Origin of the sequence: Viridibacillus arvi (assembly GCF_001274945.1) — a bacterium.
Taxonomy (GTDB): Bacteria; Bacillota; Bacilli; order Bacillales_A; family Planococcaceae; genus Viridibacillus; species Viridibacillus arvi.
The window spans coordinates 57,672-113,933 of the sequence record NZ_LILB01000009.1; the positions used below are offsets into that span (position 1 = coordinate 57,672).

64 protein-coding genes, 1 pseudogene and 3 riboswitches (2 of these 68 running past the window's edge) are annotated in these 56,262 nt (G+C 35.5%); of the genes and pseudogenes, 37 read left to right on the top strand and 28 right to left on the bottom strand.

Annotation, left to right across the window (positions count from 1 at the left end; all coding sequences use genetic code 11):
• From AMD00_RS21460 to AMD00_RS21475, 4 genes are all read right to left on the bottom strand, one after another.
• A protein-coding gene (locus tag AMD00_RS21460) for a helix-turn-helix domain-containing protein (protein WP_053419045.1) crosses the window boundary here: on the bottom strand, positions 1-68 show its 5' end (the start). The gene continues 151 nt to the left of window position 1, outside the view; only the first 68 of its 219 coding nucleotides appear in the window; the start codon lies at positions 66-68; its stop codon lies off the left edge, out of view.
• Positions 69-200: 132 nt separating this feature from the next.
• The gene (locus AMD00_RS21465) at positions 201-794 is read right to left on the bottom strand and encodes a sigma factor-like helix-turn-helix DNA-binding protein (protein WP_053419046.1); all 594 of its coding nucleotides are present in this window, start codon (positions 792-794) and stop codon (positions 201-203) included.
• 450 nt (positions 795-1,244) lie between these two features.
• A complete protein-coding gene (locus AMD00_RS21470) occupies positions 1,245-1,403 on the bottom strand; it encodes a YvrJ family protein (protein WP_038186458.1) in 159 nt (52 codons plus the stop codon).
• Between the two features lie 11 nt (positions 1,404-1,414).
• On the bottom strand, positions 1,415-2,332 hold the full coding sequence (locus AMD00_RS21475; RefSeq protein ID WP_053419047.1) for a S8 family peptidase: 918 nt from the start codon (positions 2,330-2,332) through the stop codon (positions 1,415-1,417).
• A gap of 436 nt (positions 2,333-2,768) precedes the next feature.
• Between AMD00_RS21475 and AMD00_RS21480 the strand changes: the two are divergent.
• The 13 genes and pseudogenes from AMD00_RS21480 to AMD00_RS21540 all read left to right on the top strand — a co-directional run bounded on the left by AMD00_RS21480 (position 2,769) and on the right by AMD00_RS21540 (position 13,826).
• Positions 2,769-3,385 (top strand): annotated as a pseudogene (locus AMD00_RS21480) (NUDIX hydrolase).
• 107 nt (positions 3,386-3,492) lie between these two features.
• Positions 3,493-3,984 carry a GNAT family N-acetyltransferase gene (locus tag AMD00_RS21485; RefSeq protein WP_245639584.1) on the top strand — a complete coding sequence of 164 codons (492 nt, stop codon included), beginning with the start codon at positions 3,493-3,495 and terminating at the stop codon, positions 3,982-3,984.
• 66 nt (positions 3,985-4,050) lie between these two features.
• On the top strand, positions 4,051-4,518 hold the full coding sequence (locus AMD00_RS21490; RefSeq protein WP_053419049.1) for a GNAT family N-acetyltransferase: 468 nt from the start codon (positions 4,051-4,053) through the stop codon (positions 4,516-4,518).
• Positions 4,519-4,609: 91 nt separating this feature from the next.
• A complete protein-coding gene (locus AMD00_RS21495; RefSeq protein WP_053419050.1) occupies positions 4,610-4,969 on the top strand; it encodes an MmcQ/YjbR family DNA-binding protein in 360 nt (119 codons plus the stop codon).
• Positions 4,970-5,144: 175 nt separating this feature from the next.
• A complete protein-coding gene (locus AMD00_RS21500) occupies positions 5,145-6,332 on the top strand; it encodes an MFS transporter (RefSeq protein ID WP_053419051.1) in 1,188 nt (395 codons plus the stop codon).
• 177 nt (positions 6,333-6,509) lie between these two features.
• Positions 6,510-6,653, top strand: a riboswitch (cyclic di-AMP (ydaO/yuaA leader).
• A 109-nt stretch (positions 6,654-6,762) separates the two neighbouring features.
• Complete coding sequence (locus AMD00_RS21505) at positions 6,763-8,589, top strand: APC family permease (RefSeq protein WP_053419052.1); 1,827 nt, start codon at positions 6,763-6,765, stop codon at positions 8,587-8,589.
• A 147-nt stretch (positions 8,590-8,736) separates the two neighbouring features.
• Positions 8,737-9,261 (top strand): AAA family ATPase, encoded by a 525-nt coding sequence (locus AMD00_RS21510; RefSeq protein WP_053419053.1) that lies wholly within the window; start codon positions 8,737-8,739, stop codon positions 9,259-9,261.
• 39 nt (positions 9,262-9,300) lie between these two features.
• The gene (fosB, locus tag AMD00_RS21515) at positions 9,301-9,735 is read left to right on the top strand and encodes a metallothiol transferase FosB (RefSeq protein ID WP_053419224.1); all 435 of its coding nucleotides are present in this window, start codon (positions 9,301-9,303) and stop codon (positions 9,733-9,735) included.
• 15 nt (positions 9,736-9,750) lie between these two features.
• Positions 9,751-10,302: a histidine phosphatase family protein gene (locus AMD00_RS21520; protein ID WP_053419054.1), complete on the top strand. Its 552-nt coding sequence runs from the start codon at positions 9,751-9,753 to the stop codon at positions 10,300-10,302.
• Positions 10,303-10,317: 15 nt separating this feature from the next.
• The gene (locus AMD00_RS21525) at positions 10,318-11,160 is read left to right on the top strand and encodes a hypothetical protein (RefSeq protein WP_053419055.1); all 843 of its coding nucleotides are present in this window, start codon (positions 10,318-10,320) and stop codon (positions 11,158-11,160) included.
• Positions 11,161-11,312: 152 nt separating this feature from the next.
• Positions 11,313-12,152 (top strand): DUF2785 domain-containing protein, encoded by an 840-nt coding sequence (locus AMD00_RS21530; RefSeq protein WP_053419225.1) that lies wholly within the window; start codon positions 11,313-11,315, stop codon positions 12,150-12,152.
• 169 nt (positions 12,153-12,321) lie between these two features.
• Complete coding sequence (locus tag AMD00_RS21535; RefSeq protein ID WP_053419056.1) at positions 12,322-12,873, top strand: YdhK family protein; 552 nt, start codon at positions 12,322-12,324, stop codon at positions 12,871-12,873.
• Positions 12,874-13,175: 302 nt separating this feature from the next.
• On the top strand, positions 13,176-13,826 hold the full coding sequence (locus tag AMD00_RS21540) for a hypothetical protein (RefSeq protein WP_053419057.1): 651 nt from the start codon (positions 13,176-13,178) through the stop codon (positions 13,824-13,826).
• Positions 13,827-13,871: 45 nt separating this feature from the next.
• Here the strand turns inward: AMD00_RS21540 and AMD00_RS21545 are convergent, their stop codons facing one another.
• The 4 genes from AMD00_RS21545 to AMD00_RS21560 form a co-directional block, all read right to left on the bottom strand.
• Positions 13,872-14,594: an ABC transporter ATP-binding protein gene (locus tag AMD00_RS21545; RefSeq protein WP_053419058.1), complete on the bottom strand. Its 723-nt coding sequence runs from the start codon at positions 14,592-14,594 to the stop codon at positions 13,872-13,874.
• Positions 14,594-15,685: an ABC transporter permease gene (locus tag AMD00_RS21550; RefSeq protein WP_053419059.1), complete on the bottom strand. Its 1,092-nt coding sequence runs from the start codon at positions 15,683-15,685 to the stop codon at positions 14,594-14,596. The genes AMD00_RS21545 and AMD00_RS21550 overlap by 1 nt, the downstream gene beginning before the upstream one ends.
• Positions 15,686-15,817: 132 nt before the next feature.
• Positions 15,818-17,197 (bottom strand): sensor histidine kinase, encoded by a 1,380-nt coding sequence (locus AMD00_RS21555; protein ID WP_053419060.1) that lies wholly within the window; start codon positions 17,195-17,197, stop codon positions 15,818-15,820.
• Positions 17,194-17,874 (bottom strand): response regulator transcription factor, encoded by a 681-nt coding sequence (locus tag AMD00_RS21560; protein WP_053419061.1) that lies wholly within the window; start codon positions 17,872-17,874, stop codon positions 17,194-17,196. The genes AMD00_RS21555 and AMD00_RS21560 overlap by 4 nt, the downstream gene beginning before the upstream one ends.
• Positions 17,875-18,055: 181 nt before the next feature.
• Here AMD00_RS21560 and AMD00_RS21565 point away from each other — a divergent pair, with 181 nt between their 5' ends.
• The 3 genes from AMD00_RS21565 to AMD00_RS21575 are packed head-to-tail and all read left to right on the top strand — an operon-like array spanning position 18,056 to position 19,277.
• Positions 18,056-18,490 carry an SRPBCC family protein gene (locus AMD00_RS21565; RefSeq protein WP_053419062.1) on the top strand — a complete coding sequence of 145 codons (435 nt, stop codon included), beginning with the start codon at positions 18,056-18,058 and terminating at the stop codon, positions 18,488-18,490.
• Between the two features lie 2 nt (positions 18,491-18,492).
• The gene (locus AMD00_RS21570; RefSeq protein ID WP_053419063.1) at positions 18,493-18,828 is read left to right on the top strand and encodes an ArsR/SmtB family transcription factor; all 336 of its coding nucleotides are present in this window, start codon (positions 18,493-18,495) and stop codon (positions 18,826-18,828) included.
• Between the two features lie 56 nt (positions 18,829-18,884).
• On the top strand, positions 18,885-19,277 hold the full coding sequence (locus AMD00_RS21575; RefSeq protein ID WP_053419064.1) for a VOC family protein: 393 nt from the start codon (positions 18,885-18,887) through the stop codon (positions 19,275-19,277).
• A gap of 94 nt (positions 19,278-19,371) precedes the next feature.
• Here the strand turns inward: AMD00_RS21575 and AMD00_RS21580 are convergent, their stop codons facing one another.
• The 3 genes from AMD00_RS21580 to AMD00_RS21590 all read right to left on the bottom strand — a co-directional run bounded on the left by AMD00_RS21580 (position 19,372) and on the right by AMD00_RS21590 (position 22,832).
• Positions 19,372-20,568, bottom strand: a complete 1,197-nt coding sequence (locus AMD00_RS21580) for an MFS transporter (RefSeq protein WP_053419065.1) — start codon at positions 20,566-20,568, stop codon at positions 19,372-19,374.
• Positions 20,569-20,584: 16 nt separating this feature from the next.
• Positions 20,585-21,004 (bottom strand): MarR family winged helix-turn-helix transcriptional regulator, encoded by a 420-nt coding sequence (locus AMD00_RS21585; protein WP_053419066.1) that lies wholly within the window; start codon positions 21,002-21,004, stop codon positions 20,585-20,587.
• Positions 21,005-21,146: 142 nt separating this feature from the next.
• Positions 21,147-22,832, bottom strand: coding sequence for a methyl-accepting chemotaxis protein (locus AMD00_RS21590; RefSeq protein WP_053419067.1), 1,686 nt, complete (start codon positions 22,830-22,832; stop codon positions 21,147-21,149).
• Between the two features lie 258 nt (positions 22,833-23,090).
• Here AMD00_RS21590 and AMD00_RS21595 point away from each other — a divergent pair, with 258 nt between their 5' ends.
• Positions 23,091-23,873: a tyrosine-protein phosphatase gene (locus tag AMD00_RS21595; protein WP_245639579.1), complete on the top strand. Its 783-nt coding sequence runs from the start codon at positions 23,091-23,093 to the stop codon at positions 23,871-23,873.
• A gap of 69 nt (positions 23,874-23,942) precedes the next feature.
• Here AMD00_RS21595 and AMD00_RS21600 read toward each other — a convergent pair whose 3' ends face one another.
• Both AMD00_RS21600 and AMD00_RS21605 read right to left on the bottom strand, forming a co-directional pair.
• On the bottom strand, positions 23,943-25,640 hold the full coding sequence (locus tag AMD00_RS21600; protein ID WP_053419068.1) for a methyl-accepting chemotaxis protein: 1,698 nt from the start codon (positions 25,638-25,640) through the stop codon (positions 23,943-23,945).
• A complete protein-coding gene (locus AMD00_RS21605) occupies positions 25,624-27,267 on the bottom strand; it encodes a pyridoxal phosphate-dependent decarboxylase family protein (RefSeq protein ID WP_053419069.1) in 1,644 nt (547 codons plus the stop codon). The genes AMD00_RS21600 and AMD00_RS21605 overlap by 17 nt, the downstream gene beginning before the upstream one ends.
• 264 nt (positions 27,268-27,531) lie before the next feature.
• Here AMD00_RS21605 and AMD00_RS21610 point away from each other — a divergent pair, with 264 nt between their 5' ends.
• The gene (locus AMD00_RS21610) at positions 27,532-28,416 is read left to right on the top strand and encodes a DMT family transporter (RefSeq protein ID WP_053419070.1); all 885 of its coding nucleotides are present in this window, start codon (positions 27,532-27,534) and stop codon (positions 28,414-28,416) included.
• A 41-nt stretch (positions 28,417-28,457) separates the two neighbouring features.
• Here AMD00_RS21610 and AMD00_RS21615 read toward each other — a convergent pair whose 3' ends face one another.
• Positions 28,458-28,895 (bottom strand): GNAT family N-acetyltransferase, encoded by a 438-nt coding sequence (locus AMD00_RS21615; protein WP_053419071.1) that lies wholly within the window; start codon positions 28,893-28,895, stop codon positions 28,458-28,460.
• A gap of 22 nt (positions 28,896-28,917) precedes the next feature.
• Complete coding sequence (locus AMD00_RS21620; protein WP_053419072.1) at positions 28,918-29,535, bottom strand: TetR/AcrR family transcriptional regulator; 618 nt, start codon at positions 29,533-29,535, stop codon at positions 28,918-28,920.
• Between the two features lie 180 nt (positions 29,536-29,715).
• Here AMD00_RS21620 and AMD00_RS21625 point away from each other — a divergent pair, with 180 nt between their 5' ends.
• The gene (locus tag AMD00_RS21625) at positions 29,716-30,474 is read left to right on the top strand and encodes an SDR family oxidoreductase (protein WP_053419073.1); all 759 of its coding nucleotides are present in this window, start codon (positions 29,716-29,718) and stop codon (positions 30,472-30,474) included.
• Positions 30,475-30,519: 45 nt separating this feature from the next.
• Here AMD00_RS21625 and AMD00_RS21630 read toward each other — a convergent pair whose 3' ends face one another.
• The 5 genes from AMD00_RS21630 to AMD00_RS21650 form a co-directional block, all read right to left on the bottom strand.
• Complete coding sequence (locus tag AMD00_RS21630; RefSeq protein ID WP_053419074.1) at positions 30,520-31,023, bottom strand: GNAT family N-acetyltransferase; 504 nt, start codon at positions 31,021-31,023, stop codon at positions 30,520-30,522.
• An 87-nt stretch (positions 31,024-31,110) separates the two neighbouring features.
• Complete coding sequence (locus tag AMD00_RS21635) at positions 31,111-31,425, bottom strand: DMT family transporter (protein WP_053419075.1); 315 nt, start codon at positions 31,423-31,425, stop codon at positions 31,111-31,113.
• Positions 31,425-31,760 carry a DMT family transporter gene (locus AMD00_RS21640; protein ID WP_053419076.1) on the bottom strand — a complete coding sequence of 112 codons (336 nt, stop codon included), beginning with the start codon at positions 31,758-31,760 and terminating at the stop codon, positions 31,425-31,427. The genes AMD00_RS21635 and AMD00_RS21640 overlap by 1 nt, the downstream gene beginning before the upstream one ends.
• Before the next feature lie 59 nt (positions 31,761-31,819).
• Positions 31,820-31,919, bottom strand: a riboswitch (guanidine-I (ykkC/yxkD leader).
• A 54-nt stretch (positions 31,920-31,973) separates the two neighbouring features.
• Positions 31,974-32,321 (bottom strand): GIY-YIG nuclease family protein, encoded by a 348-nt coding sequence (locus AMD00_RS21645; RefSeq protein ID WP_053419077.1) that lies wholly within the window; start codon positions 32,319-32,321, stop codon positions 31,974-31,976.
• A 19-nt stretch (positions 32,322-32,340) separates the two neighbouring features.
• Positions 32,341-33,096 (bottom strand): DUF2087 domain-containing protein, encoded by a 756-nt coding sequence (locus AMD00_RS21650; protein WP_053419078.1) that lies wholly within the window; start codon positions 33,094-33,096, stop codon positions 32,341-32,343.
• Positions 33,097-33,256: 160 nt separating this feature from the next.
• Between AMD00_RS21650 and AMD00_RS21655 the strand changes: the two genes are divergently transcribed.
• Positions 33,257-33,448 carry a hypothetical protein gene (locus AMD00_RS21655; RefSeq protein ID WP_169786383.1) on the top strand — a complete coding sequence of 64 codons (192 nt, stop codon included), beginning with the start codon at positions 33,257-33,259 and terminating at the stop codon, positions 33,446-33,448.
• Positions 33,449-33,462: 14 nt separating this feature from the next.
• Here the strand turns inward: AMD00_RS21655 and asnB are convergent, their stop codons facing one another.
• Both asnB and AMD00_RS21665 read right to left on the bottom strand, forming a co-directional pair.
• A complete protein-coding gene (gene asnB, locus AMD00_RS21660; RefSeq protein ID WP_053419080.1) occupies positions 33,463-35,298 on the bottom strand; it encodes an asparagine synthase (glutamine-hydrolyzing) in 1,836 nt (611 codons plus the stop codon).
• A 66-nt stretch (positions 35,299-35,364) separates the two neighbouring features.
• A complete protein-coding gene (locus tag AMD00_RS21665) occupies positions 35,365-35,709 on the bottom strand; it encodes a winged helix-turn-helix transcriptional regulator (protein WP_053419081.1) in 345 nt (114 codons plus the stop codon).
• A gap of 124 nt (positions 35,710-35,833) precedes the next feature.
• On the opposite strand from AMD00_RS21665, the gene AMD00_RS21670 reads away from it, so the two are divergent.
• On the top strand, positions 35,834-36,436 hold the full coding sequence (locus AMD00_RS21670) for a nitroreductase family protein (RefSeq protein ID WP_053419082.1): 603 nt from the start codon (positions 35,834-35,836) through the stop codon (positions 36,434-36,436).
• A gap of 177 nt (positions 36,437-36,613) precedes the next feature.
• Positions 36,614-37,540 (top strand): 1,4-dihydroxy-2-naphthoate polyprenyltransferase, encoded by a 927-nt coding sequence (locus AMD00_RS21675; RefSeq protein ID WP_053419083.1) that lies wholly within the window; start codon positions 36,614-36,616, stop codon positions 37,538-37,540.
• Positions 37,541-37,597: 57 nt separating this feature from the next.
• Here AMD00_RS21675 and thiW read toward each other — a convergent pair whose 3' ends face one another.
• The 5 genes from thiW to tenA are packed head-to-tail and all read right to left on the bottom strand — an operon-like array spanning position 37,598 to position 41,060.
• Positions 37,598-38,089, bottom strand: a complete 492-nt coding sequence (gene thiW, locus AMD00_RS21680; RefSeq protein ID WP_053419084.1) for an energy coupling factor transporter S component ThiW — start codon at positions 38,087-38,089, stop codon at positions 37,598-37,600.
• Positions 38,086-38,739 carry a thiamine phosphate synthase gene (gene thiE / locus AMD00_RS21685; RefSeq protein WP_281173100.1) on the bottom strand — a complete coding sequence of 218 codons (654 nt, stop codon included), beginning with the start codon at positions 38,737-38,739 and terminating at the stop codon, positions 38,086-38,088. Before thiE ends, thiW begins: the two co-directional genes overlap by 4 nt.
• A complete protein-coding gene (gene thiD, locus AMD00_RS21690; RefSeq protein ID WP_053419085.1) occupies positions 38,732-39,565 on the bottom strand; it encodes a bifunctional hydroxymethylpyrimidine kinase/phosphomethylpyrimidine kinase in 834 nt (277 codons plus the stop codon). Before thiD ends, thiE begins: the two co-directional genes overlap by 8 nt.
• Entirely contained in the window at positions 39,562-40,371 is an 810-nt protein-coding gene (thiM, locus tag AMD00_RS21695) for a hydroxyethylthiazole kinase (RefSeq protein ID WP_053419086.1), read from the bottom strand. The genes thiD and thiM overlap by 4 nt, the downstream gene beginning before the upstream one ends.
• Positions 40,371-41,060 carry a thiaminase II gene (gene tenA / locus AMD00_RS21700; RefSeq protein ID WP_053419228.1) on the bottom strand — a complete coding sequence of 230 codons (690 nt, stop codon included), beginning with the start codon at positions 41,058-41,060 and terminating at the stop codon, positions 40,371-40,373. Before tenA ends, thiM begins: the two co-directional genes overlap by 1 nt.
• Before the next feature lie 94 nt (positions 41,061-41,154).
• Positions 41,155-41,258: riboswitch (TPP riboswitch) on the bottom strand.
• 168 nt (positions 41,259-41,426) lie between these two features.
• Between tenA and AMD00_RS21705 the strand changes: the two genes are divergently transcribed.
• From AMD00_RS21705 to AMD00_RS21725, 5 genes are all read left to right on the top strand, one after another.
• Positions 41,427-42,797, top strand: coding sequence for an MATE family efflux transporter (locus AMD00_RS21705; protein ID WP_053419087.1), 1,371 nt, complete (start codon positions 41,427-41,429; stop codon positions 42,795-42,797).
• 209 nt (positions 42,798-43,006) lie between these two features.
• The gene (locus tag AMD00_RS21710; RefSeq protein ID WP_407701131.1) at positions 43,007-43,885 is read left to right on the top strand and encodes a putative RNA methyltransferase; all 879 of its coding nucleotides are present in this window, start codon (positions 43,007-43,009) and stop codon (positions 43,883-43,885) included.
• 89 nt (positions 43,886-43,974) lie between these two features.
• A complete protein-coding gene (locus tag AMD00_RS21715) occupies positions 43,975-44,469 on the top strand; it encodes a PH domain-containing protein (protein WP_053419089.1) in 495 nt (164 codons plus the stop codon).
• Positions 44,466-45,944, top strand: a complete 1,479-nt coding sequence (locus AMD00_RS21720; protein WP_083446336.1) for a PH domain-containing protein — start codon at positions 44,466-44,468, stop codon at positions 45,942-45,944. The genes AMD00_RS21715 and AMD00_RS21720 overlap by 4 nt, the downstream gene beginning before the upstream one ends.
• Positions 45,945-45,995: 51 nt before the next feature.
• Positions 45,996-47,327 carry a CoA-disulfide reductase gene (locus tag AMD00_RS21725; protein WP_053419091.1) on the top strand — a complete coding sequence of 444 codons (1,332 nt, stop codon included), beginning with the start codon at positions 45,996-45,998 and terminating at the stop codon, positions 47,325-47,327.
• A gap of 55 nt (positions 47,328-47,382) precedes the next feature.
• Here the strand turns inward: AMD00_RS21725 and AMD00_RS21730 are convergent, their stop codons facing one another.
• Positions 47,383-47,865, bottom strand: a complete 483-nt coding sequence (locus tag AMD00_RS21730; RefSeq protein WP_053419092.1) for a VanZ family protein — start codon at positions 47,863-47,865, stop codon at positions 47,383-47,385.
• A gap of 81 nt (positions 47,866-47,946) precedes the next feature.
• On the opposite strand from AMD00_RS21730, the gene AMD00_RS21735 reads away from it, so the two are divergent.
• From AMD00_RS21735 to AMD00_RS21780, 10 genes are all read left to right on the top strand, one after another.
• Positions 47,947-48,990, top strand: a complete 1,044-nt coding sequence (locus AMD00_RS21735) for a YecA family protein (protein WP_245639580.1) — start codon at positions 47,947-47,949, stop codon at positions 48,988-48,990.
• A gap of 352 nt (positions 48,991-49,342) precedes the next feature.
• A complete protein-coding gene (locus AMD00_RS21740) occupies positions 49,343-50,347 on the top strand; it encodes a GTPase (protein ID WP_053419094.1) in 1,005 nt (334 codons plus the stop codon).
• A gap of 314 nt (positions 50,348-50,661) precedes the next feature.
• Entirely contained in the window at positions 50,662-51,351 is a 690-nt protein-coding gene (locus AMD00_RS21745) for a glyoxalase/bleomycin resistance/dioxygenase family protein (protein ID WP_053419095.1), read from the top strand.
• A gap of 154 nt (positions 51,352-51,505) precedes the next feature.
• Positions 51,506-52,477, top strand: coding sequence for a S66 family peptidase (locus AMD00_RS21750; protein ID WP_281173101.1), 972 nt, complete (start codon positions 51,506-51,508; stop codon positions 52,475-52,477).
• Between the two features lie 186 nt (positions 52,478-52,663).
• Positions 52,664-52,831, top strand: coding sequence for a hypothetical protein (locus tag AMD00_RS21755; protein ID WP_169786386.1), 168 nt, complete (start codon positions 52,664-52,666; stop codon positions 52,829-52,831).
• A 161-nt stretch (positions 52,832-52,992) separates the two neighbouring features.
• Entirely contained in the window at positions 52,993-53,286 is a 294-nt protein-coding gene (locus AMD00_RS21760) for a PadR family transcriptional regulator (RefSeq protein WP_053419229.1), read from the top strand.
• Positions 53,283-54,413 carry a DUF2812 domain-containing protein gene (locus AMD00_RS21765; protein ID WP_053419098.1) on the top strand — a complete coding sequence of 377 codons (1,131 nt, stop codon included), beginning with the start codon at positions 53,283-53,285 and terminating at the stop codon, positions 54,411-54,413. Before AMD00_RS21760 ends, AMD00_RS21765 begins: the two co-directional genes overlap by 4 nt.
• Positions 54,414-54,598: 185 nt before the next feature.
• The gene (locus AMD00_RS21770; RefSeq protein WP_053419099.1) at positions 54,599-54,919 is read left to right on the top strand and encodes a PadR family transcriptional regulator; all 321 of its coding nucleotides are present in this window, start codon (positions 54,599-54,601) and stop codon (positions 54,917-54,919) included.
• Positions 54,916-55,938 carry a DUF4097 family beta strand repeat-containing protein gene (locus AMD00_RS21775; protein WP_053419100.1) on the top strand — a complete coding sequence of 341 codons (1,023 nt, stop codon included), beginning with the start codon at positions 54,916-54,918 and terminating at the stop codon, positions 55,936-55,938. Before AMD00_RS21770 ends, AMD00_RS21775 begins: the two co-directional genes overlap by 4 nt.
• 113 nt (positions 55,939-56,051) lie before the next feature.
• A protein-coding gene (locus AMD00_RS21780; protein WP_053419101.1) for an NAD-dependent epimerase/dehydratase family protein crosses the window boundary here: on the top strand, positions 56,052-56,262 show its beginning. The gene runs 683 nt beyond the window's last position; the window shows 211 of its 894 coding nt (coding positions 1-211); the start codon lies at positions 56,052-56,054; the stop codon falls past the right edge of the window.

Genomic DNA, 56,262 nt, shown 5'->3' on the forward strand with positions numbered 1-56,262 from the left:
GGTCTAAAGATTTCTAGTAAGCGCTCTAAATCTTGGTTTTCTACTTCATACAATATTTGATTTTCCATTATGTTCCCCCATTTCTTTCAAAATCTATCTAAAGAGCATTGAAAAAGCATAGTATTTTGTGTAAAAAATGATTGCGATTTAAAGTAGATTATCACTATAACAAACGTGAATTGAACAAGTAATTCTCCATTTTATTTTTCCTGTTTGCATGCATTTCTTAATTTCTTTAAAGCAGCTTGATGGTTATATGAGATAGTTTGTTCTGAGTCGTTTAATATTTTTGCTATTTGTTTGTTGTTAAAATTGTGAATGTAGATTAATTCCAAAATACGTAATTGCTTATTTGATAGCAACTTCATCTTAGAATTTAGATGAGCATTAGCAATATAGTCACTAATGTTTTTTTGTTTTAGTTGAAAATTAATAAAAGTCGTATCCTCATCAGTCGACATTAGAAGATCCATTAATAGGTGTTTTTCCTGGGTGATAGATTTTTCAGTTACGCCGGGAATAGGAAGGTTTTTTTTATAATAGTTACGTAATTTTTTATCAAATTCAATTGCAGAAAAGTGGATAGTTTTTGAGATATAAGAAATTAAAATAATGTTTTTATAATATCTGCGAAAGGACGCATTTAGTTGTTCGATACTTTCTTTGTCCATATCATTGATTGCCTTATTAAAAATACGTTGATTATCACCACTTTTTAAGAATTCTTTCATAATAGGTTGTTTCATCATAGCATCATATTTCTTGAAAAATTCTTCTTCTCTAACTGTCATCATCTACACTCCTCCTTTCATGCGAAAGAGAAATATAAAGCAAATTGATCGAGAAATAGTATTATGAATTTTAGAATTTTTAAGGGAGAAAAGTGGTGTTTGAATTATTATTTATACTACTAGTTTATGGGTTAATTTAGTAATTATGTTAATTTTAACGATATCACATAAGTTTGAAATGAAAATGTATCTTTTTTATCATTTTTAGAGAAAAACGCATATCATTATTAAAAATGAATAACGATTTTTAGTAACGGGACTTCCTGCTTTTTATAAGAAAATTATTAGATAGTAAATTTTCACTACTAAATTACATTGAAAGGGTCATAATTTATCTATTTTGCTATTCTACATAATTAATTGTCTAGTAATTGTCGATGTTGTTTTCATATATTATGACCCTTTCCATAATCATGGTCTGATTAGTTAAGACAAGAGATTCTATTGTTTAATTCACCCTTTTTTTTTCTGAACAATTACTTCGCGTAGATAGTCTAATCCAACTGTTAATCGCTCTAGTTTTTTTTCGAAACGTATTAAAAGGTATATTGTCATTACAATTGGAAATCCAAAATTTGAGATTAAATAAACCCAATCTGCATCGGTTCCCATACTAACCCCTCCTAATTTAATTGGATAAAGCCATTGCCCACTTGACTGATAGGGAAATCCATTTTTCTTGAATGACTACTAAAATATCTTTCTATTTGTGATGGAAGTAGCATTTGATCATATTTTTGTATGAGATTTAAAACTAGTGCAACTGCTCCAGAAGCGTGTGGAGCTGCCATTGAAGTGCCGGTTAATTTCACGTATTGCCCATTTAAATGAGTAGATAAAACATCTTCACCTGGTGCCATGAATTTTAGGTTTAGATTAGTATGAGAAAAGACAGAAGGAACTAAATCATTATTTACAGATCCTATCGAAAGTGTTTCTTCATAAAAAGCTGGATATGAAATTTCGTATGTTTCAGAATCACCATCACCGCCATTCCCAGCTGCAGCAACAATAATAATACCTGCATCATATACATTTTTTATCGTTTTATATAATTCATTTGTATGTGTAGGACCCCCTAATGACATATTAATCACACTGACTTTCTCACCATTAGGACCTGTCCACTTCATTGCATAATCCAAAGCTTCAATTAATTGATCATAAGAACCAGCTCCTCTTTTATCTAAAACTTTTAGGATGAGTAAGTTGCATTTAGGTGCTACACCTATAACACCCACTCCATTATTTCTAGCTCCTATAATCCCGGCAACATGTGTACCGTGGCCATTATGATCTTCAAAAATGCTTGGCTCACCATTATCATCATCTGTAAAATTATATCCACCGATAATGGCGTCTGTTAAGTCAGGGTGATGTGTGGCAATACCCGTATCTAGAATGGCTACAACGACTCCACTACCTTCGGAAGCCTCTGTCCAAACCTCTCTCGCTTTGATGAGATCTACTCCAGGAGGAACAACTTCTAAATCATTATAAAATGATAAAATTTTGTATTTCCCTAATTCGATTTTCGGCATATTAATCATCCTTTTCATATTAGTTTTTTGTACAAAAGAAATTCCCTCGACGCTTGGCAAATGATAATGAATACAGCAATGTCTCGACCGATATTTCCTAGGCAATGTTTAATTTGTTTCTTTGAATTCCTCCTTTATTATCCGTTATATTCTATAAAGAGATATTTAGAATAAATTATCAAAATAGTTAATCAATTTAGTTCTAATATCACTATAGCAAAAGTAAAATTGGATGCTTACATAGAATGTCCAGGAAATTTAGGGGGGATAGAAGAAAATAATGTCCGTAATCTTCGTTTTATTTGGGATAAATGTAGAGATTCTATTTTAATTAATTAACTTCCAAGTAAATTCTTTTCTTGAATAATATACAGTTATCAGGTGTTTTATATAATTGAATGTAATTATATGTAATTAGTTAGGATGGTGAGGATCAATGGAACCTAAATGGCTTCAATGGGCGAAACAGCTTCAATCTATAGCACAGGCGGGGTTAACTTATTCAAAGGATGTCTACGATTTGGAAAGGTTTGAGCTAATAAGGGAAATTAGCGTGGAGATGCTGTCGTATCAAACAGGAATTGATAAGACGAAAATAAAGGATTTATTTGTAAATGAAACTGGTTATGCCACTCCGAAAGTAGATATAAGGGCAGTCATTTTTCAAGATAATAAATTATTAATGGTTAGAGAAAATGCTGATGGTGATTGGGCACTACCAGGGGATGGGCTGACATTGGACTGACGCCAAGTGAAGTTGCAGTAAAAGAAGTAAAAGAAGAATTAGGATTCGATGTAAAGGCAGTTAAGTTATTAGGCGTACTAGATAAGAAATGTCATCCACATCCTCCCTCTCTTTATCATGTTTATAAAATGTTTATTCAATGTGAAATAATTGGAGGAGAACCAATGCAGGGTATTGAAACTAATGCAGTGGCGTTTTTCTCTGAAAATGAATTGCCATCCTTATCAAAAGCGCGGAATACACAATCTCAAATTGAATGGATATTTAAAAGTCTAAATAATCCACAAGAACCCGTTTATTTAGATTAATTTATTTAATGGTAATTAAGACATTCATTTTTATCATTTTAAAAATTCAAACGTTTACTGGTTGCAAATCGTAATTACTGACGCTTTTTGAAGGAGGATTTACTTTGGTGATTCGTGAAGTTCTGGTTGCAGATGCAGAGGAATTTTTAATTTTATTAAAAGAGATTGATGATTCAAATCGTATGTTATTTAATCCTGGAGAACGCACAACAACGATTGAAATGCAGCGTAAAGTATTAGAACGATTTGCAAATGATGAGCGTTCCGTCTTTTTAGTTGCGGAAGAAGAAGGGGGATTTCTTGGCTATTTAGGCTTAATTTCAGATGATCTTGAACGGAGAAAGCATATTGGCAGGATTGTAGTGGGGATATCAGAAAAGGCGCGTGGTCAAGGCATTGGAACAAAACTTTTTCAATCGATATTCAAATGGGTGGAAGGTAAATCATTTAAGCGGATAGAATTAACAGTGATTCGAGATAACAAACCTGCTTACTCTCTATATCGGAAAATGGGATTTGAACTCGAAGGCGAAAAAGTTGCGGCGCTATTGATTGATGGTGAGTTTGTGAATGAGTTATATATGTATAAATTACTATGATTTATTATTTAGGTTAAAACAGCAGGTAATTATCAAGAGTTGATAGCAAATGGATGAGGTGATTCGATGCAGCAATTATTTGTTGGTAAAATGAATATCGATTTTGCAAAAGAAATTTTAAGTTGGAGATATGAAGCACCATATGATTTTTACAACAATGATTTAGATACTGATTCATTAAATGAAATGCTAGAAAATCCATATTATTCAGTAGCAAATGCTAATGGAGAATTGGTTGGCTTTTATTGTATTGGACAGTCAGCGCAAGTACCAATTGGTTCTATGTTTGGTGCCTATGTAGAGGAAAGAGTTGATATTGGTATAGGAATGAAGCCAGGATTAACAGGTAAAGGATATGGTTATACCTTCTTTGCATTCATATTGAATCATATTCAAAATGAGAATTCTCTACCAATACGTTTAACGGTTGCTAAATTTAATCATAGAGCTATTCATCTGTATGAAAAACTCGGCTTTACTAAGTTGATGGAATTTAGTAACGACTCAACAGATTTTATCGTAATGAATAAGTAGGGGAATCTATAATGGTTAAGGAAATGGAAAATAGTCAAAAATTATCTCGGCTCATTAAAGAAATGACTATATTATAAAAGGAGTAATCTCAATGGATAAGGAAAAATTACAAGAAATTTGTGAACGATTACCGGGTATAACGCATGATTATCAAGTGGATTGGCAAGCGGATCGTTATCATGTAGGTGGTAAGATGTTTGCAATGTTAGGTGGAGATGCTGAAAGAAAGCCCATCATAACTTTAAAATGTGAGCCTAATCGGGCTGTAGAGTTACGCGAGACTTACAATAGTATTGTTCCAGGGTATTATATGAATAAAACACACTGGAATTCATTATATTTGGAATCTGATTTATCTATTGATATATTCGAAAACTTAATTGTACATTCGTATAATTTAGTTTTTGAGAAATTAACTAAAAAAGCACAAAAAGAAATTGTTGCAGAATAACCTATAAAGTACTTTTATAATAAATCTAAAGGGTACTTTGACTTCGATACATTCAAACCGTAAAATAAATTATTACGGGAACCGAAAAATAATGGATGTTAGAGGGTAGGGTAATTTGAGAGAGAGCCAGTCGAGAAAGGCGCAGCGCAATTTGTATACCTTTCTAGTGAGCAAGATGTTGACGTCACTTGGTTTTGGCGTGTTTAATTTTGGAATGAGTTTATACATATTATCAGTTACGGGTTCAGCACTTAGCTTTGCAACGAATATTCTATTTAATGTACTACCTCGTGCTTTAGCAGCACCAGTTGCGGGGTATGTGGCGGATCGTTTTCCAAAGAAGCGTGTTGTTGTAACAAGTATGGTTGGTATTAGTTTGTCAGTGGGTATTTTGATTGTTTATACGTTGATGTACGGAATATCAGTACCTGCCATATATACAATTACGGCGATTTTTTCTACGTTCGGAGCGTTTAATGGGATTGCTTTTTCAAGCTCTATACCGAATTTAGTCGGAAAGGAACGTTTACAGAAGGCGGTTTCTTTTAATCAGGTGTCACATTCTATCGGCGCAATTGGTGGGCCGTCTATTGGAGGCATGTTATTTGGATTTGTCTCAATGGAAGTGTTCCTGATGACGATGTTTATAGCCTATGTTATCGCGTTATGTTTAGAAGCTACAATGGATTTTACATTGTTTGAAGTACCTGTGAAGAAGAGAAAAGAATCGATGGTAGCGAGCATGAAAGAAGGATTCCAGTATTTACGTACGAAGCCACTGGTGCAAACACTTTTAATGACAACACTATGGATGAACTTTTTCTTTTCCGCCGTTAGTGTCGGGCTCGTATTTATCTTAGTGGAAAAATTAAGTATACCATCAACTCAAGTAGGTATTATTCAAGGGGCCGGAGCAATTGGTATGCTTGTCATTTCTATTTATTTATCTACTCGCAGTGATTTGAAATCACCGTTGCATTTTGTAAAACGTGCTGCGCTTATGATGTGTGCAGTCGTTGCTAGTATTACAATTCCTTTGTTTATGGATTTTAATGGTATTAGCACTTTCGTTTTCTATATGGTGTTAATGATCTTGTTTTCAGCAATGGGTGTTTGTGCAAATACGCCGATTGGTATAGTGCTTCAACGATCGATCGATGATGAGTACCGTGGCCGAGTATTTGGTATTATCGAAACGTTATCGGTTGGTACAGGTCCTATTGGTGCATTAATTTTTGGTGCTTTATTTGATTACGTCGATGCTAAAGTAATTTTACTTTGTGTGAGTATAGTATTGACGCTATGTATTACATATCTAATGAGGAAATCTAATATTGGTGTTCCAGGGGATGAACTTGTTTAGTATTGATTAATTGAAAAGTTAGAGGTTATTTAATAAACGTACCAAATTAGGCAAGTAAACTAGAATAGTATGTTTTCAGATTGAAGTGGCTTCTCATTGAGAAATGTCACTTTTTATTTTTGAAAAAATATTTATTTACTTTTCTAAAACTTGGGAGTAATATTACATCAGTTTCAAATTTCTAAATCGCTGAAGTGAAACACGGGGGACCCATTTTCGTGGATTGTAATGTAATCCTAGGGGTGAATCCTTTAAAGAAGGTAGGGCTACTCAAGGCCCGAATCCGACAGCTAACCTCGTAAGCGTTATATGAGAAGGAAAGTGGAGCTTGTTAGACAGGAATCCTAATGTCTACAGGTCTATTTGTTGATGACCTGTAGGCTTTTTTTATTCTCTAAAAGTTAAAAATCCTCTAGATTGGGTGAGAAAAATGAAAGCCTCATTGAAAAGAATGTTGATTGGTAGACCTTTGAAATCGACTGAATTGGGTGAACAAAAGTTAAATAAAACGAAAGCCTTGGCGATCCTTTCATCAGATGCGTTATCTTCTGTAGCGTATGGTCCTGAGCAAATATTGATCGTTTTAGTGACAGTTGGAGCAGCTGCGCTATGGTATTCGATACCCATTGCAATTGGCGTCATCATTCTTTTAACAGCACTTATACTGTCATATCGTCAAATTATATATGCTTATCCTCATGGGGGAGGAGCTTATGTTGTATCGAGGGAAAATCTCGGGGTTAATCCAGGTCTTGTTGCTGGTGGTTCATTATTAGTCGATTATATATTGACGGTGGCTGTTAGTGTATCTGCTGGAACGGATGCTATAACATCAGCACTTCCAAGTCTCCATGATTATAATGTGGAGATTGCCATTGTATTCGTTATCTTACTAACGATTTTGAATTTAAGAGGCGTGACGGAATCAGCTTCTGTTTTAGCATATCCAGTGTACTTATTTGTGTTAGCGTTATTTATCTTGATTGGCGTAGGAATTTTTAATGTTGTGACAGGTAATGTTCCATCGGATTTGCATACATCAATTGGTACCCCTGTCGCAGGGCTAAGCCTGTTTATTTTATTAAAAGCTTTTGCTTCAGGTAGTTCTGCTTTAACTGGTGTCGAAGCCATTTCGAATGCCATTCCAAATTTTAAAGAACCTGCACCTGTAAATGCTGCAAAAACTTTAATGGCAATGGGTGGTTTGCTAGCGATTTTATTTTCAGGTATTGTTTTCCTAGCTTTTTATTACGGTATTACACCGAGCGCGACATCAACTGTTGTATCCCAAATCGCTGAAGTAAGCTTTGGGCGTAATCTGGTCTATTACTTCATTCAAGGGACAACAGCGTTAATATTAGTGCTTGCTGCTAATACAGGGTATTCTGCTTTCCCATTACTAGCTGTAAATCTATCAAAAGATAAATTTATTCCTAGAATGTTTCAAATTAGAGGAGATCGTTTAGGGTATTCTAATGGAATTATTTTATTGAGTTTGGCAGCAATTCTATTAATCATTGTATTTAATGGTACTACTGAGAATTTAATTCCCTTATATGCTGTTGGGGTTTTTATACCCTTCACATTGTCTCAAACAGGAATGATCGTGAAATGGATAAGAGAAAAACCTCAAGGCTGGGTAACAAAACTAATCATTAACTCGGTTGGAGCGGCGATATCATTTGTTGTAACAATTGTGTTTTTCGTGACAAAGTTGCCTGCTGTATGGCCAGTGTTTATTTTCTTACCAATCATTATCTTTGCTTTCCACCGTATAAAAAAACATTACGATTCGGTGGGACCGCAGCTTAGATTAATAGCTGATGAAGAAATTCCACCAATCGAAGGTAATGTTATTATTGTTCCTGTCGCAGGCATTACGAAGGTTGTAAGAAATTCATTAAATTACGCCAAATCGTTGTCTGCTGATCAAATTATTGCAGTATATATTGCATTTGAAAGAGAGGATACGAGAAAGTTTGAGGAACAGTGGAAGAAGTGGCAACCCGATGTGAAGTTGGTGACATTGTACTCTCCTTATCGCAGTATTGTGCAACCATTAACGAAATTCATAGACAAAGCTGAAAGACTAGCGAGCAAGTCGAACTATCAAGTCTCTGTTATCATTCCACAATTTTTACCTAAGAAAGGTTGGCAAAATATTCTTCACAATCAGTCGAGTCTGTTAATACACACCTCTTTACTGTATCGGAGAAATGTAGTCCTCATCACAGTTCCATACCATTTACAAAAATAAAAGAGGATTTTATAAAGTTTTACAGAATATATAATTTAAAGAAAATCCTTATCCTTATAGCTTAAATGAATTAAAGTCCTGTATTTAATTACAGGGCTTTAATTTTATTTGTAAATAAAAAAGTCTAAATATAAAAAAGGAGAAACTATGATTATTTTAATTAATGGCGCCTTTGGTGTTGGGAAAACAAGCGTTGCGGAACAATTGCATGAAAATTTAGAAGAGAGTCTTATTTTTGACCCGGAAGTAGTGGGATATATGCTCAGACATATGTTACCAAATGATATAAAAGAAAAAGAGGCCCCTAGTGGAGATTTTCAGGATTTTATTTTATGGAGAAAGTTATTTGTAGAAACAGCAAGATGCCTTCATGAGCAGTATGGGAAGACATTGATTGTCCCAATGACTATTAGGAACTTTGAATACTTCACTGAAATCATGAAAGGCTTATATAAAGTGGATAAAGAAGTGTATCATTTCTGCTTAACAGCTACTAAAGAGACAATTCATAAACGTTTGTTAGAACGAGGAGAAGTTATTGGGGATTGGTGTTTTCAGCAGACAGATAAATGTTTAGCTTCATACGAAAACAATGACTTTTCGCATTATATTAATACAGAGGACAAAAATTTAACTGAAATAATCGAGGAGATTGTTGAGAAATTAAATTAATGTTAATAGATGAAAATGAATTGGCAAAGGGCGGTTTTCATGAATATTCAAGGTATAAATCACCTCTTATTTTCGGTTTCAAATTTAGAGAAATCCATTGAATTTTATCAAAATGTATTTGATGCAAGGTTATTAGTAAAAGGGCGCGCTACAGCATATTTTGATGTCGGTGGTATGTGGCTAGCATTAAATGAAGAAGATATATCCCGCAATGAAATACACCAGTCCTATACTCACATAGCATTCACCATAAAAGATTCGGATTTCGATGAAATGTATGAAAAGCTTAGAAGTTTAAATGTAAATATACTATCTGGTAGACAAAGAGATCAACGGGATAAGAAATCTATTTACTTTACAGATTTAGATGGTCATAAGTTCGAATTTCATACAGGTACATTACAAGACAGAATGGATTATTACATACAGGATAAAAAGCATATGGAATTTTTTAATGACAGTAAACCGCAATAGCGAGGGAAGATTGAGATGACAACAAATGTTTACTTTGTAAGGCATGCGCATTCAGTGTATACATCGGATGAAGTAACACGACCGTTATCAGAAGCAGGGCTAAGAGATGCCAAGAACATTTTAGAAAAGCTTAAATTGAAGAAAATTGATACATTCATATCTAGCCCATATAGAAGAGCCGTTCAAACAATTGAGCCTCTAGCAAAATACAATAAAGCTGAAATTAAACTAAATGAGACTTTTCAAGAGCGTAAGCTCGCTCAAGGAGAAGTAAAGGATTTTACTGCAGCAATAACAAAGGTTTGGCAAGAACCAGATTTCGCATTTGATAATGGGGAATCCAATTTTAAAGCCCAAGCCAGAGGTATAGAAGGTTTGATGGATGTTTTACATACTTATCAAAATCGTAATATTGTGATTGGAACACATGGGAATTTGATGGTATTGATTATGAATTACTTTGATGCGAAATATGATTTTACATTTTGGAAAGAGCTACAAATGCCAGATATTTATAAGTTGTCATTTGATAGTGTAAATTTAATGAAGATAGAACACGTTTATTAGGGGGGAGATTAGTAGATGAGAATAATCGATACGACTGAATATTTTTTAGAAAATTACAATCCAACGATTAGCTTTTTAAAAGGATACTATGACAAGTATCCGAAAGTATTTCAAGAGTATTTTTTGTATCACTGCAAAGATACAGAAGAACGCCATTTACAATCGATTAGTAAATATGAACATGAATTCGAAAGTATTAGATTAGTTAAAGAAACAATAGTTTCAATTATTGAAAGAGTGGAATCAACCTATAAAGAAAAATATAACGTTAAGTATCCATTGGATGTAAATTTATTGATTGGTGGTTATGGTTCTAATGCTTATACATATAGAGAAATTATTCCTGACATCAGTTTTGCGCTAGAGAAATTATCTCCAGAAATTAATCATTTAGAATATATTGTGGCGCACGAGTTTGGTCATGCTACGCAAAATATTATTTCAGATAAGAACAAAATAGATTGGACAAAAATAGAATGGAGCAACCCACTCATTTGGCTAAACCAAGAAGGCGCTGCTACGCATTTGTCTCGCCAGGCTGTACCAAATCTATTGCCACATCAGTATTTTTCTTATGATGTGGATGGAGCAGAATGGTTATTGTTTGCTCAGGTAAATTTTGATGATATAAAAAGGGCCTTTCGTGAAGATTATCAAAGATTAAACTCCAAAGAATTGTTTTACGAGTGGTTTTCTATTAACGGTGGAAAGAGATTTGAACACACGCGCCTTGCTTACTTTTTAGCAGAGGATTTCTTTCAAAAACAGGTAGCTACTTTAGGAGAAATAGAAGCAATTACTGCTTGGGGAAGAGATGATTTTAAACAAATGGTTGAGAAATGGTTAACTGAATTATAATGATGTAATCACAGAAATATCGTTTAATCCTACATCTAAGTCACCTATCAATGTTCGAAAGATAGGTGGCTTTTTAATTTCTACTGCAGCTGTTTCAGAGTTCATGGCATAATGTACACAGTGACAAATGAGGGGAATTAATGGAGGCTGTTATGGATTTAAAGCAGATTTTAATTGATTGGGTATCAATGTCTATATTAGAGCGTAAAACTCTAATTGCTGAGCAGGGCGACGAGTTGTTATTCAATATGTTACAGGAAATAGGTGCTGTCGATGCAGAATTACGTGATCAACTGATTTATAGAACGTTTATGGAAATGCTTGGGGAGCAGTTACTCTCACATGAGCAAATGCAGTATTTGTATAAAGAAATTGTATCGGAAAAAAATTTATTTTTCCAAATCGGTGATGAACAGACTGATACAGTATTAACGCGTTCTTTTTCAGCGTTGTTGTTGACAGGTATTTTAACAACAGATGCAGAGTTAAGATTCTTACCTGATGAGGCATTGACTACATATTTAGAAAAAAGCGGTCATTATTTACAAAAAGAGCGAGATGTTCGGGGATTTATAGATGGTAAGGGATGGGCACACAGTATAGCACACGGTGCGGACTTAGCTGCTGCAACGGTCCGTCATCCAGCCTTTGAACTGCGCATGGCGCCACCAATACTGCAAGCTATTAAAGCATGCCTATGGAAAAATGCCGTCTATATAGATGATGAAGAAGAGCGTTTAATTATTGTGATAGAAGAAATGATGAAAAAAGGTGTTTCAGAAGAAGTATTCGTTGAATGGGCAGAGCAAGTTTTTGATAAGCTAGATCATCATCTGTATAGCATAGGGTATGATCCATCGTATTTTAAAGCGAGAACTTGTACGCTTCATTTTATGAAAACATTATATTTTGCATTGAAAATTAAGAAGAGTATGCCGAAATTAGAAGGCGTTGTATATATGCAAATCGCTAAACATTTTAAATTAGGTTAATTATGAAGGATTATTTAATTATGATAGCTTAGAGAGTTTAGACTAGATAATGATATAAAGCCTTTTAAAGTGTGTTAGAAAGTTTGAGTTTTGTTATATAGGGAACGGTACATACTAGTTGGGGAAAATATTTAAAACGTATTTTCGACTAGGAGGGTGCAGAGTAATAATGAATAGTAAAAAGATTTTAATAGGAATACTATTACTAGTTTTTGCATTAACATTAGCCGCTTGTACTGGTAATAATGAAAAAACAGATACGAAGGTAAATGATAAAGAAATGAATATGGACCATTCTGTATCAGCGGAAATACCAGCTGATTTAAAAGAAGAGGAAAATCCAAAATATAAAGTTGGAAGTAAAGTGATTATCGAAACAAGCCATAAGGATGGTATGAAAGGTGCAGAAGCCATAATAGTAGGAGCTTTTGATACAAATGCCTATGCTATTTCATATACACCTACAAATGGTGAGGGAAAAGTGGAGAATCATAAGTGGCTTATTCAACAAGAAATTGTTGATGCGGGTGATAAATTACTGAAACCTGGTACAGAAGTTAAGATAATGGCTTCACATATGGAAGGCATGTATGGTGCTGCTGCCAAAATCGACTCTGCAGAGCCAACAACTGTATATATGGTTAATTACAAACCAACTACTGGTGGTAAGGCAGTGGAAAACCATAAGTGGTTAACAGAGAATGAAATAAAAGCTAAATAATATTTGCCCTTTAGATTGCTAAATCTGAAGGGTATTTTTTATTTAAGTAGAATAATAATTCTAAGACTTACAAAGTAGAGGAAGTGAAAATGAAAATATGTATGTATATACTATTTTTGATTTTTTACACCTCTATAGATTGTTAAAGTTAAACTCAAAATAAAGGGGAAATTTTATATAGAGTATTAGAATCTAAATGATTCTGCAGAAAATATTATAGAAGTTAAACTTTCTATGAAATTTGAATTGCTATTTGAGTGTTAAGATGCAAGTTATGCATCTTATAGAAGGACGGGGGATGAATGAGCACATTAAAAAGAGGAGCAACATTAATAGGATTTATATTGTTACTTGGTGCTTGTAGTATTGCAGAAAAAGCTATTGATAAACCGATTGAACAGCAAGTTATGTTTACAGGAAAAAATATGATGAAATACCCTAAGTTAACCACAAGGGAAGAAACTATATTAGATAGAACTACGGAACAATATCTTATTTATGAATACCAAATAGATAAATCGTACAATCACTTAAGATTATGGGTTGAGGCATATGAAAAGGGGAAGTTAGCCGATTCAGAAGTTTTACTCCTTAACTCTGAAGTGAAAGGTAGTGGTACCATCATTATGAATACAATTAAAAAAGCTGAATCCAATGCAGAAAATATATTAAGTTTGAGTGTAACCTCTAGTAATGGAAGTAACTCAAGTAGTATAAGAACTCAGCTTCCAAAAATGCCATCCGAACCGACTTTTACGGTATGGAAAAGTACAATTGCAGCTGAGAAAAATATTGAGTCTGAAATGATTTTAGGTTATATGATTCATGGATATTCTAATGAAACAGAACCTCACAATTATGAGGAACTTAGCGAGAATCCCCAAAAATTGATTAAAGAGCTATCGGCTAATAAAGAAGTTTATATATTAAAAAGTAAATTTATAAAAAAGTAAAATGACAGTGAAAAGGAGACACGGTAATGAACCGTGTCTCCTTATTTAAGTTGTTCTTAATGTTGTTTTTAATGTTGTTTTTAATGTTGTTCTTAATGTTAACTGGCCATTTTTCATTTCATAAATTTTATCGCAATAAGATAAGATGCTTTCATCGTGTGTTACCATCACAGCTGCTTTATTTTTTTCCTTTACCTCTTTTGCAATGAGTGCAACGATTTCGCTACTACGCTCAGAATCAAGGCTAGCAGTTGGCTCATCAGCAAGAATAATATCAGGATTGTTCATTAATGAACGTGCAATCGCGACACGTTGTTTTTCACCACCAGATAGATGCTGTACATAGTGATTTGCGCGATGAGCAAGACCTACTGATTTTAATAGTTCATCTGCTCTCTGTTGTGTTTCTTTATTCCAAGAGCCTGCAAGATCAGCTACTAATTTAAGCTGATCTTTTACTTTTAAATAAGGAACTAGATTAGAAGCTTGGAATATATAGCCGATTGAATGTAAGCGTACATCTGCTTTTTGCTTGTCATTATAGTTTGCTATATTTTCACCATTAACGATCATTTCTCCGCCATCTGGGCTCAGAAGTGCACCTGCAATAGATAGTAGTGTACTTTTACCTGAACCTGATGGACCGAGTATAGCAATAAGCTCACCTTTAATTGCTTGGAAATTGAGGTCGTGTAAAATCTCAACTTCCTGTTCACCGTCTTGAAATACTTTACGAATATTTTTTAATTCTAATGGAATTTTAGTCATTATTCTGCCCTCCCCATAGCTTGTAACGGATCCGCTTTTACAATGCTAGCACTTGAAAGTAACGCACCGAAAATCGACACGATAAATAAAACACCAGAGTATATAAGGATTACACCAAAGTCAAAGACGAATGGAATACCTTTTGGCATAATAGCTTGCAAGATTGCTGCAAAACCGATTGCTGCACCAATACTTACAATGGATAGGATAATTACTTGGATAATTGTAGAACCAATGAGGAAACCGTTTTTTGCACCAATTGCTTTTAAGACACCAAATTGGTTAACTTTTTGAATCGTCATAATATAAAAGAAGGCTGTTAAAACGAATACTGCTATTACGATTAGAAATGCCAACATCATGAATAATGATTTTTGTTCAGCATCGTAACCAGGTATGCCTTTAATAACATCGCCTTTTTCTGCCCAAACCCCATCTTTTATAGTAGATGAAACATCTTCTTGTAAATCTTTATTAGCATCCTTTATAACAATCGTGTTATAGGATACTTTTTGTTTTGATGGAAAAAGGTTTTCCCAGCTTTCTTTGTTTACAAAAGCTACTGGTGTATGACTGAACGTTTGTTTCTCAGTAAAACCAACTACTGTATAAGTAATATCTGAGTTTTCTTCGTATAATTTATCACCGATTTCAATTCCTTGTTTTTTTAATGAGTCATCGGCAACAATTGTTGGTCCTTTAGATGATTTAATAGTTGAGCCTTCAGTTACTTTAGGCATTAGGAAGCTATTTGGGTCAATGCCCATCATGCTTACGTCGACTTTTTTATCTGAGTCTACTTCCTTTAAAGAAAGCATTTGTAGACCGACTGCTTGCAGGTTTTTATTGTCTTTTATATCTGATAAGACTTTTTCATCAAAGCGAGAGCGATCGAGGCGATTGTCTGCATCTTTGTCTAAGTAAAATGCATGTGCATTCATGTTCTGAATAGAAGATGCGTTATCTGATGACAAACCGTTTGCCAATCCACTAATGATAAACACCAACGCTGCAACGAAAAACATGATAAAACCGATCAATGAATATCTAAGCTTGAAAAACCGAATTTCTTTTAATGAAAGAGAAAACATATCTACTTCATCCTCCTGTTCTTGGTTACATCCATAATGTACATCTTGAATATGAACGGAAGATGAATAAGAAGTTACAAAAAAAGTCAGTTATTATTTATGGAGAAGTCCACAAGATAATAACTGACAATATTATTGAATGGGTAATGTCACAGAAAAGATCGTACCTTTATTTTCTTCACTTATAACATCAATTTTCCCATTATGCAATTTGATGATGGATGAAACGATGGATAAACCAAGACCAGAGCCTTCAACAGAATGGGTTCTTGAAGTATCTACACGGTAGAACCGATCGAATATCCTATCAATTTCATTCTTAGATAAACCTATTCCTTTATCTTGGAAAGTGACGATAACGGATGAATCTTTTTTTGCTATTGCTAGATCAATGCTTCCATTTTCTTTATTGTACTTTATCGCATTCGTTAAGAGGTTGTCCCATACGGTGTTAAGTAGTAAAGGGTCGCCTACTATTTCGAAATCTGGTAGAGAATAACTGAGCATAATTCCTTTTTCTCCAATAGCCCATTGATATTGGCGGACAAGTTCTTTAAGTTGCTCTGCTACATTAAATGATTTTTTCTTCATAATATCTTCATTCTGATCTAAAGATGAGAGGAGTAGTAGTTGCTTGGTTAGAGTAGAGAGTCTTTCAATTTCTCCATTTATAACTGCAATATATTTTTCTTTATCTTCAGATGGCAGTTCATCTTTTCCTAATAAGTTTGTATATCCTTTAATGTTCGAAAGCGGAGACTGGATGTCATGGGAAATATTTGAGATAAATTCTTTTCGAATATCATCGAATTGTTCTAACTGACTTGCCATATGAGAGAAGCTTTTTGCTAGCTTACCTAATTCATCATTTCGGTTAATATCTAGCTCAACATTAAATTTCCCTTCGGCTAACGAGTTCGTCGCTTTTGTTAATTTAGTAATAGGCTGTACTAAATATTTTGTACTGATGAGTACCATTAAAATACTTAGTATTATTGTTAAAGCAAATAGCCAACCAAATAAAATATGCATTTCATTGAAAAGTAATTTTATGTCTGGTCTAAGGAAGAGTGCATATTGTTTGTTATCATGTGTTAATGGTACTCCAATCGTATTTCTCAATTCATTTGCAAAAAATCCAGTGACAAATGTTTCTTGTGGGAAATGAAGAAGCCCGTGGTAAATCTCATTATTTAATACTTGATCTATTGTAGAATTTGGCAATTCCTTCACGCGAAAATCTGCACCGAAATAAGTACTTTTTCGAGATGTATCAACCAAGTATAGTTGATAACCGATGAATGACAGATTTTCGAGATAGTCCTTCAAGTCAGTGGTCGGATGTTTTTCGGCAAATTCAGCTATATCTAAAGCAATTTGTGTATTCTTTGCATCGTTAAATGGTTTTAGCTTTTGTTGATAATAAGTATTGGATATAAAGAATGATAGCATGCCACTTAGGAGCATAATGCCTATCGTCAACATAATGAATTTAAAGTAGAGGGATTTCATATACTTTTGTCCTCCAATAAGTAACCAATCCCGCGTACAGTCTTAATCTGAATGGTATCTGTTAGATCTGAAAAACGCTCACGTAGCCGTTTAATATGAACATCGACCGTGCGATCATCACCTGCAAAGTCTAATCCCCAAACTTGTTCAATTAAATGCTCCCTAGAAAATACTTGTTTAGGATGAGACATTAAAAAATACATCAATTCAAATTCCTTCAATGGTAGAAATATTGTACGATTACCAATTTGCACTTCATAATTTGATTTATTTATTGAGATGTCACCTAGACGAACGACAGAATTCTCGACATGTTTATCGTAACGGCGTAATAATGCCTTAATACGAAATAGTAATTCTTGTGGTTCAAATGGCTTTACAAGATAATCATCTGTACCGGAGTCATAGCCTCTTTCCTTATCGGTAATTTGGTTTTTGGCAGTTAGTAAGATGACAGGAATGTCGTACTGCTTGCGTATTTCTTTTGTTAAAGAATAGCCATCCATATAGGGCATCATCACATCGATAATTGCTAAATCACAGAGTATCCCTTTAAGAATGCGCAATGCTTCCACACCATCATTTGCTTTATATACATGGTATCCAGCATCTTGTAAATGCACCTCTACCAAATTTAGAATATTTACATCATCATCCACAATTAGAATGCTGGTCATTTATTTAGCCCCTCCAATTAAAAACGGTACCTTTGTCTAATAATCATATATTACTTTAGTAAATAATTAAAATCACAAGATGAGGTCAGCAATTTTTGTTGACATGAAACCAAATGGTTGTATATAATTTTAATGCGAAACCAATTGGTTGTATATTTGTGGTAGGAAAAGGAGAATTTCAATGACAAATAATAAGCAAGAGACATTACAAGATATAAAACAAACAGTACTCGTAAATGCACCTATTCAAAAGGTGTGGGATTATGTATCGACGGCAGAAGGAATTGAAGCTTGGTTTATGCCAAATAATTTTAAATTGGAAAAGGGATATGAATTCCAAGTGCAATCTCCGTTTGGACCTTCACCTTGTAAAGTAATCGAAATCAGTGAACCAAATCGCTTATCTTTTGAATGGGATATTGATGGTTGGATTGTAACTTTCATTTTAAAAGCATTAGGAGAGAAGACAGAATTTACTCTTATTCACGGTGGATGGAAGTATGCAGATACTATTGTAACGAAAGCACAACAACCAAGCTCTATTATTCGAGATACCATGGAACAAGGTTGGGTTGGAATTGTTCAGCATAAATTCAAACAAGTGGTTGAAGGTTAAGTATGTCAGCTGCAGAAAAGTATGATGTGTTCCAAGCAATTGCTGATCCAACACGTAGAGAAGTATTACATTTATTAGCTACAAAGGAACGATCCATTGCAGAAATTACGACTCATTTTGATATGAGTCGTACAGCAATTGCAAAGCATCTTCATGTACTTGCAGATGCGGAGCTTGTTAGTGGTACAAAAGTGGGTAGAGAGAAAATCTATATGCTACAACCTGAACCATTAACTGAATTGAAACAATGGCTAGCTTTTTATGAGCAATTTTGGAATAACAAGTTAACAAAATTGAAGTACGTTGTAGAAAAAGAGATGATGACAGATACGGAATAGTTGGTAAATGTAAAAACTGTTCAATTGATAGTAAGTGAAGGGAAAGGGTGGGGGAAATGACAAAAGTAACGCCGTTTTTAATGTTTCAAGGGAATGCTGAGGAAGCAATGAATTATTATGTTTCTTTAATTCCAGATTCAAAAGTTTTGCATATTATCCGCTATGAGGCTAATGGAACTGGAACTGAGGGGAGTGTAATGAAAGCTGCATTTTCATTGAAAGGACAGGAGATTCTTTGTATTGATAGTAATATACAACACGATTTCACGTTTACTCCTTCATTCTCTCTTTATATTACTTGTGATTCAGAGAAGGAAATAGATTATTTATACGGCAAGTTATCTGATGGAGGAAGTGAGTTAATGCCATTAGGTAATTATGGCTTTAGCAAAAAGTTTGGTTGGCTTGTTGATCAATTTGGTGTCTCTTGGCAACTTACATTTGAGTGATTGAATAATGAGTTTAAAACTTCTTGTAATCAAAATTTTCAAAGAAAAAAGGTTTTGCCCTAACGTTGAAGTGGGGCAAAACCTTTTCTTTGTATTAAGCTTGTAAAAGAGCTTTATCTTTTCGACCATGTAGAAAATAATATAGAACAATTGAAATTAAGATGACTATTACCATTGAAAGAAATAGGTGGCGATAGCCAAATACAGGTACTAGGAAGCCGAGTAAATAAGGGCCTACACCGAGACCAAAATCGTAAAATATAAAATAAGTGGATGTTGCTAATCCTAATCGATGATTAGGTGTAACTTTAATCGCAAGTGCTTGGGCAATGGAATTAAAGTTACCATAACCTAGACCGATTAATGCTGCAGCTAAAAGCAAAATAATACCTGAGCTTGCTTGACTGAATAATGTCATGCCAATTGCAAAGATAATTAGACTTGGATAGACGATTATGTTGGCGCCTTTAGTATCCATTAAGCGTCCAGTAAATGGTCTTGAGAGTAATATAACAATGGCATAAATAAGGAAGAAGTAACTACCTGCAGTGACTAGATTAATAGACTCTGAGTAAAATGATAAGAATGACATAACTCCTGAATAACTAAATCCGATGATTAGAGCTACGAATGAGATAGGCACTGCTTTCGTTTCGATAAAGTTTGAAAGTTTAAATCCTGAATTAGAAGCTATTTCGGTTTGTGAAGATTTAGTCGCTACTTGTTGTGGTACTTTTACTAGTAAGAAAGTGGCTAAGCAGATGAAAGATAACCCTAAATTGATTAAGAAAATCATATAGAAATCCGGGAAAATTTGAGTGAGTAAAATACCAACGAATGGTCCTATTGCTGTTGCCATAATGGCGCTCATACTGTAATAACCAATACCCTCGCCACGTCGTGTAGGAGGAATTAGTTGGGCAATGATTGTACCTGTTGCAGTACTTGCAATACCAACAGAGAGCCCGTGAAGGAAACGGTTTGCTAGTAAAAGTGGTAGATTAAATGCACCGAAATACAATGCTGTAGTAGCTGAAAAGGCAATTAGTCCGATTAATAATGTTTTTTTACTGCCAACATCGCCAATGATTCGGCCAGTAACTAGACGCCCCATTAATGTACCGATAATGAAAATACTAGATACTAAGCCGGCCATGCTAGTTGAAGCGTTAAATTCTGATTTTGCAAATGATGCAATAGTGACCATCAACATGAAAAAAATTAATGTAATTAGAAAGTTAATTAATGAAACAATGATAAAATCTTTTGTCCATAGTTTTTCTTTAGACATTCGTCATTCGCATCTCCTATTTTAATAGATTATTTCTTACAGTCTCGAGGACTTTACTAACAATGATTTGCTCTTCCACACTTATGCCTTCTAATGCATCAAGCTGAAATTGTTCTATTGTTACTTGTACATCTTTACACACATCGTGCCCAAATGAAGTTAACTGTACTTTTTTTTCACGTTTATCCTTACCAGGTACGGTAGTTACATAATCAAGTTCAATTAATTTTTGAATCATTCTAGTAGTAGTTGGTTTTTCTACATTTAAGGAATTGGAAATTTCAACAAGAGTAAGTGATTTTTCACTAATGAGTAATCGTAGGATAGCCCATTGAGAGCTATAAAGTTGATGGCTCGCCAAATAAACGTTCAATTTATTAATAAAAGGGCGGTACATCATTCGGTATTCATGGAAAAAAGCTTGATGTGGTTGCATATCGAAATATCCTCCGTATAGTTAGTTAGGTTAAGTAACTATTAAAATACTAAACCTTTTTGAACCATTTGTCTAGATGTGGTTAAAAAAAGTACAAAAAAATGCCAAGACCTTTTAAGGTCTTGGCATTTAATCTATAGTTTTACACTTTAAACTCATGAATCATGTCTTGTAATTCTTGAGCATTTGTACTTAAATCTTCAGCAACTGAGTTAACTTGGTTCATCGAAGTAGTTTGTTCTTCAATAGATAAAGAGATTAATGTTATATTATCCGATGAATCTGATGCTCCGCTTGCAATTTCAGTAACGGATGCGGAAACTTGTTCAGCACTAGCAGAAATTTCTTCTGATGTAGCGGAAATTTCCTCTACCTGGACAGTGATGGCTTCAATAGCAGAAGATATGGTTTTGAAAGCTACTCCTGCTTCGCCAATAACTTGAACACCATCTTGTACAGAGGTTAGCCCTTCACTCACAGCGGAAGCAACGTTTTTAGTATCACTTTGAATTTCTTCAGTAAGTGTTACAATTTGAATCGCTGACTTTTTCGACTCTTCAGCAAGTTTACGTACCTCATCTGCTACAACAGCAAAGCCTTTACCATGTTCGCCTGCACGAGCTGCTTCGATTGCTGCATTAAGTGCAAGTAAATTTGTTTGGTCTGTAATATCCGTAATGACATGTGTAATAGCACTAATTTCTTCAGACTGTTTGCTTAGTTTTCCAGTTAGCTCAGCGATTAAATTAGTAGAGTTAGAGATGATTTGCATCTGATTTTGCGCCACATCAATTGTTTCTACACCATCTTTTGCAGTCGTAGTCATATTAACGGTATTTTGATGTAATGTCTGTGTTGCTTCAGCTATACGCTGAACACCAGCTGCTGTTTCGTCCATTGCTACAGCACTTTCTTTCGCTGCCGAAGCAGAAATTGAAGCGATATCTGCAGTTTGGTGGATACGTATTGCAACTTCGCTCCCAGCTGCAGTAATTTCCTCAGTACTAGCTGATAATTCCTGTGAGGATGCAGAGAGGTGCTCACTGTTTGTTTGAATGTTATGGATGAGATCTCGCAAAGTAATCTTCATATTGTTGAAGACGTTTGCCAATGTGCCAATTTCATCCTTAGATTTGTATGTAATATCCGATTGAGATAAATCACCCATAGCAATAATCTCGGCAGATTGAACTACTGCTTTTAATGGCTTTGTTATCGACTTTCTAACAAAGCTAATGAAAAATACACCTAGAACTAAGCTAACTATTAGAGCAACTATGGAACTCCATAGAGATTGTTTAAGAAGAACTTTTAATCCGTCACCAGTAATTTGTAACTTCTCTTTTTGATACTGAATAATTTTGTTAGATGATTCAAGAAGACCTTTGCTTGCGCTCGTAGCTGTTGTATCAACTAGTTGGATTGCAGCGTCTTTATTACCGTTATCAAATTCTTTTAATGCACTTGCAACTGCAATATTAAAATCATCGTTAAATTTAGTCGTCTCTTTTAAATAGCCTTTCATTTCATCGGAACGGGATATTTGAGATAATTCAGCAATTTTATCGCTAACTAAGTTTTGATATGTATGTAAATTATCAAGTCTTACGCTAATGTCTTGTATGAAATAAGAACGTAAAGTAGAATCTTGCATTGCTATACCAAATTGAATATCTTTTGTGATTTCTATTTGAACAAAGCGGTGATCAATTGCTTCCTCTACTTGTGATTGGATTTTAGAATATTGATAGTAAGATAAAACAATTATTAAAGCTAATAAACCAACAAGATTGAGAAATCCTATATTTAATTTTTTGCCGACGGACATATTTTGGAACCTTCTCCCTTTTTAGATTTAATATAATAATTACTTTGATGGAAAAACAATAAATAGTCAACAAGTATTAGTCTGAAAGTCATAAAATATCTACATTGGTAGTGAAATGTAATTAGTTTAGTGTCATATGGTTTTATCGTTTTAAAAGTATTAATTTGAAGTAGTGTCTTTAAAAATTTCTTCTTACTCTGAAAAATGCTACTCTAATTTATATGGAATATTCTAAAAATTGAAGGGTTGGGTTTTATTGTGTCTATAGAGAATAGAGATCGTGTGTTACCGTTTGAACAAGTTGTAAATTTCAGAGATATGGGGGGCTACCCTGCAGCAGATGGTCGCAAAGTGAAGTACGGTGTGTTTTACCGCTCAGGCGAGTTACATAAGATGACTACAGTTGATCATGAACTTTTTAAAACTTTAGGAATTAAAACGGTGTTCGATTATCGAGATGATAAAGAAGCAGAAGCAAAGCCTGACCCGCAATTAGAAAATGTACACAATGAGCGAATTCCTGCAAAAGGGGACGTAGGCTTTAAAATGCCGACTTCTTCTTTGAAGGAAATGGATAATCGAGCGTTTCTACAAACTGTTAATGCGGACGTATTTACGGAACTCTATGCACAATTACCTTTGGATAATCCATCGTATAAGCGTTTAATGGACATTATCCAGGATCCTGAAAATCTTGGATTATTGCATCATTGTGCGGTAGGGAAGGATCGTACAGGTGTGGGTGGTGCGCTTATTTTACTTGTCTTAGGTGTAGACGAAGACGTTGTAATGCAGGATTATTTAATAACAAATGATTGTATGAAGCCAGTACAAGATGCGATGATTCCTATGTTATCGCAACATTTAAATTCAGAACAATTACAGCATTTTGGTGATATTATGAGTGCTAAAGAGCGATATTTACAAGCTACATTTGATGCCATTAAAAATCGTTATGGAAATTATAGTACATTTTTTGAAAAAGAATTTGGGCTTACAGAGGGAAAAAGGAAGGCAATACAAGAATATTGTTTGGAATAATTTTATAAAGCAAACTTAAAACTCTCTATTACCAGAAAATTAATAAGGTAATAGAGAGTTTTAATATTTTTAGATTTTAAATTTATGAACTGCACGGTGTAGTGTTTCCGCCATTTGAGCAAGATTATTTGAAGAAGTGCTGATTTCTTCAATACTTGCAGATTGTTCTTCCGAGGCAGCTGCTACATTTTGAATGCTACTAGATGTTTCTACAGAAATGACGCTTACTTGGTCCATCGACTGGGCAATATCCTCAATACCCTTATTCATATTCTCAATGGCGTTATTCACTTCAGTCATTTGAGCATTTACTTGGTCTACAGATGTAACAATGTTCTCAAAAGCTTCGCCTGCATTTTCGAATGTTGTTGCACTGTCTCTTAGGTTACCATAGCTGATAGCCATTGATTCAGAGGCGTCTGATGAATCGGTTTGAATTGTTTCAATCCGAGTTCTAATTTCATTTGCTGCTTCGCGAGATTGCTCAGCTAATTTACGAACTTCTTGTGCAACTACAGCAAAGCCTTTACCGTGGTCACCTGCACGAGCCGCTTCAATTGAAGCGTTTAGAGCAAGTAAGTTGGTTTGATCTGTAATTTCAGTTATGAGTGTCACGATATTACCGATTTCTCTTGTATTATCGCTTAGACGTTTCACTACTGCAGATGTTTCTTGAATGGCATCATAGGTAGTATTCATTTTCACTACAGCACTGTTGATAATTGTGTTTCCACTTGTAGCAATCTTCGAAGTTTCTTGAGCTTTGGCAGATACATCTTCAGTACTTGAAGCGATTTGATTCATTTTGGTAGAAATCGATGAAACGGTCGTATTCATTTCTTCTACAGCGCTTGTTTGCGTTTCCGAACCTGCCGCAACCTCCTGCATGGATTCTGTAATTTGTTTAATCGATTCATTCGTTTGTTCAGAGCTAGCGGTAAGTTCCTCAGAAGTAGCTGCAACTTGTTCAGCATTTTCTGCAATCGAAGTGATTAAAGATCGTAAATCGGTTGCCATATTATGAACGCCTTCGGACAATTGTGCAACCTCATCTTGCCCTTTAGTCTTTAAACGTTCCAATGTAAGATTGCCTTGTGCAATTTCCTCCACATATTCTACAACAGCAACGATTGGAGTCGTAATCCGTTTACTTATGACGTAAGCAATGAGTGCTCCAAGTATTATAAAGATAAGTGTCAAACCGACGGAAATCATTAGTACGGTTGATTGCAGGGAAGAGATAAAGGAAGCATCCATATCAATTCCGAAAATAATATCTGTGCCCATAAATGGGACGAATATCGACTTATGGACCCCGTATTCATCTTTGTAAATTTCACTAGTTTGAGTTTTTTGATCCTTGACTGTCTTGATCATATTGTCATTGAAAGTATAGTCAGCTTGTTGATCATCCTTATTACTTAAAGCAACGATATGTTCTTTACCATTTGAATTTGAAAGAACATATGTATTTTCAACGCCAAACGCTTTTTGTTTTTTGTTCAAAATGCTAAGTAATTCATTGTATTTTTCAACATTATTGTTATCTGCACTTATTACAAGTTCTTTGTCTATATCTGACATAATTTCTTGAGATATTAAAGTAAGACTTTTTTCAAATTGTACAATCACATAGTTATTTATAATATGTGTTGAGAACAAGTATAGTGCAATACTGAAAATGATTGAGAAAATCGCAATCGGGACTACGAAACTAAATACATATTTATACAAAATCGAGCTTTTGAATTTAGTAAACAAGTTCAACGTTAGACTCCTCCAAAGTTTGAATCGCATTTGAAATAGAAGCTACCATTTCATCTAAATGTTGAACTTCTGTATAAGGTGAAATAGCAAAAAGTTTCGCAGCTGCAACAGGAATCATATTCTCTGAATCGATAACAGGGATAGTACAAACCTTTGTTGTATCACCAAAGAAAACATTCTCACGGTTATGGCCAAGTATTTCGAATAGAGATTGATTTAAATTATTGATTGCTTGAACTTGCTCTAATGTAAAAGTACCTGTTTTTTCTTGAGACCAATTTAATCCTTCTGGATACAGACGGAATGCTGTCACCGGACCAATATTTGAATCATTCACAACGGATACATTAGGAAGTTGTTTTTGGATTTTATCTCTGAAAGCTAGGTTTACACGGACGTAGTTAGCTAAAATTTGTTGATAACCTTCTACACCGAAAGCAGTTAAAGCAGCATAGATAGCTATTGAGCTACCCATACGAGAGCATTCTAAAGTGTAACCTGTATGATAACTACCATATCCTCTATTACCAACATAAGGTGTATCAAAGTCTTCTAAATCAAGTAATCCGAAGTGTTTACCTTCTTTGACTAAAAATAAGCTTGTTAAGTAAGGTGTTTGACCAAGCTTTTGGAAGTCAAAGCATAAGCTATCGGCAAGGGAGATATGTTGCATACGCTCATTAATACTTTGCAAGCTTGCAACCACATTATCCTCGAATTTAAGTGGGTTTGTAATAAAATCATAAGATTTAAAGAAAGAATAAAATCCACCCAATGCCGAGTCAGCGTGAATATGAATTGGTTTCAAGTCGAATTTAGCTTCGACTTTAGTAGTGATGTCTTTGATAGCTTTGACATCATCAATCGCAAAACTATCTGTTGCTCCAGTTGTAGCAACGATATAGACAGGAATACCACCTTTATGAATAACTTCTTCTAATTTGTTTGCTAAGTCTTTTAAATCCATCGAATGATCACTAGTCGCTTTAACTCGGATAAGGTTATTACTACCGATGCCAACAGCTTCAGCAGATTTTAATAGACTATAGTGAGCATTTTCAGAAGCGAAGCAATATAAATTGCGAGGAACGCCTTCTTCTTTTGCATGTGGGAATTGTTTTGCGATTGCTAGACGTAATCCGCTAAATACTGCCCCTTGTCCTCCCCAAGTTGTATAACCCCAGCTTTGTGTGAAATCATAGCCAACAAGTTTCGACATCATGCCAATAACTTTTACTTCACTTTCAGCTGCAGCCGGTCCGTAAACATCCCATAGATTATTACCATTTAATAATGTTGTTGTTAATAATCCGATGATGCCAGGAATACTAGCCATTGGTAGAACGTTTGTTACAAATTTTCTTGTATGATATGGATGGCCTTTCATTAAGTCGATTAAATCATTTACTACATTGTCCATTCCAGTTGCTTTAACAGGAACTTCATAGTTTTCAATTAGTTCTTTATAGAAATTAGCGGATCTTTCTTGCATAGGACCTAGTGTACTTTTTTCTGGATCCTTTAACTCATCAAGTGATGTGAAAATCTTTTCTATATAATTTAAAATCTCTTTACGCTGTTCTAGATTCCCGTCTTCACTAGGGAAAAGTTGTTGAATTTGCTGCATTTGTTTAACACCTCTAATTTGAATTTTAATTAAAATAGTTAATAAAGCATAATTATAGCATACCAACTTTAGTTCTTAATACACTAAAAATAAAATTTATTAAGTAGGGATATATAATCACCTTAATAAATTTAATAGTAATTATATATAGAATTTTCTGTGTTTTGGAACTATTAATAACTGAAGGTAGGTTAAGAATATGATAAATGTTATAATATAAAATAATTAACATAATATTAAAAATATAGGAAAGGTTGTATTGTGATGAATATAGTAGCAATGTTCAAGATGACTATTGCGATGGCGTTATTCGGTTCTATCGGTTTTTTTACAGTGAATACAGGAATTCCAGCAGAGGAACTAGTATTCGTACGCTGTATTTGTGCGACATTTTTTTTAGGGGGGATATGGTTTTTTACTGGCGGTCATAAAACAGAACAGTGGTCACGCCAGGAAATAATCCAGACGCTCATTTGTGGTGTGTTTTTAGTATTAAACTGGGTGTTTTTATTTAAAGCATTTCAGGAGATGTCTATTTCAGTAGCTATTACGATTTATAATTTAGCGCCTATTTTTGTATTGATTTTGGGGAGTCTATTTTTAAAGGAAAAAATGACGGTTCAAGCGATCTTAGCTGTTATTGTATGTTTCCTTGGTAGTATTTTTATTATCGGATTAGATCAGTTTACATCTTTTGAAGCATTGTTCACTTCAGGGTTTGTGTGGGCTATGCTGTCTGCAATTTGTTATGCATTAACGATGTTTGTAGGAAAGGGCATAACTCACTTAAGTGCTTATGCAATGACGTTTGTACAGACAGCAGTTGGAATTGTCATTTTATTACCGTTTATGGATTATGGGGTATTTGAAGGACTGACAACTTCAAATTGGATGTACATTTTAGGAACAGGGTTAATACATACTGGTTTTGTTTATTATTTATTTTTTGATAGCTTGCGTAAGTTGCCGACAATTGTGGTTTCTGCGTTAGTTTTTGTTGATCCAGTCGTTGCAATTTTATTAGATATTGCGATTTTGGATTTCCGACCTACTTTGATACAAACTGCTGGAATAGTGCTTATTTTCGCAGGTATTATTTATACGCTAGTTAAGCCGAGTAAGCAGATTGCTGAATTGTCAGAAGTATAAAAAGAGCTGTCCCAGGTTATATGGGACAGCTCTTGATAGTCTTAAACTTCTTTTATCATTAATACATGTTCAATACCTGCATCTAGGAAAATATCAGATGCCACGTGATAGCCTAATTTTTCATAGAAGCCTTGTGCTTGAACTTGGCCATCCAATTTTACTTTTGAAGCGCCTAATTCTTTTGAAGCGATATCCTCTAAAGCTTGGATAATAACTCGGCCTAATCCTAGTTTACGGTATTCTTCAAGAATAGCGACACGTTGTATTTTGCCAACACCTTCAACTAAGCGGATGCGGCCAGTGCCGACTGCTTGATTTTCATCATTTGTAACAAGAATATGGTGGCATTCTCCGCCAAGATGATCGAATTGATCGATTTCCTCTTCAGCAGGTACTTTTTGTTCCTCTACAAATACTTTAACTCGAATATCAAATGCTTTTTGTAAGTCTTCTTGTGTTGTGATTTTGTGCGTTTTCATATAATTCAGCTCCTCTATTTTTCTATTCTGAAATTGGGTTTGTTCTATAAGTTATTTTAACAGGTGCTGTGTGAAGAATCTCTATTAATTGCTCGGCCATGTATGAGGATGAGTGTTGAAACCCTGCCTTCACCCATTCTATCATCATGCCTAAAATAGCATATGAAGTATAACTGGCAAGTAAATTATTATCTATTTTATTATTAGTATTAGTATATATATTCGAAAGATCTTCTAGAGCTAGTCTTTTCAACTCAATACAAATTCTATTTTGAAAGCCATATAAAACATTTGTTTTAACTGTAAGAGTGTAGAAACTTGCGTGTTTTTCAACATGTTCGAAAATTTTCACAGCAGATGAATTGAGTTCTCTAATTACAAAATTCTCCACTTGTTTATATGGTTCACGATAGGAAATAATTAAATCTGCGACGACATCCTCAATAACCTCATTCAATAGATCTTCTTTGTAATGATAATGTTTATAGAAGGTACCGCGGTTGAGATCTGCAAGTTGTACAATATCAGTAATAGTGATAGCTTTGAAATCCTTATTTTGCATTAAAGAAAGTAAGGATTCTTTTAATGCTATTTTAGATTTAATAATTCGTTTATCAACTATAGAATTTTTTGTAGACATAAACGTGCCTCCGCTGTTCAATATTTTAGATTAATGAACAAATACCTAATCAACTGTTGCTTATTCAACAAAAGTCCTGTGATTTGCTGATTGAATGGCGTATCTAAACCACATTATACTATAAATAGATGAGGTGTATTAAACATCTGTTGATTACTATAATAGTAGGGGGAAGTCTATATGAAACTTCAAGGACAGGTTGCAGTTGTAACAGGAGCTGCTTCAGGGATGGGTAAAGCAATTGCGACTTTATATGCACAAGAGGGAGCAAAGGTAATCGTATCAGATATTAATGCAGAAGCTGCGGATGTAGCGGTTGCGGAAATTAAAGCTAATGGTGGGGAAGCAACAGCAGTAGTGGCAAACGTAGCTAAAGAAGAAGATATTCAGAACTTAATCGATACAACAGTGAGCCTTTATGGAACAGTTGATATTCTTGTAAATAATGCTGGAATAATGGACAATTTCGAAGCAGCAGCTGATATTGAAGATAATCAATGGGAGAGAATTTTTGCTATTAATACAACGAGCGTAATGCGTGCGACACGTAAAGTTTTACCTATTTTCTTAGAAAAGAAAAAGGGAACAATTGTAAATGTCGCGTCGGCAGGTGGCTTAAACGGAACTCGCGCAGGAGCAGCTTATACAGCTTCCAAACATGCAGTTGTTGGTTTCACGAAAAATACGGCGTTCATGTATGCAAATGATGGAATTCGCTGTAATGCGATTGCACCGGGAGCAGTAGAAACAAATATTAATAGTTCAATGACGAACATTAATGAATTTGGTGTTGGACGAGCAATGTCAGGATTAAATATTAACCCACGAGTTGGTCAACCGGATGAAATTGCAAAAGTAGCATTATTCTTAGGATCTGAGGACTCTAGCTTTGTTAATGGAACAGTAATTGTTGCAGATGCAGGTTGGACAGCTTACTAATATATAGAAATAAGACACCGTTTCCTAATAGAAACGGTGTCTTATTTAGTCTTGACCGACAATGGTACTTCTTCTATCAAGTAAGGTAACATCTCTCCACACACCATTTAACTGACCAAAGCGTTCGCGTACGCCAACCTCCCTGAAGCCGAATTTCTGATGTAGATGTATGCTCGAGGCATTCTCAGAGAAAATTTGTGCCTGGATTGTCCAAATACCACTCTTTTCACTTTCTTCGATACATTTTTTTAATAGCTTAGTACCAACGCCCATTCCTTGAGCACGATTACTAATATATATGCTATCCTCTGTCACACCTTTGTGGAATGTATTATTGGAAAAGGGGCTAAGTGCAATCCATCCAACAATTTCTCCATCCACACGTGCGACAAAACGACATTCATTTAAATGTCCAGCGTCCCATTGCTCCCATGTAGGAGGAGTGGTGCGAAATGTTGCATTACCGCTTTCAATCCCTTCAATAAAAATAGCTCTAACTTGGTCCCAATCGGTGGGTTTCATTGCATCAATCATCACTTGTTCTGCCATATGGTTGCCTCATTTATAATAGATTTCAATGCTTGAAAATATTATATTCCATAAAGCGCAGAAAAAGTTTAATTATCTGAAAATATATTAAGAAACGAGTTTTAGTCCGACTGCTGCACTTAGCACCATCGTAATGAAAACAATACGTTTCCAATCTTTTGATTCACCAAAAAAGAAAATCCCAATCAACGCTCCGCCAGATGCGCCGATTCCTGTCCAGATAGCATAGGCAGTGCCCATAGGAATTGTGTTCATAGCATACGATAGACAAGAAAAGCTAATTGTAAAGCCAGCGATTAGGCTTAACATAATAGTTGCTTTCTTTTCATACTGCCATTTGTTCATCATTGCTACTCCGAAAACCTCACAAAATCCTGCTACAATTAACGCGATCCAAGCCATTATTCTGCCTCCTCTTTTTTATCATCTGTGACAATCTTCAATCCCATCACACCGATAAGCAATAAAATAATGAGTAAAATTTTCGAGATTTTAAATGGCTCATCGAAAAACAAAATGCCTGTAATGACAGTTCCAGCAGTACCAAGTCCTACAAAAACGGCATATACCGTGCCAACAGGAAGATAACGTCCTGCTACTAGTAATAAATAAAAGGTAAAGACGATGGCAAACGCAGTACCTCCCCAAGTCCAAACATCATATGAGTGTTTTAACCCGATAACCCATAACACTTCAAAAACAGACGCAACAATTACAATTAACCAATGTTTGTTCAACTCATTCATCCTTTCTAATTTTCGATAAAAAAAGCCCAAGAGATACTGAATTATCAGTAGTCTCCCAGGCTTTTATCCTTCCGTGGCATAGCTATATAGCTATGAGATTTCTCTCGGACCAGGCTAGCAATATGCTACGGAACCCTAGAAATCATTGTTGTATCAAGTTAATTAAATTGTAATAAAAAGGAGTGGAAAATTCAAGTGAGAAGGTTATTTATCGAGATAACCGCGTTCACCAAATGGTTCTAATTTAGCAATCCATTGCTCTTCAAGTTTTGCTAATTCTCTCTTCGTATCGAAGAATCCTTCTTCTTTTTTCTTCAACACTTCAAGAATTTCAATTTCAAATGAAGTTTCACCAAATTTGTTCCAATCTGCTTGTAGAGCCTTATTAGTATGGTTATTCATCTTCAGCATGAATTGTACACCATTTAATCTCTTTAAATTATTTGTACTGCCGATATAGATTTTCTTATTTGCTGTGTTAGTAATTTTATAAACACCTGATTGGATAGGGGTTTCTTTATAAAGTTGTTTGAGTTCTTTTTGACGGTCCACTATTAACTACCTGCTTTCTTTATTTTTTAATCCAATATGCACTGCCATCTGCTTTACGATCTAAAAAGCCATATTCGATTAAATAGCGACGAATCATAGCATAGTCGTCATGGATTGGCATGAGAATAGCATTAATTTCTTTTTCTGTATAAGTACTTTCCATCTCAAAGCGATTTGTAATTTCACGTAGGATAATAAGTTTTTGTTTTTCCTTTTTCGGAAAGCGTAACAAAGGTCCATTTGTGCCTTCAGGGAAAAGTTTATTTAAAACTTCATCCTGCTCTTTGTTGGTGATATTATAACGGTCATCAACCATCGTAGCAGTTTTGTGTACAGGTACGAATGTAGGTGCATTCATATCTTTTTCTTTTAATAGCTCCATCATGACTAAAAACGTTTTTGCTTGGCGTTCCTTTTCCTTTAAGGCAAATCGATGATGACGGATTGTAGAGGCACTACCAATTTCTAATTCTTGCTGTACTTCAGCATCAGTTTTCCCTGCATAAAATAGACGTAATAAATTGCTTTGATGCTCAGTGAGGCCTGTCATCTTTTTATTAAGTCCGATTAAATATGCAAAAACAGATTGATGTGTTTCTTTAATATGCATTTGCATATATTTCTCCGCTTCATAAAGTACATCATTTTGGGGATAAATAATGCCCTTTTCTATTTTTTCTCCACAAAGAAGGCAAGTGTAACAATGTGCATCTTCTGAATAGCCCTTTTTTAGTTGATCGATTGATGCATTCCAAAATAGTTCTGAGTTCTCCATATATGAACACCTTCAATTCTTGGTTTTATTTTTAAACTTAGATATAAAATGTTTGTTTATTTATAAACATAATACATAATCGTTTATTGTTTGTCAATGATTAACAATTTAATTGTAATAGATAGAATAGATAGGAGTAATTATGTTAAAGCGATTCAAAATGCAGAAGATGTGGAAATCAGGTGAAGATCAAGTAAATGAAGTGAAGGGTGCAATTAACTATGCACAAAAGAATGACAATATTCATCCAGCAATAATTCCGTTTGCAGCTCATCTAGTTCATAATGAACAGCCAGAAGTTTATACAATTTTGATGGAGCAATTTTTAAGGAAAACACAAAAAAGGCGCTAAAATAGCGCCTTTTTTTAGTCCTTAATCTGAATTTGATAATCTTCAAACCAAGTATGAATTTGCGCTAAATAGGCGAGAAGCTGTGGGCCGGCCATTAATTGCCCAAACCAAGGGACTTTAAATGAAGTACCACCAGATTCTATTAGGCTATCTAGACGTTTCCGTTCAAAGAATTCATGTAGGATTGAGTTTTTATCTTGGAGAATTTCTTTAAGCCATTGTTGGACACCAGCTGTGTAAGCAGGGTGATATGTTTTTGGATACGGATTCTTTTGTCGATAGAGCACTTCTTTTGGCAAAAGCTCTTCCATTGCCTTTCGCAAAAGGCCTTTTTCCATATTACCTGTTGATTTCATTTCCCAGGGAATATTCCACATATATTCAACGAGGCGATGGTCTGCAAACGGAACTCGCACTTCAAGACCCGCACCCATACTCATACGGTCCTTGCGCTCTAATAATGTCGTCATAAACCAAATCATGTTGAGATAGAACAATTCACGTCGTTTTGCGTCTTCTGGTGCTTCTCCGTCAAGTCGAGGTGTTTCGGCAATTGATACTTCATAGGCATTTTGCATATAGTCTGGGATATTAAGCTTTTGCTGCCACTCAGTGCGTAGAACAGATTCGCGTTCATCAATTGATCGAATCCATGGGAAGCTGGAGAAAGACTGTTTAAACCAAGGATAACCTCCAAATATTTCATCTGCACATTCACCTGACAAACCAACAGTGAAGTTTTTTTTAACTACTTTTGCAAACCATAATAATGATGAGTCCACATCAGCCATACCTGGAACATCACGTACGTGCACTGCTTCTTTCAGATAATCAATGAGCTCTTGTTGTGTAATTATTTCTGAATGATGTACGGTTTTAAACGTTTCGGTCATTTTTTGAATCCAGAAGGCATCTGTGGAGACTTGAAAATCATTCGATTCAAAAAACTTAGCATTATCTTCGTAATCGATGGAATAGGTATGAAGAGCTTCTTTACCATCTTTTTTATATTTATTTGCTGCTATTGCTGTAATAATACTGGAATCTAATCCTCCTGATAAGAAAGTACATAGGGGAACATCGGAAACGAGTTGTCGCTCCACTGCATCTGTCACAAGGTCACGCACATTGGTCACGGTCTGTTCAAAGGAATCTGTATGCTCTGAACTTTTAACATTCCAGTATCGCCAAATACGAACACCGCTTTTCGTAAAAGTAAGCGCGTGAGCAGGACGTAATTCATGTATATTGTTGAATATTCCTTTGCCTGGAGTACGAGAAGGTCCCAGACTAAAAACATCAGCGAGTCCATCGTGTTTAATGATTGGTTGAATATCTGGGTGTGCAAGTAGAGCTTTTATTTCAGAGCCAAATAATAAGCCACTGTTTTGTTCTGTATAAAAGAGTGGTTTTACGCCAAGTCGATCTCGCGCAATGAAGAGCTTTTCAGAATTATCATCCCAAATAGCAAAGGCGAAGATTCCATTTAGATGATCGACACATTGTTCCTGCCATTCAATATAGCTTATCAGTAAAACTTCAGTATCTGAATTAGATGAAAAGTGGTAGCCGCGCTTTTGTAGTTCACGACGTAATTCGTCTGTATTATAGAGTTCTCCATTATAGGCCATTGTGTAGTTAGTGCCGTTTTTTGAGCGGGTCATTGGTTGCTCGCCACCACTTGGATCGATGACGATGAGCCTTTGATGTCCAAATGCTGCATGTGTTTCAGTCCAAATATTTTCTGCATCTGGGCCACGTTTTTTTAATGTTTTAGTCATGGTATGTAAAACATTTTGTTGCAATCGCAAATCCTTTTTGAAATTTACCCATCCTGTGATACCACACATCATTTCACATCCTCTGCTTCTAGTCGTTACATAATGTATGCAAACTGGGCGGAGGATGTGCGTGTGTTATTGTACTTTTTCTTTCATATGTTCAATATGCTTTGCACCCCACGCTTGCATTGTTGTTAAAATAGGCTGGAGTGTCATCCCATATTCTGTGATTTGATATTCTACTTTTGGAGGTACTTGTGGATATACCGTACGTGTTAGGATATCTTGTTCTTCTAATTCACGTAGATGCATTGTGAGCATTCGTTGAGTGATATCTGGAATGAGTTTTTTTAATTCATTAAATCTAAGTGCTTCGCCACGTAATAAGTGATCTAAAATAATAGGTTTCCATTTGCCGACAATCATGTTTAGGGCAACGACCATTTGGCATTGACTCGGATTTTTTTGTCCGTTTAACATGTGTAACCTCCCATTAGTATCCTTTTTGATACTATGTTTAATTAATGTGCCTACTTACAATTAGTAACTAGATACATCATAATTGAATTTGGTTAAGAAATATACATTAATTGGAGGATTTAAAGTGACTAAAAAAGATTTTGCAACAGCTGTAGAGGAACGTCGTAGCATATATGTAATTAATAATGAAGCAATCGTATCTGATGAACGTATTCAAGAAATTGTTGAACATGCAATAAAACATACCCCATCTTCATTTAATTCTCAAACAGCTCGTGCAGTTGTTTTGTTAGGTGAGCAACATTCAAAATTATGGAGCATCACGACTGAAACTTTGCGCCAAGTTGTACCGGCTAATGATTTTTCACCGACTGAAGAAAAAATGAACATGTTCGGTGCAGGTTATGGTACTGTGCTATTTTTTGAAGACCAATCTATTGTAAAAGGCTTGCAAGAGAAATTCCCTTCATATGCTGATAACTTCCCAATTTGGTCTTTACAATCATCAGGTATGGTGCAATATGTAGTATGGACTGCATTAGAACAAGAAGGTTTTGGTGCCTCATTACAACATTACAATCCATTAATTGATGATGAAGTGAGAAGCGAGTGGAATATTCCTTTAGATTGGAAATTACTTGCTGAAATGCCTTTTGGTAAACCGGTTGTTGCAGCTGGGGAAAAACAATTTTCCCCTGTTGAAGACCGAGTGAAAGTCTTTAAATAAATTATAGATTTTAAAGCTGCTCCTAATTACGAATTCGGAGCAGCTTTTTTGTTGTTTATGCGAATAAAGTAATCTATAAAAGTTCTACTCAATTAATTAGAAATTTCCCCTTTGGCGTGATATCTGAAAATCAGTTAATATAGAGTAGTTGTAGTTTAATATGAAAGGAAGTAGATTATGAGTCAAAATCGTAATCAAAATATAGAAGAGATTAGTACAGCTAAATTGATGTGGCAACTTACTCGCCCACATACATTAACAGCGACATTCGTACCAGTCATTCTAGGGACAGTGCTTGCTGTGTTTGATGTAAGAATAGACTTGCTATTATTTATAGCAATGCTTGTGTGCTGTTTAGCACTACAGATTGCAACAAATTTATTCAATGAATACTATGATTTCAAACGTGGATTAGATACAGCTGATTCTGTAGGGATTGGTGGTGCCCTTGTACGCCACGGTACTAAACCTTCTACAGTACTAGCTTTTGCACTAGCGTTATATGGAGTTGCTGTAGTACTTGGTATTTTTATTTGTATGAATAGTAGTTGGTGGCTTGTTGCAATAGGTGCAGTAGGAATGGCAATCGGTTATTTATATACAGGTGGACCATACCCAATAGCGTATACACCGCTTGGGGAACTGTTTGCAGGTCTTAGTATGGGGATTGGATTTGTATTAATTTCATACTTTATACAAGCTGGAACAGTTAGTATGACAAGTTTATTAGTGTCGATTCCACTAGGGATATTAGTTGGGGGCATTAATATGTCGAACAACATACGTGACATTAAGGAAGATACAATTGGTGGGCGTAAAACATTAGCTATTTTACTTGGACGTGAAAAGGCTGTGAATTTACTAGCGGTTTCATTTGTCGTGTCCTATGTATGGATAATTATACTTGTTATTATTGGTACGGTTAGTCCATGGTTACTTGTTGTATTTATAAGTATTCCGAAACCAATACAGGCAATTAAGGCATTTAAAGAGGGTGTAAATGATCCAGCTAAGCAGGGGATTGCAATGAAATCCACTGCACTGACGAATACATTCTTTGGATTTTTATTATCGGTAGGACTAGTTTTAAGTTACTTATCCTAAATTAAAAACTGTCTAACAATCAAGTGAGATTGTTGACAGTTTTTTTTGTGGGTATATTTAGTACTTTTTTAATTGATGGGCAAACTTTGTTTCCTTTAGGCGAACTGCGATAATGCAACCAAACAAAGCTCCACTAACGCTTGATACAAGAAAAGCAGGCATAAAGAATAGAGCAGTAAATGAAGTGCCCATTAAAATTTTGGCATATGGTACTGCCAACAATGAAGCGAGTATACCAGTACCAACAGCTTCTCCAACAGCTGCTAGCCATACTTTACCGTAATGCTTGTAGAGCATACCCGCTAAAAAAGCTCCAATCATACCACCAGGAAATGCGAGTAATGAACCAGTGCCGGTTATTAGCCGAACAAGTCCAGTAAGAAATGCAATTAGAACAGCGGAGCCAGGTCCTAGCATTACAGCAGCTAGGACATTTATAGCATGTTGAATAGGATAAGCACGTGCAATACCTGTTGGAAATGATACAAAAACAGATCCTGCAACGGCAATAGCGACAAACATGGCTATTGCCGTTTTGCGTGAAGTCATGTAATCTTCGCCACCTGTTGTAAGACATGTAGTAATTGTCGTGTGGCTACAAATGGTTCATTATGTGTTGCGATAGCAGAGATGAGCGAAACACCATCTGCCCCTGCTCTGATAACAGTTTGACAATTATCAATTGTAATACCACCAATACCAACAATAGGTAAGGAGGGATAAGTAGCAGCTGTTTGTTCAATTAAAGTTGTACCAGCAGGGGAATTAGCATCCGGCTTGGAGGTAGTAGCGAAAACTGGTCCAATACCAACGTAATCAGCACCTGCATTTATTGCAGCAGTCACCTCTGTTAATGAATGAGTGGAAACACCTAGAATTTTATTTAGACCGATCTTTTCGCGTACTGTATTAGCACTAGCATCATCTTGGCCGACGTGCACACCATCTGCATCTAGAGCGATTGCTAAATTTACATCGTCATTGATAATGAAAGGTAAATGATATTTTTTACACAGGGCTTGGCATGCTTTAGCAAAATTTAATTTATCTTCCCCGGTGAGTGCATTTTCTCCTTTTTCTCTGAATTGAAAGAGGGTAATGCCACCACGAAGAGCTTCTTCTAAAACAACGAGCGGATCGTGTTCTTCGACATTTTGACTCCCCATAATGAAATATAATTGAAGTTGTTCTCTATTCAATGATCATAACTTCCTTTCGGGCCTTTTCTGAAAGTTTACGATAGGCCCAATGATTTGTCGGTCCATGACCAGTGCCCAATTGTAGTCCATTCGCTATAGCGGCCTGTATAAAATATTTCGCATCGATTACTGCATCTGAAGCGGTGAAACCTTGTGCCAAACGAGCTGCAATAGCGGCTGAGAATGTACAACCTGTACCGTGTGTATCTTTCGTGTCGATTCTTTCAGAACGCATAATGAATCGTTCACCTTTTGCTGATAAAAATAAATCCTCCGCATAATCTTTTGTATCGCGGTGCCCACCTTTTAAGACAACGGCTTTAGCACCCATTGTAATTAGCCGATTTGCAGCATTCTCTACATCACTATCTGATCTAATTGTTAAACCTGTGAGTACTTCAGCTTCAGGAATATTAGGTGTAATAATGGTTGCGAGTGGTAGTAGCTCATTTTTCATCGAGTGAACAGCTTCATTTAATAGAAGTGATGCCCCGCCTTTTGCAATCATGACTGGATCAATGACGAGCATTGGAAGGTCATAACTTTTTAATGTTTTAGCTACTCCGTGGATAATTTCTGCTGAAAAGAGCATCCCAGTTTTAATAGCTCCTACTTTAAAGTCATCAAGGACAGCTTTGATTTGGCTGACTACATTGTTAACTTCTAAGGCATAAACGTCGTGAACACCTAGTGTATTTTGTGAAGTCACTGCTGTGATTGCAGACGTACCAAATGCACCAAGCTCTTGAAATGTTTTTAAATCGGCTTGGATACCTGCTCCACCACCACTATCGGAACCTGCGATTGTCATAGCAACACTTGTCATATTTGAATATCCTCTTTTTCTACAATTTTCATATTGTCACGTAAATCTTCTGAAGTAAGAGAATATAAACTGTTAATCATTTCAACTGCAAATGTGCCCGGAGCATTGGCTGTTTTTGCAGCCCTTTCTCCAATTTGTTTGTAAAATGAGAGAGCATTGGCTGTTGCTTGCAAATGATGGCCTTCTGAAACAGTAAGAAATGCACCTGTCACCGCGCTAAGCAAGCACCCGGAGCCTGTAATTAGTGGCATTAAGTCATGCCCACCATCTATTTGAATTGTCGTTTGGCCATCGGTTACGGAATCTTCAACACCAGTGACTGCAACAATACAGTTAAGCCGTTTAGCAACTTGTTTAGCAGTCAGTTGTACATCTATTTGACCTTCACCAGCATCAGCTCCCCTTGATTGCCATTCGATATTACCGAGTGTAGCAAGTTCACCTACATTACAGCGGATAGCCGTCACCTGGACTTCCTTTAAAATGGTTGTCACGGAGTTCCTGCGAAACTCACTAGCACCTACGCCAACTGGGTCAAGAACAACGGGAATACCTTTTTTGTTGGCACTTTTACCGGCCTCAATGATGGATAAAACAGTTCCTTGATCAAGAGTACCGATGTTAAGAACTGTACAGTCTGCTAGAGCAGCCATGTCAGCTACTTCCTCGATTCCCTCTGCCATCATAGGGGAAGCACCTAGAGCGAGGAGACCATTAGCTTGGAAATTGGCAACAACGATATTGGCAATATTGTGGACTAGCGGTTTTTTGACACGTAACTTTTCAAGAAAATGTTGTTGACCCATTATTTAGTCAACTCCTTTTCGTAATGTCCAATTGTCCATTGTTGTTTCGTCCATGCCATTTCCCAGAAATGCCATTCATAATAACTACTTTTACGGAAATGTTCTTTTAGTTGTTGAATACGTGCAGGAGGTAAGTCTTCGGCAAGTTCATTCATGCGATTAATTTGTTCTTCTACTAATTCTCCGAACCACTCAGAACCATATGTTTGAATCCATTTATCATAAATAGGGTGATTAGGTTTTGAATCTTTTAGGCGTTCACCGATTTCATAATAAAGCCAGTAGCAAGGAAGTATTGCAGCAAGAGTATCTGCTAAATCACCATTGTTTGCAGAACGATACATATGAGATACATATTCATATGCTGTCGGTGCAGGCTCAAATGCCGTAAGCTCTTCATCTGTAATTTCTAACATAGTAAAAAATTGCTCATGAAGTGACAATTCTGCAATGCATGTTGATTCAGCATGTTTGGCAAAACGTTGTGTAGTATGTAAATCATTTGCCTTTACTGCTCCTAGTGCTTGCACCTTTGCAAAGTGGGTTAAATAATATGCATCTTGTTGTACGTAATATTGGAAAATATCAAGAGGCAAAGTACCTGCTGCTAATGATTTTACAAACGGATGTTGAAAGCTACCTTCCCATAAATCATTACATTCTTGTCTTACTTCTTCACAAAATGTCATCTTTATGCACCCCAATTTCATTTTTTTGAAAACAAAAAGCCGCCCCTGATCTGTGTCAGTAGGCGGCGAGCAATCATTTTCAATAAAACAAAATAGACTGATAGCGCCACTTCCCTCCGCTGGTATGAGCCAGATCAGGTTCCAAGGGTCCGCAGTACTCTGCGTCTCAGCCAATTAATGACTCCCCTAGTGGTTAAAAAGCGATTTAGTTTTCAACATCAATATAACATAAAAATTGGAATTAGCAAGGTGTATTTAAACAAAGTAAATAGATTGTAATAAATGGCATTAAGCCATAGATATGAGCCAAATTCTATGTTAAGATACAAATTATCTGAATTTTATAGTGGGAAGCAAGGTGTTTAGATGGGCGCTACAGCAACAGTGAAAGGGCCAGAAGAGAAATTGAATTTATTCCATTTAACTTGGCCGATTTTTTTAGAAGTATTTTTATTTATGTTAATGGGGCTTGCTGATACATTTATGCTGAGTGCATTATCTGATGATGCGGTATCAGGAGTAGGAGCAGCCAATCAATATATTCATATAGCAATTTTAATTTTAGAAGTAATAGGAAACGGGGCATCGATTGTTGTTGCTCAATACTTAGGGTCTAAGCGTTATTTGGAGGCAGCCAAAATTTCAGCACTAGCCGTTTCCTTGAATTTAGTTATTGGGTTAATAATGAGTGTCGCTTTCGTGATTTTCTCGAAAAATATTATGATTGCGATGAATTTACAAGGTGATGTACTTGAGTACGCTAGTAAATATTTATTCATTGTTGGGGGAGCTATTTTCCTACAAGCAATCATCAACTCATTAGCAGCGATTATTCGTGTGCATGGTTGGACGAAACAGACGATGTATGTGTCACTTGGAATGAATATTTTTCACGTAATAGGGAACTATGTTTTGATTTTCGGTAAATTTGGCTTCCCTGAACTAGGAGTGCAAGGTGCGGCAATTTCATCGGTCGTCAGCCGTGTTTTAGCTCTACTAGTATTCTTCTGGCTATTGTATCAAGCGCTAGAGGTACGAATTAAATTTCAATACTACGTGTCGTTATCAAAAGAATACATCGGTAAGATTTTGCAAATTGGGCTTCCATCTGCATTTGAGCAGGTGATGTACCAAGGTTGTCAAATTGTCTTCTTATACTATGTGACGTATTTAGGTGCAGAATCACTAGCAGCTCGGCAATATGCTTATAATATTTCAATGTTCACCTATTTATTTGCCATAGCAATTGGTACAGGAACTGCTATTATGGTTGGCAGATACGTTGGTGCCAATGAAAAGGATGCAGCATATAAACAATTATGGGTTAGCATAAAATGGGCGATTATATTCACATTAGTGATGGTAGCAGTGGTCGTTATTTTCCGCTATCCATTGATGCGTCTATTTACTGATAATCCAGAGGTTATAAAAATTGGTGCGGCAGTGTTAGTGTGTAGTATTTTGTTAGAAACAGGACGTACATTTAATATTACGATTATTAATTCATTGCGTGCTTCAGGTGATGCAAAATATCCGTTAATCATTGGATTTTTCTCGATGGTTTGTATGAGCTTACCACTTGGTTATTTACTTGTATTCCAATTAGACATGGGTTTAATAGGTGTGTGGTTGGCAATTGCAGCAGATGAATGGTTCCGAGCTATTCTTGTTTTCTTTAGATGGAAAAGTCGCCGCTGGGAAAGATATGCTCTCGTTGCGCCTGACAAAACGAAATAAATTGATTAAATGTGAATTTTGTAAGTGATAAATTAGTAATTCTTGAGATTTTAATCGCTGATGGCATAAGTCATCAGTGATTTTTTTATTGTAAAAAGATTACTTACTGTTCGTAAGAATCCCTATTATCAACATGTTCATGCACGCCCCTTGATATTTTATCCTTAGCCAATCAACACTTTGTTTTGTATACTTGGTAAAGAAGATTAATGAACGAGGTGTTTGGCATGGCATTGCCGAGAAAAGTAGCGAGTGCTAATTATATGAGAGAGAATCAAGAGCTGTTTGCTTGTCCAATTTGTGGGGACGAGATGACGGTGACGGATGATTGTAGCGTTGTTTGTGATAATCGACATTCTTTCGATATTGCAAAACAAGGCTATGTAAATTTCATGACGCATGCTGCGACTTCAATGTATGGCAAAGATTTATTTGAAGCGCGTAAGCTGGTTATTGAAAGTGGATTGTATGCACCGATGCATACAGCGATTTGTGATTTACTAAAGCAGATGAATACTAATGTTGCCGTATTAGATACAGGTTGCGGAGAAGGATCGCATTTAGAAAGTATTAAAAATAAATTCCAGGAGCAGTCTGATAACCGTTTTGTTGGAGTAGGTATTGATATCGCAAAAGAAGGAATTATTGCAGCAGGACGGCATTATAATGACATGATTTGGTGTGTCGGTGATCTAGCAAAAAGTCCGTATCAACAAGCAAGTTTTAATGCAATATTAAATATTTTATCACCTGCTAATTACACTGAGTTTAAACGACTTTTGAAGCCGAATGGGTTGGTTATTAAAGTAGTACCACAAAGTGGATATTTACAGCAATTACGTGCTTTATTCTTTGCAGATTCTGAAAAGGAATCTTATTCAAATGAACTTACTGTCGAACGGTTCAAGGAGAATTTCCTTGAGGTTGAGGTAAAGCGCATTACGCAAACAATAGAAATAAATCAGGAACTGGTACCTTTATTAATGCATATGACACCAATGGGCTGGCATCAAAAAAATGAAGATGTAGCCGCCACAAATTTAACTGAAATTACGATTGATTTAGATATACTAATTGGGAAAATGTAAAACCGTCCTCCGCCTTTATTAGCGGGGGATATTTTTAATTAGAAACTTTTTCCTTATATTAGACGTAATAGTAAAGAAGGAGTGGTTGGATGTATTTAAAGATTGAAGCGCCACAGCGATGTATTTCTAGAGAAGCTGTAAAGGTTTGGCGTATGACTGAAACATTAACAAATACAGGGATTATAGCTGTTCTTGGAGTCCTCTACTATTTACATATTCACTTTGAGTGGAAAGAATGGATTGGATGGATTGTCTTAGCGCTTATAGTAGTAACTTTCTTGACTGCAATTTGGGAAATCTTATTTAAACCGAGTTTTATGCAAAAGTATTGGCGGTATGATGTAAATGAGGAATTTATTCAATTAAAGTACGGGGCTTTTAAAGAAGTTAATGAATTAGTTCCAATGACAAAGGTACAGTCTGTAGAATTAATTCAAGGGCCGTTAATGCGCAAATACGATTTGTATTCAATTCAGATTGGTACTATGGGAACAGAACATGTAATCCCTGCCGTTTCTGAGAAAGAGGCATTTGAATTACGGGATCAAATTGCGCATTATGCAAAAATTAAGGAAGTGGAATGATGACGCAACCATTGAAAAGATTGCATCCGCTTGTACTAATATTCGATCTGTATAAACTAGTTAAAAGTAATATAATCTTTTTTCTTTTTCTTTTTTTATTAAATATGGGTTCTGAAAAATGGTGGATTCAAACAGCGAAATGGATATTCTTGGGCTATGTTGTGATAATGCTTTTTTTAAGTATTGGTAAATGGATAACATATAGATATGTGATAAAGAATGATGCTTTCTATATTAAGTCGGGAATTTTTTCGAAAAGTGAGCGGACTATTCCATTTTTAAAAGTGCAGAATGTCCAACGCCAAACGACTGTTTTTCATAAAATTTTTAAAGTGACGTCATTAACTCTAGAAACAGCAACTGTTGGTGATGAAAGCTCCATTATATTTGACGTAATTTCTAGAGTAGAAGCAGAAAGTATAGAGAGCGCAGTTACAGAAACTCGTGAACAGAAGAAAATTATTGAACAATCATCAGTTGGGTTGTTTGAAGAGCAAGTTGTGGTTGTAGAACCAGAGAAGAATGATAAAAAAGTGATCCATTTTACACCGACAAAAAAGGATTTGGTGAAGGCGTCTTTTACTTCACTTAGTTTTTTAATTTTAATTCCAATCATTTTTAAATTGGATGATGTTATTAAGCTCGATGTATTTAGAGATGAAGTGACGAATGCTTTGAAATGGGGGTGGGCAATCTTAGCTGCTATATTAATCGGCGTACTACTTATTTCCATTGCGATTGGTATGGTTCATACCTTTATTAAGTATGGCAAGTATGAAATTTCATCGGATACTCAGAAGGTTTATATTAAAAAAGGTGTCTTAGATGAATCAATTTTTTCAATTCGCAAAGAGAAGATACAGGCTGTTGAGATTTCGCAATCTTTCATGAAGAGAATTCTCGGATTAGCTGAGGTAAAACTAATTAGCGCTGGAAACACTACAATTGGGGAGGTAGAGTCGAATACACTTTATCCATTTTTACCCGTGAGAAAGGCATATACATTGATAAGTGAGTTACTTCCAGATTATCAAGTAGTAGAAAGTATGCATGAATTGCCTAAAAGAGCATTTTGGATTCGTATGATTCGTCCAAGCTATATTTGGCTTATTGCAACTGCATTAATTTGGTATTTCAAGCCTTCATTGTGGTGGGTTTCTGTAGTATTACTTCTAATTATATATTCTTCACGCATATTAGATTATAAAAATAGCCGATATTTACTGAATCAGTCATTTATTCAAATGAAAACAGGTGGATTTTCTACCGTATTATTTATTACAAAGCGTAGTCAAGTTATTGAAGTGAAGACAGAACGGTCGAAGTTGCAACGGTACTTCAAGTTAGCTTCAATTAAAACGGTAAACCGAGCAAAACCAGTGCTACATAAGGAGCTTCTTGATGTGCCTCACGAGGCTGCATCTGAGTTTTACAGTTGGTATGTAGATAGAACCAAAGAAGTCAAAATACAATAAGTAGTTTTAATGTGCATAGAATGGGAATAATGGAAGCAGAGGTGAATGATTATGAAATATGTAATTATTGGCGGGGATGCTGCAGGTATGAGCGCAGCGATGGAAATTGTACGTCGGGATAAACAAGCGGAAGTAACAACATTGGATAAGGGGCATATTTACTCTTATGGACAATGTGGTTTACCATATGTTATTGCTGGACGAATCCCATCAACAGATAATGTGATTGCACGTAGTGTAGATACTTTTCGAAAGAAATATGGTATCGATGCCAAAACAGGACATAATGTGACAAACATCGATTCAGAGGCGAAAACAGTATCTGGTATTGTGCTTGAGACGGATGAAAGTTTTCATATTTCATATGACCGTTTACTTATTGCTACTGGAGCTAACCCTATCTTCCCTAACTTTGAGGGTTCTGACTTAGCTGGGATTCATACGTTAAAAACTATACCTGATACAAAAGCTATTTTAAATGATTTAAATGATTCTGTTAAACAGGTAACCATCATTGGAGGAGGCTACATAGGCTTAGAAATGGCTGAAAGTATAGCAGAACTTGGCAAGAAGGTACGCATTATTCAACTGGGTAACCAGTTAGCGGATATATTCGATGAAGATATGGCAGAGCTCATTCATGAAGAGGCAAGACAAAATGGTATTGAATTAATTTTCAATGAAGAAGTGAAAGGCTTTAAGGGAAAAGATCATGTGCAAACAGTTGTGACGGATAAGGGGGAGTATGAGACTGATTTTGTACTAGCAGCAATTGGTGTAAAACCTAATACAAACTTTCTTGATGGAACCGGTATGCACATGACGCCAAAGGGCGCGATTCTGGTAAATCCATATATGGAGACAAGTCTTGAAAATGTTTATGCCGCTGGCGATTGTGCTAGTCATTTTCATCGTATTAAGCAGAAGGATGATTATATCCCACTTGGCACTACAGCGAATAAGCAAGGGCGTATTGCAGGTATGAATATGGCCGGTGGTGCAAATACGTTCAAGGGCATCGTAGGAACCTCTGTTGTGAAATTCTTTCATTTAACTCTAGGTCGAACAGGATTATCTGAAAAAGAGGCAGATGAGCTGGGATTCGACTACGAAGTGCATAAGCAAAAAGCGAAAGATATTGCTGGTTACTACCCTGGAAACCAGGAAATGCAATTGAAGCTTATCTATGAAAAAAAGACGCAGAAATTGTTTGGAGCACAGATTATCGGTGGAAACGGTGTAGATAAACGTATTGATGTTTTTGCTACAGCTCTTTATCACGAGATGACGCTGAATGATTTATTGGATTTGGATCTTGCTTATGCACCACCTTTTAACGGAGTTTGGGATCCGATTCAACAGATAGCAAAAAGAAAGTCATGAGATAAACAGTTGGTTTTATTCCAACTTCTATATAAAGTGAAAATCCGTAGAGGCATTAAGCTTCTACGGATTTTCTTCGTGTTAATACTAGTATGAATTTTAAAAGGATGAGAAATGTGACAGCACCTGCTGTATCTAACATTACATCTTGAAAAGTAGCTGTTCGACCGGTTGTAAAATATTGATGAAGTTCATCAAGTGCCGCTAATGAAAATGTCAGAAGGGCTGCGGTGAATAGGCGGAATTTATGTTTAGGTAAAGCAATAAATATTGTTATCGCTATCAATCCGAACATGCCAAAATGCGCAGCTTTTCGGATTAAGAATTCTAAAAAGTAATAATAACCGCGCTCGTCTACTGATACAATTATTCCCCAATAGGGAATTTCTAATAGGGATAATAGAGGTCTTAATGGTTCATTTGGAAACCACTCACGTAATGTTGGTACGATAGTTTGCTGCTCATAGCTCTGACTAGATGAGATGAAAATGACTAACAGTAATATGAGTAATGGAATTAATTTTATTAATTTTTTCATATAAGAACCATACCATAAATCGACAGGATTTTCAGTCGGTGTAATGAAAATGCTAATTATACTGTAACCTTTTGTAATCTTATGAAAGATGTTATGCTAAAAAAGCACTTAAATGATAAAGGACGTGTTAGAATGCCCGGACGTAATGAACCGTGTCCATGTGGTAGTGGTAAGAAATACAAAAAATGCTGTGAGAAGAAAGAAGCAGTCACAGTAGAAACCGTATACGCAGAAGAATTAGAAAGAGTATTGCAAACATTTTATGATAAGTATCCGTTACGTAGCGACATTCCTGAGTTTGCTGAAGTAGCGAAGAAATGGCATAATGCAGTCGGCAAATATTTATTAGAAGATATGATTGAAGCCATTGCATTAGATGCATATTTCTTCCATGATAGAACGGATATTTGGCAAGGATATTTGCAAAAAGTGAAAAAAGAAATAGTACGCCCATCGACTTTAACTGTATTAAACACTTGGGGGCATCCAACAATGATGGTTGCTGAAGTAACATCGATTGAAGAGAATTATATGGAAGTGCGTAATATTTTAACAGATGATGTAGTACATTTGCGTCGTGAAAGTGACAAACCTGTTCCTGTAGGCGTACATGTATTTTGCTTTATCTTACCAGACGGCTCAAATAAAGAATCACATTATTTAGCGGTATCTAGTATGATTTTCTTCCCGAAAGATCATCAAGCTGTATTCGAAAAATTGGCGGATACTTTTAAAGCACAATCGGTTTTAGATGAAGAAGCTTATTGGAAAGAAAATAGCTTGAGCTTCTGGAAAGAGCTAGGTGAAGCTGGCTTTGAAGGCGGAGAGTTTACGGATTTTGAAGCGGATGTATTTTTACGTGTGCTAGAGTTTTTAGAAGGCAAAGGACAAGACCCAAGACCAGTTCTTGAAATTGTAGAGGATTATGTTGTAGAACGCCAACCGAAAGCACGTAAGGCTGTTGCAATTGCGGCAGGTGCTATTCGTTTTGGTGAAGAACAAAAATTATTTGAACCACTTGGAATGACAGTGAAAGAAATCGCTGAAAACTTTGAGGTTTCTCCATCTTCATTAAACAAATATTATAATGAGCTAACGACTTATTATACTGAAAAAAATAACTAACAAAAAAGCTACTTCAATTAATGAAGCAGCTCTAGACTGTAGACAACTCCGAAGAAATTTGGATTTATCTACAGTCTTTTTATTTTTATACAGGATAGATCGGTTGATTCGAAGTTTACCGCTCGCTGCGCTCCTGTAGGGTCTCGACTGTCTCGCTTCTCCCGCAGGAGTCGAGCGGACGCTTCTCCAAACCAATACAAACTACCTTCTAACTTTCTATATACTCATTCGTTTTGTAGATAAAGGCGGATTTCTAAAAGTGCAAAAAAAGTAAAAAGTTTGCATTCTTAAGAGGTCTGTTATAGCTTTAAAATATGAGAAGTATTGTCCAACCTTCAGGAGGTTTTAACAGATGAACACAAATCAACCTTTTACAGATGCAGAATTTGATCGTATTTTTGAAGAAAAGTCAGAAGAAATTAATGCCCAGCTGGATCGTGAAATTTTGATAGCCATGATTGGTGATGTAAACGCTGGGAAATCCTCAACAGTAAATAAATTAATGGGTGACGATGTGGCACCAGTGGGCGCAAATCCTGGTGAAACTCAGCATATCAAAAAGTATATATACAAAGATAAAATTGTTTTCGTCGATACTCCAGGGCTTGATGATATTAAAAGTGAGAACTCGGATTTAACGATGAATTTTTTCCATGAGGCAGATGTCGTGCTATTTTTCCTTAATGCCGCGGGTACTGTTCTTTCAGAAACGGAGCTAGCTTCACTAAAGAAAATAAGTGCGGTCAATAAAGACATTATTCTCGTACTTAACAAAATTGATGCAGCTGACGATATACCAAGCCTTGTGAAATATGTACAAGACCATACAAATTATCAGTATCCGGTGACACCGATTTCTTCTCGCACAGGTGAAAATATGTCCATGTTACAAGAAAAGGTGTTAGAGCTTTTAGAGGTCAAAAAAAAAGACATTTTAATGGCAGCTCATATGGCTGATAAGTCGGCAACTGCTAAAAAGTGGATTTTAGGAGCAGGTGCATCAGCAGCTGCGATTGGAGCAGTGCCAATTCCAGGTGCTGATTTCGTACCTTTAACAACTTTACAAGTAGGTATGATGCTGAAGTTATCTACCCTTTATGGAAAGCCTATCTCTAAAGATAAAGCTAAGGAAATGATTATCGCAACGATAGTTGGTAATGTTGGGAAAACAATATTCCGCCAAATAGTAAAATTCGTACCTGGAGCAGGCACTGTGGCTGGTGCAAGTGTGGCAGGTGGAATGACAATAGCACTCGGTTATGCGGTGAAATATGCGTACGAAAATGACATCGACGTCAATTCCAAAACACTTAAACCTTTATATGAAACGTTTTTAAAAGACCAAAAGAAAAAGTAATATTATATTCTGTGCCATAAATCTTACGAAGGATTTATAGCACAGTTTTTTGTTTTGTGTGGGAAATAATATAGAAAGAACACGATCAACAATTATCGAGTATTTCGCTCATCCTATTGCCACAAGCGTTGGATGATAAAAAGTGGGTAGAGTAGCTTTGAAAAATGTTTATCTAAATCGACTACTAGATTAATAGTATGGCATTCTAGTAGTCGCTTTCTCATACAATAGTATGAAAGGGATTTCATCCAATTGGTGGTATAAAACACTAATATTATTAACATATGATGGAAGTATCGATTGGAGGGAATGTGATGATTATCCAAAAAGTGAGCTTGTATAGCTCGAATTTAGAAGAAACGAAGAATTTTTATGTGGGTAAATTAGGCTTTGGGCTTTTAAATGAAAGTATTAATAGTTTTGAAATAGCTGTTGGTACAAGTATTTTAGAATTTAAAGAATATGTTGGGAAAGGTATGCCATTCTATCATTTTGCACTCAATGTACCTGGTAATTTATTTCGAGAAGCTAAAAAATGGATTATGCAATTAGTATCCTTAAATAATGATGAAGAAGGGAATGATGAGGTGCATTTTGAATCAGCTAAAGCATTCTCATGCTATTTCGAAGATCCTTCAGGCAATATTGTAGAGCTTATTTCACGTTATGGCTCATCTCCACAAACTAATCTAACTGAACCTTTTTCAGCAAAGAATCTATTAAATATTAGTGAAATAAATGTTACAACAGATGATGTTTTGAATGTTGGTAGTGAACTACAACAATATGGTATTGTCCTAACAGATGAGGACCCTTTAGAACCTAATGCTCTAAATTTTTTAGGTGAAAGGGAAGATGGTGCCTTTTTTTTATTAGCACCTACTAAGAGAATATGGTATTTTTCGACGAAAGAGGCAGTTAGTTATCCATTAATGATCCAGTTGAAAGATGGCCGATTTGTTGAGGTAAATGAAGATGGAAATGTTTCTATTGGGACAAAATAGTACTTTTAAAAAAGGCTGCTTTAGCGGCTTTTTTATTTTAAAGTAGATTATTCTGTGTTTAGTGTTAGAATATGTAAAAGTGTTCTCGTAGGGGGTTATTGTCATAGCTATTATTAAGCCAAAAAGATTAAAGGTTGGTAGTACAATCGGAATTATTGCGCCATCATCAGGCATAGCAGCTGATTGTCCCGGTCGTTTGCAAAGAGGAATTGAAGAGATTGAGAAACTAGGCTATAAAGTAGTTGTTGGTGAGTATGCGAGGAAAAGCGACGACTATATGGCTGGCACAGTAGATGAAAGATTGATTGATTTACATGCGATGTTTAGTAATCCAAAAATTGACGCGATTATTACGACAATTGGTGGAACTTGTTCACATCAATTACTAGATAAAATCGATTATGAACTAATTAAAAATAATCCAAAAATATTTATGGGCTATAGTGATATTACAGCTTTGAATAGCGCTATTTATGAAAAAACAGGACTTGTTACATTTTTAGGGCCAGCGGTTTTACCTCAGTTTGGTGAATTCAATGGGTTGATGGACTATACATATAAATATTTTCAAAATACTTTGGTTGAGGTAAATACTGTTGAAATTAACAGTTCATCATATCGTGTATTGGAATCATTATCTTGGGACAAAAAAGATACTAGGGAGCGTGTTAAAGAATTTAACACTGGTATGCAAATTTTCAAGCAAGGAAAAGCGAAGGGCAAGATTATTGCAGGTAATGTTGGGGTTATGTTGCTTCTAGCAGGAACAGAATACTTTCCAAATGTGGATGGAGCAATTCTTTGTTTAGAAGATGATGAAGGAGAATGCCCAGAATCAATAGATCGTTATTTTACTCAACTCCGACATATGCGGGTATTTGATAAAATTTCTGCATTAGTCATTGGTCGGTTCCATCCATCTGTAGGTTTTGGAGATAATCACGATAATGGGTTATTATACTCCATTTTACAAAGAGCTACAGAGGGTTATGATTTCCCAATTGTTTACAATGCTGACTTTGGTCACACAGATCCAATGTTCATTTTACCAAATGGTATTCAAGCTTCAATTCAAGCAAATAAAGACGGAATTGAATTTCGCTTTTTAGAAACAGCTGTACAATAAATGATTAGAAATAAGGGTCAATCAGTTGACTTATAAGAGCGGCTTTATAAACAGAGCATTTAATAGTGAAATAATAACATTCTTTCACTAGCAGATTCATATCTATCATGGTACTATCGAATTAAATAAAACCGAAATTTTCAAATAAAGAGGCGAAGTAATTTGTTAAAAGGTTTACCATTATACATGGTGCTAATCGCTGTCGGCTCCCTTAGTATCACATTTGGTATGACGCGTAATTTACCTTTGACGATGCAATGGATATTACTTATTAGCGGCACGATTTTAAACATCATTAGCTTGATCGGACTTTTTATATTTTTGGCAAAGCAAGACTCAAATAAAAAAGCATAACTACTAAGAAAGCTATCTCGCTAAAAATGGGATAGCTTTTTATTTTTGGGAAATAATGTTGATTCTGTATATCGCAGCGTGATATAGTCGAAGTGTGACATAGTTGCAGTAAAAAGAGGTGTCGCGTGATTATAGAGCAAATCATTAAAAATTATAGCCCCATGACTGAAACTGCTTTTTATATATTATTGTCATTATCAAAACCGAGACATGGTTATGGCATCATTAAGCATGTAGAAGAAGTCACAAATAATCGCTTAAAACTTGGTTCGGGAACGATTTATGGAACGTTAACTAAGATGGAACGTGACGGTATAATTACTATGTATGCAGATGAAAAACGTAAGAAAATTTATGAAATAACAGATGATGGAAAAACGTTGATGAGACATGAAATGAAGCGTTTAAATGAATTGTATGTGAATGTCGCAAAATACAAGGGGGCTTTTGAGTGACCATAAAAAGGTGGAGACCACTTTGGAGTTATCGTGTTGAAGAGACGGAGCAATGGTTAGCTGAAATGGCGAGTGACGGTTTGCAGCTATCGAATATACAACGATTTAGTCGCTTTTTTCAATTTGAAAAAGTGGCATCAATTGAAACAACTTATCAAATCCAATATGGCAAGTCAGCTCAATTAGCAAAAACGCTACAAAATAATGGGTGGCAGGAAGTTGTGAAAGTAAAGCATTGGCAAATAGTGAAGAATGATCATCCAACTGTTTCTCTTTTTCCTTCAAGAGATGGTGTTTTGAGACGTATTAGTTCTCATCAGGATAAATGGAGCGGTTTTGCAATTATTAGCGCATTGATACTATTGATCATTTTTATACCATTTTGTTTCATGTTGTTTATGTTGGACTTTGAAGATTTGGCACCTATTTGGTGGATGATTCCTATTTCAATTGTTATTTTAGCAGTTAGTAATATTAGGTTAAGTACCTTTTTAAAAAGGCAATTACAGGCTTTAGAAAAGACATATTTTAATACAACGATCGATCAAGTACAGGCAACAGGAAAGACATTTAGAAAATGGAAGAATACTTGGGCGTACTTTCCTAAAATAATAGAACGATGGTTAATGAAAATGGCGGCACAAGGCAATAGACTGGTAAAAGTAGATGGGAATTTCTTTATATTTGAAGAAGGCCAAAATGAAAAAGTCTCTTATGTTTGCGAAATGAGAAAACGTGTAGAGCCTTCTTATTTCGATATGCATAAAGAAGCGGGTTGGAAACTAAAACATAAAACAACACAACATTTCGGCTCCTTCGTCATTTGGGCAAAGCAATATAAAGAGGGGGAAACAATACCAACCCTAGGGCAGGATATTACTGAAGAGCGAAAGCAAACTTTTCGAACATACTTAAAGCGAAGTGCATCATTGATTTTTTTGACAGTATTAAATTTAATACATTTATTACTTCGTATTAAAGATTATAAATTTGGTGGCGACATTGGTGACAAAACTGTTTTAGGAATACTAGCAATAGTAGCAATAGTTGTACTGCTAAGCATAAGCATAAGTATATTAATAAATATTTCCTATACGTATTTCTTTAAAGAACGGAAGCTTCATTAACATATGGCATGGTGCTTTATTGTGTTTCGGCAGTTATATTGTTTGTTGTTTTTTATACAATAGCCTAGTTACGAGCTATTCTTCAAAAATAGGATAGCTTTTTTATTAAATTCAGTACCTTGCATTGAACAATAGACATATGTTATAGTACTGTTTAATAAACAATAGTGAAAGGAGGAAGCTGTATGAACGTGCAATTTAAAAAGGGTGTCTTGAATTTATGTGTGTTAGCTTTACTTGAAAATCAGGATCGTTATGGATATGAGCTAGTGCAAGCTATTTCACATCAAATTGAAATTTCAGAGGGCTCTGTTTATCCATTGCTTCGCCGTCTCACGAAAGAAGGATATTTTACCACTTATTTAAAGGAATCAACGGAAGGGCCGCCGCGTAAGTATTACCAAATTACAAAGCAGGGTCTAATTTATCTAGAAGAATTACGTCAAGAATGGGATTCATTTATTGCTGGAGTAAATCATTTAATCCATGAGGGGGATGTAAAATGAATGAAGAACGGTATTTGCAAGCACTAGAAAAAGAGTTGGATTGTTTAAAACAAGAGGAAAGACAGGATATCATTCGCGATTTTCGCGAGTATTTTTCAAATGGACGTAGTGAAGGGAAAAAGGATACTGCTATTATTGATGCCCTTGGGACTCCAGCACATATTGCTGAGGAATTATTAAAGGCTTATGGTGAAGAGGATATGAAGGTAACGGAGGAACAGCCTAAAGGGGAATACTTTACGAAAGTAAGTATAGAGGCTGATTTTGCAGACTTAGATATTATTCCATCACCTGATGATCGTGCATATGTTGATATGAAAGATCAACTGAGCAATAAGTTGATTACAATGGATATTGTCGGAGATACACTTAAAATCGTTATTAAAGAGAAGAAAAAATGGTTTGCATTTGGCATTATTTTAACATTTGGTAACGCGCCTAAAGTGACGATTAAATTACCTAAACGTATGTATGATATGATTCGAATTGATAACGATAATGGTGTAACGAGAGCGGAACAATTACATGCTATTTTAATGCATATTGAATCAGATAATGGTCGAATTATATTAACAGATAGTGCCTCTACAAACTTACATGTAGAAACTGACAATGGCCGAATTACATTAAAAGATGTTCAATGTAAAACATTAACGGGTGAGACGGATAATGGCCGTATAGAGTTACATCATGTACAAACAGAGTCAGTTAAGGTTAAAACAGATAATGGTCGAATTGATATTCAAGAAGTAATAGGTGCCATTGAAGCAGAAACAGATAATGGCCGTATTGAAGCTTTTATTCCTATTATCACTAAACCAATCTCATTAGAAACGGACAATGGCAGCATTCAATTATACGTAAAAGAAAAGCCAGATAATGCTACGATTCAGACTAAAAAAGACATGGGTAAAAGTATAATCTTCGGTGAAAAAACGAAAAAAGTAATCTTGGGTAATGGTTTATTACCGATTTCATTAAAAACAGATAATGGTAGCATTACCGTTGCGCTAAGATAATTTCTAGCCCCTTGTACATATTGTACAGGGGGTTTTATAGTAGTTAAAAATATATAAATGACAAAATATTTGCTAAAATAAGAATGGTAGAAATTTCATAAGGGGGAGAGATTATGAAGAAAATTTTAGTATTAGGCGGCACGCGTTTTTTTGGCAAAAGATTAGTTGAATTATTAGTAGAGGATGGTCATGATGTAACAATTGCTACACGTGGAAATTTAGCCAATCCTTTCGGTGATAAGGTACAACAAGTCACAGTAGATAGACTAAATGCGAAAGCGCTAAAATCAGTTGTTGGAAATGAACAATGGGATATCGTATACG

What these genes read in the sequence shown, in the direction of transcription:
- AMD00_RS21465 (WP_053419046.1), bottom strand. Translation starts at nt 794, where the DNA reads ATGATGACAGTTAGAGAAGAAGAATTTTTCAAGAAATATGATGCTATG.
- AMD00_RS21470 (WP_038186458.1), bottom strand. Translation starts at nt 1,403, where the DNA reads ATGGGAACCGATGCAGATTGGGTTTATTTAATCTCAAATTTTGGATTT.
- AMD00_RS21475 (WP_053419047.1), bottom strand. Translation starts at nt 2,332, where the DNA reads ATGCCGAAAATCGAATTAGGGAAATACAAAATTTTATCATTTTATAAT.
- AMD00_RS21490 (WP_053419049.1), top strand. Translation starts at nt 4,051, where the DNA reads ATGCAGCAATTATTTGTTGGTAAAATGAATATCGATTTTGCAAAAGAA.
- AMD00_RS21495 (WP_053419050.1), top strand. Translation starts at nt 4,610, where the DNA reads ATGGATAAGGAAAAATTACAAGAAATTTGTGAACGATTACCGGGTATA.
- AMD00_RS21500 (WP_053419051.1), top strand. Translation starts at nt 5,145, where the DNA reads ATGTTGACGTCACTTGGTTTTGGCGTGTTTAATTTTGGAATGAGTTTA.
- AMD00_RS21505 (WP_053419052.1), top strand. Translation starts at nt 6,763, where the DNA reads ATGAAAGCCTCATTGAAAAGAATGTTGATTGGTAGACCTTTGAAATCG.
- AMD00_RS21510 (WP_053419053.1), top strand. Translation starts at nt 8,737, where the DNA reads ATGATTATTTTAATTAATGGCGCCTTTGGTGTTGGGAAAACAAGCGTT.
- fosB (WP_053419224.1), top strand. Translation starts at nt 9,301, where the DNA reads ATGAATATTCAAGGTATAAATCACCTCTTATTTTCGGTTTCAAATTTA.
- AMD00_RS21520 (WP_053419054.1), top strand. Translation starts at nt 9,751, where the DNA reads ATGACAACAAATGTTTACTTTGTAAGGCATGCGCATTCAGTGTATACA.
- AMD00_RS21525 (WP_053419055.1), top strand. Translation starts at nt 10,318, where the DNA reads ATGAGAATAATCGATACGACTGAATATTTTTTAGAAAATTACAATCCA.
- AMD00_RS21530 (WP_053419225.1), top strand. Translation starts at nt 11,313, where the DNA reads ATGGATTTAAAGCAGATTTTAATTGATTGGGTATCAATGTCTATATTA.
- AMD00_RS21535 (WP_053419056.1), top strand. Translation starts at nt 12,322, where the DNA reads ATGAATAGTAAAAAGATTTTAATAGGAATACTATTACTAGTTTTTGCA.
- AMD00_RS21540 (WP_053419057.1), top strand. Translation starts at nt 13,176, where the DNA reads ATGAGCACATTAAAAAGAGGAGCAACATTAATAGGATTTATATTGTTA.
- AMD00_RS21545 (WP_053419058.1), bottom strand. Translation starts at nt 14,594, where the DNA reads ATGACTAAAATTCCATTAGAATTAAAAAATATTCGTAAAGTATTTCAA.
- AMD00_RS21550 (WP_053419059.1), bottom strand. Translation starts at nt 15,685, where the DNA reads ATGTTTTCTCTTTCATTAAAAGAAATTCGGTTTTTCAAGCTTAGATAT.
- AMD00_RS21555 (WP_053419060.1), bottom strand. Translation starts at nt 17,197, where the DNA reads ATGAAATCCCTCTACTTTAAATTCATTATGTTGACGATAGGCATTATG.
- AMD00_RS21560 (WP_053419061.1), bottom strand. Translation starts at nt 17,874, where the DNA reads ATGACCAGCATTCTAATTGTGGATGATGATGTAAATATTCTAAATTTG.
- AMD00_RS21565 (WP_053419062.1), top strand. Translation starts at nt 18,056, where the DNA reads ATGACAAATAATAAGCAAGAGACATTACAAGATATAAAACAAACAGTA.
- AMD00_RS21570 (WP_053419063.1), top strand. Translation starts at nt 18,493, where the DNA reads ATGTCAGCTGCAGAAAAGTATGATGTGTTCCAAGCAATTGCTGATCCA.
- AMD00_RS21575 (WP_053419064.1), top strand. Translation starts at nt 18,885, where the DNA reads ATGACAAAAGTAACGCCGTTTTTAATGTTTCAAGGGAATGCTGAGGAA.
- AMD00_RS21580 (WP_053419065.1), bottom strand. Translation starts at nt 20,568, where the DNA reads ATGTCTAAAGAAAAACTATGGACAAAAGATTTTATCATTGTTTCATTA.
- AMD00_RS21585 (WP_053419066.1), bottom strand. Translation starts at nt 21,004, where the DNA reads ATGCAACCACATCAAGCTTTTTTCCATGAATACCGAATGATGTACCGC.
- AMD00_RS21590 (WP_053419067.1), bottom strand. Translation starts at nt 22,832, where the DNA reads ATGTCCGTCGGCAAAAAATTAAATATAGGATTTCTCAATCTTGTTGGT.
- AMD00_RS21605 (WP_053419069.1), bottom strand. Translation starts at nt 27,267, where the DNA reads ATGCAGCAAATTCAACAACTTTTCCCTAGTGAAGACGGGAATCTAGAA.
- AMD00_RS21610 (WP_053419070.1), top strand. Translation starts at nt 27,532, where the DNA reads ATGAATATAGTAGCAATGTTCAAGATGACTATTGCGATGGCGTTATTC.
- AMD00_RS21615 (WP_053419071.1), bottom strand. Translation starts at nt 28,895, where the DNA reads ATGAAAACGCACAAAATCACAACACAAGAAGACTTACAAAAAGCATTT.
- AMD00_RS21620 (WP_053419072.1), bottom strand. Translation starts at nt 29,535, where the DNA reads ATGTCTACAAAAAATTCTATAGTTGATAAACGAATTATTAAATCTAAA.
- AMD00_RS21625 (WP_053419073.1), top strand. Translation starts at nt 29,716, where the DNA reads ATGAAACTTCAAGGACAGGTTGCAGTTGTAACAGGAGCTGCTTCAGGG.
- AMD00_RS21630 (WP_053419074.1), bottom strand. Translation starts at nt 31,023, where the DNA reads ATGGCAGAACAAGTGATGATTGATGCAATGAAACCCACCGATTGGGAC.
- AMD00_RS21635 (WP_053419075.1), bottom strand. Translation starts at nt 31,425, where the DNA reads ATGGCTTGGATCGCGTTAATTGTAGCAGGATTTTGTGAGGTTTTCGGA.
- AMD00_RS21650 (WP_053419078.1), bottom strand. Translation starts at nt 33,096, where the DNA reads ATGGAGAACTCAGAACTATTTTGGAATGCATCAATCGATCAACTAAAA.
- AMD00_RS21655 (WP_169786383.1), top strand. Translation starts at nt 33,257, where the DNA reads ATGCAGAAGATGTGGAAATCAGGTGAAGATCAAGTAAATGAAGTGAAG.
- asnB (WP_053419080.1), bottom strand. Translation starts at nt 35,298, where the DNA reads ATGTGTGGTATCACAGGATGGGTAAATTTCAAAAAGGATTTGCGATTG.
- AMD00_RS21665 (WP_053419081.1), bottom strand. Translation starts at nt 35,709, where the DNA reads ATGTTAAACGGACAAAAAAATCCGAGTCAATGCCAAATGGTCGTTGCC.
- AMD00_RS21675 (WP_053419083.1), top strand. Translation starts at nt 36,614, where the DNA reads ATGAGTCAAAATCGTAATCAAAATATAGAAGAGATTAGTACAGCTAAA.
- thiW (WP_053419084.1), bottom strand. Translation starts at nt 38,089, where the DNA reads ATGACTTCACGCAAAACGGCAATAGCCATGTTTGTCGCTATTGCCGTT.
- thiD (WP_053419085.1), bottom strand. Translation starts at nt 39,565, where the DNA reads ATGACAAGTGTTGCTATGACAATCGCAGGTTCCGATAGTGGTGGTGGA.
- thiM (WP_053419086.1), bottom strand. Translation starts at nt 40,371, where the DNA reads ATGGGTCAACAACATTTTCTTGAAAAGTTACGTGTCAAAAAACCGCTA.
- tenA (WP_053419228.1), bottom strand. Translation starts at nt 41,060, where the DNA reads ATGACATTTTGTGAAGAAGTAAGACAAGAATGTAATGATTTATGGGAA.
- AMD00_RS21705 (WP_053419087.1), top strand. Translation starts at nt 41,427, where the DNA reads ATGGGCGCTACAGCAACAGTGAAAGGGCCAGAAGAGAAATTGAATTTA.
- AMD00_RS21710 (WP_407701131.1), top strand. Translation starts at nt 43,007, where the DNA reads ATGAACGAGGTGTTTGGCATGGCATTGCCGAGAAAAGTAGCGAGTGCT.
- AMD00_RS21715 (WP_053419089.1), top strand. Translation starts at nt 43,975, where the DNA reads ATGTATTTAAAGATTGAAGCGCCACAGCGATGTATTTCTAGAGAAGCT.
- AMD00_RS21720 (WP_083446336.1), top strand. Translation starts at nt 44,466, where the DNA reads ATGATGACGCAACCATTGAAAAGATTGCATCCGCTTGTACTAATATTC.
- AMD00_RS21725 (WP_053419091.1), top strand. Translation starts at nt 45,996, where the DNA reads ATGAAATATGTAATTATTGGCGGGGATGCTGCAGGTATGAGCGCAGCG.
- AMD00_RS21730 (WP_053419092.1), bottom strand. Translation starts at nt 47,865, where the DNA reads ATGAAAAAATTAATAAAATTAATTCCATTACTCATATTACTGTTAGTC.
- AMD00_RS21735 (WP_245639580.1), top strand. Translation starts at nt 47,947, where the DNA reads ATGAAAGATGTTATGCTAAAAAAGCACTTAAATGATAAAGGACGTGTT.
- AMD00_RS21740 (WP_053419094.1), top strand. Translation starts at nt 49,343, where the DNA reads ATGAACACAAATCAACCTTTTACAGATGCAGAATTTGATCGTATTTTT.
- AMD00_RS21745 (WP_053419095.1), top strand. Translation starts at nt 50,662, where the DNA reads ATGATTATCCAAAAAGTGAGCTTGTATAGCTCGAATTTAGAAGAAACG.
- AMD00_RS21755 (WP_169786386.1), top strand. Translation starts at nt 52,664, where the DNA reads ATGGTGCTAATCGCTGTCGGCTCCCTTAGTATCACATTTGGTATGACG.
- AMD00_RS21760 (WP_053419229.1), top strand. Translation starts at nt 52,993, where the DNA reads ATGACTGAAACTGCTTTTTATATATTATTGTCATTATCAAAACCGAGA.
- AMD00_RS21770 (WP_053419099.1), top strand. Translation starts at nt 54,599, where the DNA reads ATGAACGTGCAATTTAAAAAGGGTGTCTTGAATTTATGTGTGTTAGCT.
- AMD00_RS21775 (WP_053419100.1), top strand. Translation starts at nt 54,916, where the DNA reads ATGAATGAAGAACGGTATTTGCAAGCACTAGAAAAAGAGTTGGATTGT.